The organism is Acrocarpospora catenulata (assembly GCF_018476525.1).
Taxonomy (GTDB): Bacteria; Actinomycetota; Actinomycetes; order Streptosporangiales; family Streptosporangiaceae; genus Acrocarpospora; species Acrocarpospora catenulata.
This window is the reverse complement of sequence record NZ_JAHCST010000061.1, coordinates 1-55,033: the sequence shown is the minus strand read 5'-3', so window position 1 is coordinate 55,033 and position 55,033 is coordinate 1. Positions and strand designations below refer to the sequence as shown.

Sequence of the window (55,033 nt, the reverse complement as noted above, 5' to 3'; positions counted from 1 at the left end):
GTGGAGTTCCGGCGCGGTCGAAGGCGCCGTCAACCGGATCAAGATGCTCAAACGCCAGATGTATGGCCGCGCCAACCCCGACCTGCTCCGTCGCCGGATCCTCCTCGCCGATTAAGATCACGGAATTTGTGCCAGAGCCACAACGGCATGTCCGTTGACAGACTTGGCGTGTCGATGCTGATCGGACCCCGAGACGTCTCAATGCCGCAGCGTCCTGCGAAGGGTCAGGCCGATCGGTTGTTCCGGCGGCTTCTGCTATGCCTCGGCCGACTGGTAGTAGAGGTCGGCGAGGCGCGGCAGGCGTCGGCGCATCTCGGCCTCGTCGTCGAAGTCAAAGTCCCAGTCGGGGTCGAGTTGCGGATATCGAATGGTGAAGGCCTTGGGCGGTAGCTGTTCCCCGGTTGCTGCCAGGTGCGCGTTCCAGGCGACGCCGAGGATGTCTTCGCCCCACAGGTCCTCGCCATCTGCGGCGGCTTGGACGACGATGAGGTTGCTGGCAAGGCTGTCTGGGTCGGCGAGCGCTTGGTGAAACACGGTTTGTCCCTGAGCGATCAGCCAGCCACGGAAGTAGTCGAAGCCGTCGTCGGATGCGCCACCGTTGATCACGTACGCGGCCGCCCAGAGGTTGGCCCGGTACGACTCAGCGAGCAGATCCCACAGCGGCTGCGCGAAGGCGACGATCTCGGCTGGTTCACGTCGGGCCAGCAACTCGACCATGCGTTGTGCGACCTCGTCCGCGCGCACCACTGCCTCGTCCAGCTCACGTCGCGCCTGTTCAACCAAACGCCACACATCACCGGTGTCCACGATCGACGAGTCTCGCACAAGCCGCGCTCACGGTCTTGCAACGGCCTCGCATCCAGGTCATCGGCAGGAACGGAGCGGGGCGACTGCGCATCCGTGGGCATGACGTTGCGTAGCGCGCGGCTCGCGGCAGTTGAGGATGTCGGGCTGCAGCGACTTGATCGACGCTGTCGTCGGCTGAGTTCGTTGTGAGGACGTGCGGTCGGTAGCGGTGGAACAGCAAAGGGGGGTCGTCGCCCCTGTCCCCACGGGCGCCCCTACCAATCTGGTCAACGTCAAGCGCAGCACAACCAGCGGGGGGCGGTGTATTGCTTCAGTTAGCAGCGTCCGGAGGGATTTCTGGTTCTGCCTCGGCTAGGCAACGCGCGACGATCAGCATTCCGTCTACGGCCCTGCGGTCGTGGTCATCGATGGCAACGCCGGTCGGGGTGGCGTCCAGTCGTTCGTACGGCGGCTACGAACGAGGCTGAGCCCCATTGATGCGCGAGGTCCAGTCGCAGGTAGGTCTTGAGCGAGGGCACGGCCTTCGCTCCCAGACCATGCAGGGCGACGGTCGCCAGAGGCGGCGCTGTCAGCGTCCCCAGCGAGGTCTCCAGGCTTTCCAGCAGCGCAGCCTCCAGGCGCTGGGTCCGGCCAGACGCGAGTCAAGCGCCCATGACGCGCGGCCGCCAGTGCGAAGCCAGCAGTTCAGCGACTTCGTCGTCGGTCGTCCCTCGCGCCACTTTGCGCAGAGTATCGAACAGGACGTCATGCCTTAGTGCATTCAGGCCCATCATCTTCAAGTAGAACGGCGAAACGCACCGCCGCTCCAGATCCGTTAATCCCGACACAGCTTTAGGCTAGGGCACGCAGCTCGCGGAGAGTGTCGTACGTCGCACGCTCATCGGCAGAAGAGGGCTACAGCGCCGGCTGGCCCCTGCACGATCGGTCATTAAGCGGGCTGCGGGCAACCAAGATTCGCGAGACAACGTATTCACGATCGTGTCGCTGGACCTTGGATAGTTTCGGTCCCCTACTTGCTCAACTCCAGTGACGTCTCGTGCTCATGCCGGGCGACGGATAACACCAGGTCGTGTCGCAAACTGCGTCGTATCACGTTGCTCAGATGCCTGATCTGGATCCTTGTGCGTCGGCGCGGACTTCGGTGGAAATGACCAAGTCTTTGACTGTGGTCCCGTTCGATTTGCTGCTTGGCGGCAGGTATTTGAGCAGGTGACAGAGGATCTGCCGTTGAGCTGGGGGCCCGCGCATTTGTGTAGTTCGCCGGGAGGTTTGGTGGTCGTCGAATTCCGGGGCGGCCGTCGGATTTCGCTTGACCGATGCCGTCCAGGTGAGCGTTGATACGCCCCGTCCTACGTGGCCGTGCATCAGTCGGGTGATGGTCGGGGTCGTGCTCGTCTGATCGCGACCCATGATCGCGACCCATGGCTGGTTGTGCCGGTGCGTACGGCGGTTGTCCGCGCTGCACGCCCGAAGGGTCTGTGGCGAGGGACGGATTGGCGTTCGCGAGTTCGAGCAACGACATGTTGTGCGCGGGGTTCCGCTGTTTGGTGGGCCAGGCCGTCAGCAGGGCGAGGGGAGAAGAGCGATGGCTGAGGGCACCACGTTCAAGCGCTGCTCCTGTACGGGAGCCGACAGCAAGGCGCTGGGGCAGAAATGTCCCAAGCTGCGGCGTCCCGGCGGGGGCTGGAGCCACCGGCACGGAGTGTGGAACTACCAGATTGAGTTGCCTTCCACGGTGGAGGGTAGGCGTCGTGGTCCGCTGCGGCGCAGCGGGTTCGCCTCCCAGGAGGCCGCGGAGGCCGAACTTGGGCAGGTACGGGAGTTGCTGGCGTTGGCCGATCCGGGGGAGACGGCCCTCCGGAGCCAGATCGCGGACCTGATCAAGAGAACGCTGGCCGAGACCCGTGTCCTGCCCAATGTCGATGTGGTCCGCCGTAAAGTGCGCACCCGGCAGGACCTGACCCAGCAGGTGACGGTCGCGCAGTGGCTGGAGGAGTTCCTGAAGCGCAAGCGGAAGATCGAGGAGACCACCCGCCGCTCCTATGAAGGCCACATCAGGTTGTATCTGTGTGTCAATCCCCTCAAAGCGTGGAGACGGTCTTATGCCACCTCGGCTCTGAACAGGGCCGATGACGCTTGCCTCTTCGCGGTCATCTGATGCTCGAATGCGATCGGCGGGATCCCGTCGTTGGCGCTGTGCCGTCTGCGCGTGTTGTAGAAATCGGTGATCCAGGTCGCGATCTTCAGGCGGGCCTCGGCCCGGGTGCGGAACTCGTTTCGGTGGACGAACTCGACCTTCAGCGTGGAGTTGAAGGCCTCGGCGGCGGCGTTGTCCAGCGCGCAGCCGACCCGTCCCATCGACTGCACCACGCCGTTGCCGCGGCAGACGGCCTGGTAGGCGGCAGCGGTGTACTCGCTGCCCCTGTCGCTGTGGAAGATCACCCCTTCGACGTCACCGCCCCGGGTAGTCACCGCCATCCGTAACGAGGCAGTCGTCAGCGCGGCGTCGTGACGCTCGCCCATCGCATAACCCAGCAGCCGGCGGGAGAACAGGTCCTCCACCGTGGCCAGATACAGCTTCCCCTCCGCGGTGACGATCTCGGTGACATCGCCGCACCACAGCACATCCGCGGCGACCGCGGTGAATTTCCGCCGCACCAGGTCCGGCGCCGCCGGCCGCCTGCTCGGGCGGGTCAGTGAACGCGGCTTGGGACGCGCCCGGGCGGCCAGGCCGAGCTCGGCCATCCGCGCCGCGACCGTGTTCTCCGAGACCCGCCAGCCCTTCTCCCGCAGGTCATCGGTGATGCGCGGGGAGCCATAGGTACCGCCGGAGGCGGTGAACACCATGGTGATCTCCGCGTCCAGATCGGCACGCCGCCGCTGCCGAGGTGTGGGCGCGCGGTCTTTCCACTTGTAGAACCACGACTGCGAGACCCCCAGCGCCCGGCAGGAGGTCGCGTGGCCGATACCGAAATCGGTCTTCTGGGAGCTGATGAAGGCCGCCACGCTCACCGGCCCATCGCCTCTTTCACCCACAAGACCACCGAGCGCTTGAGCACATCACGCTCATCTGCCAGCTCGGCCCTTTCCTTCTCCCAGGCCACCTTCTCCCGGCGCAGCCGAGCCAGTTCCTCCCGCTCGGACTCCTCCAGTACCGCACTGCCGTTATCGGTGTCCTGCTCCTGGGCGAGCCGGTCCATGTGCACCCAGTTGTTCAACGTGTAGGGGTTGATACCCAGATCCCGCGCCACCTGCGCGACGGGCTTGCCGGTCTCCTTGACGATGCGCACCGCGCCCGCCCGGAATTCTGGATCAAACCGGCGTCTCTTGCTTGCCACGACCCAACCTTCTCCCAGGTTCAGGTCTCCACGCTATGAGGGGAAGCCCAGATCGGCTGCACCCCCAGCACGTGTCCGACCAGTTTCTCTGGCTGGCCTACCTGGCGGGGTTGGCGCCGATCCGCCTCCACGACCTGCGGCATGGCGCGGCCTCGCTGATGCTGGCGGCGGGGGTGGAGATCAAAGTGGTCCAGGAAACGCTGGGGCACACCTCCAGCGCTTTCACCGCCGACACCTATACCTCGGTCTTCCCGCAGGTGGCGATGGCGGCGGCGGAGAAGACCGCAGCACTGTTGCTGGGAGACGATCAGGAAGGGCGAGGCGAGGTGCTGCCACTACGCGCCTGACAAGCGTTGGAGAACGGCCTCGTATCCCTCGTGGTGGAGCGGGCCGTTTGCCTTGCCCGCTGTCGTGATCAGCAGCCCATGATGATCATGGTGGGTGCGGGGTAGGTGCGGGCGAGCACGGGGCGAGCACGACCCGGCTAGAACAATATTCTAAGCGTGATTGTGGCGCACATTTTCGCAGGTCAACGTCATGATCTGAGCGCGCCCTGAGGGATTCGAACCCCCGACCGTCGGATTAGAAGTCCGATGCTCTATCCGGCTGAGCTAAGGGCGCCGGAGCCGTTGACCAGCCTATTTGCCGGTCTTGTGCGAAGCTAGCATAGCTGGGTGCGGCAGTGACAGCGGCGGATTATCAGAGGCGCCGTCGCAAGTCACGTGCTGCGGGCGGCGAGCGTGTCGAGTGGGCTGGTCAGGAGGGCGGAGAAGGCCAGTTCGGCGGCGCCGGCCAGGGTGGTGTCGTCGGCTAGGGCGGAGACGGCCAGGCGTACGCCTTTGCGGGAGACCGGGAGGACGTGGGTGTCGATGCGGGCGTGGACGCGGGGCGCCACCCCGTGGAAGAGGTCGCGGAGCATGCCGCCGAAGATCACCAGAGCGGGGTTGAAGAGGTTGATCAGATTGACCACGCCGACCCCGAGCCAGTCGCCGATGCGGTCGAGCGCCTCCCGGGCCCGTACGTCCCCGCTCTCGGCGAGCGCCACCACGGCCCGGATGCCGTCCCTGCCGACCAGTTCGTCGGCACGCCCGGCGTAGTCGAGCAGCGCCTCCTCCCCGACCTCCGCCTCCAGGCAGCCCCGCGAGCCGCACAGGCACGGCCGGCCGTCGAACGGGTTGACCAGCATGTGGCCGACCTCGCAGCCGTAACCGCCGTCACCGTCCAGCAGTTTGCCCCCGACGATGATCCCGCCGCCCACCCCAACGTCACCGTGCAGGTAGATCAGGTTCCGCACGCCGGGGCCCGCCCCGCGTACGTACTCGGCGATCGCCCCGAGATGGGCCTCGTTGCCGACCTCCACGGGCAATCCCAACCCCAGCCCGGCCCCGAGTTCCGCTCCGAACGCCTGGTCGACCCAGCCGAGTTGCGGGCCGTACCGGACCATACCGTCGGCTCGCCGGATCATTCCGCAGTAGGAGGCCCCGACCCCGACGCAGACCGTGTCGGGCGCCGCTGAGGCGGCCAGTTCCCGGCCGAAACGGGCCAGCACCTCGACGACGTCCTCGAGGTCGACCCCGGCCCGGGCGCGTACCGCCTCGCGGCGTTCCAGCACCCGCCCGCCGAGCCCGACCCGGGCCCCGACCAGGCGGTCCACCGCGACGTCGAAGGCCAGGCCGTACACACGCTCGGGCTCTGGCATGACGACGAGGGACGGGCGTCCGGCCCGGCCGGTTTCCCGGGGGATGTTCTCCCGCACCAGGCCGGCCGCCGCCAGTTCCGCGGTCAGGCCCATGATCGTGCTTCGGTTCAGCCCCATGCGCCGCGCGAGCACGGCCCGCGAGACCGCCCCGTCCGCGTGCACGTGCCGCAGGACCTCACCGAGATTCCGCTGCCGGATCCGTGCCCCCTCGGCCATCCCGCTCGCCATCACCCCACCTTAAGCCTTGCCGTTTCGTAGGGATCGCGTGAAGAAACCTGGCACAGCCGTATTGAACCCGTAAAGAGCGACCAAAACCCCCACACGCCCAGCTTTGCTGCTAAAGCGCCGCCGTCAAGTACCGGCGGCACGTACCGAAACGTGAGGAGTGGGGATGACCGACGTCATCTTCGTCGCCCTGACGATCGCGGTCTTCGCGATCTTCGGGCTGGTTGTGAAGGCGGTGGAGCGCCTGTGAGCGCGAGCAACGCCGCCGGTCTCGTGGTGGCCGCCGGACTGGTGATCTTCATGGTCGCGGCCCTGCTCTTCCCGGAGCGCTTCTGATGGGGTGGATCTTCATCGTCTCGCTCGTCGCCGTACTGGCCGTGATCTACCGCCCGTTCGGCGACTACATGTACCGGGTCTACACCGGCACCACCCACTCCCGCCCGGAGCGGCTCGTCTACCGCCTGCTCGGCGTCCGGCCCGACGCCGAGCAGCGCTGGAGCGCCTACGCGCGCGGCCTGCTGGCCTTCTCCCTGGTCTCCATCCTGGTCGTGTACGGCATGCAGCGCCTCCAGGACCGGCTTTTCCTGTCCCTGGGCTTCGACGCCGTCCCCGACCACATCGCCTGGAACACGGCGATCAGCTTCGTGACCAACACCAACTGGCAGGCGTACTCGGGCGAGTCCACCATGGGCCACCTGGTCCAGATGGCCGCCCTGGCCGTGCAGAACTTCGTCTCGGCCGCGGTCGGCATGGCGGTGGCGATCACGCTGGTGCGGGGGTTCACCCGCCACGGTTCCGACACCATCGGCAACTTCTGGACCGACCTGGTCCGCGGCACCCTGCGCATCCTGCTGCCGATCGCCTTCGTCGGCGCCCTCGTGCTGGTCGCCGGGGGCGTGGTGCAGAACTTCACCGGCCCGTACGAGATCACCACCCTGACCGGCGGCACACAGAACCTGACCGGCGGCCCGGTGGCCTCCCAGGAGGTCATCAAGGAACTGGGCAACAACGGCGGCGGCTTCTTCAACACCAACTCCGCCCATCCGTACGAGAACGCCACCGCCTGGACCAACTGGTTCGAAATCTTGCTGATCCTGGCCATCCCGTTCGCGCTGACCCGCACCTTCGGCCGCATGGTCGGCCAGGTCCGCCAGGGTTACGCCATCCTCGCCGTGATGGCCTCGATCGCGGTGATCAGTGTCGTGCTCACCAACGTCTTCGAGCTGGCCGGCGACGCCACCGTGCCCCAGGCGGTCGGCGCGGCCATGGAGGGCAAGGAGGTCCGGTTCGGCGTGGCCAACTCGGCGACCTTCGCCGCGGCCACCACGCTCACCAGCACGGGCGCGGTGAACTCCTTCCACGACTCGTTCACGCCGTTCGGCGGCATGATGACCCTCTTCAACATGATGCTGGGCGAGGTCGCCCCGGGCGGCGCCGGCGCGGGCCTGTACGGCATGCTCGTGCTCGCCGTGATCACGGTCTTCGTGGCCGGCCTGATGGTCGGCCGCACTCCCGAGTACCTGGGCAAGAAGATCGGCTCCCGCGAGATCAAACTGGCCTCGCTCTACTTCCTGGTCACCCCCGTCCTGGTGCTCACCGGCACCGCCGTGGCGATGGGCAACGAGGCCGGCCTGGCGGCCATGCTCAACACCGGCTCGCACGGCTTCTCCGAGATCCTGTACGCCTTCACCAGCGCCTCCAACAACAACGGCTCCGCCTTCGGCGGCGTCACCGTCAACACCCCCTGGTACGACGTGGCCCTCGGCCTCTGCATGGTCCTCGGCCGGTTCCTGCCGATCGTCTTCGTGCTCGCGCTGGCGGGCTCGCTCGCCGCGCAGAAGCCCGTACCGGAGAGCGCGGGCACGCTCCCCACCCACCGGCCGCTCTTCGTCGGCATGGTCGTCGGCGTGACGGTCGTCCTGGTCGCCCTGACCTTCCTCCCCGCCCTCGCCCTGGGGCCGATCGCAGAAGGACTCCTGTAACCATGGTCACCGAACTGGTCCGGCCCCCCGCGCCGCCACAGCGGAACGGCAGGGTCGCGGGCGGCCTGCTCGACCCCGGTCAGATGGTCAGGTCGTTGCCGGCTGCCGTACGGAAGCTCAACCCCGTCACCCTCTGGCGCAACCCCGTCATGCTGATCGTCGAGGTGGGCGCGGTCTTCACCACCGTGCTCGCGATCCTCGACCCGAGTTTCTTCGCCTGGGCCATCGTGGTCTGGCTCTGGCTGACCGTACTGTTCGCCAACCTGGCCGAGGCGGTCGCCGAGGGGCGCGGCAAGGCCCAGGCGGCGACGCTGCGCTCGGCCAAGCGCGACACCACGGCCCGCCTGGCCGACGGGAAGATCGTTGGAGCCGCCGAGCTCCGGCAGGGCGACACCGTGATCGTCGAAGCCGGTGAGATCATCCCCGGGGACGGCGACGTCATCGAGGGCATCGCCAGCGTGGACGAGTCCGCGATCACCGGCGAGTCCGCGCCCGTGATCCGCGAGTCGGGCGGCGACCGCTCGGCCGTGACCGGCGGCACGAAGGTGCTGTCGGACCGCATCGTGGTACGGATCACCCAGAAGCCGGGGGAGAGCTTCATCGACCGGATGATCGCCCTGGTGGAGGGCGCCAACCGGCAGAAGACCCCCAACGAGATCGCGCTCAACATCCTGCTGGCCGCGCTGACGATCATCTTCCTGGTGGCCACGGTGACCATGCAGCCGATGGCCGTCTACGCCAAAGCGGAGAACCCCGGCATCGCCGACTCGCTCGCGCTGACCGGGGACGGCGTCACCGGCGTGGTGCTGATCTCCCTGCTGGTCTGTCTCATCCCCACCACCATCGGCGCGCTGCTGTCGGCCATCGGCATCGCCGGCATGGACCGCCTGGTCCAGCGGAACGTCCTGGCCATGTCGGGCAGGGCCGTGGAGGCCGCCGGCGACGTCAGCACCCTCCTGCTGGACAAGACCGGCACCATCACCCTGGGCAACCGCCAGGCCGCCGACTTCGTTCCGGTGGAAGGCGTCACCGAGCAGGAACTGGCCGAGGCCGCCCAGCTGTCCAGCCTCGCCGACGAAACCCCCGAGGGCCGCTCCATCGTGATCTTCGCCAAGGAACGGTACGGCCTGCGCGAACGCGAGCTGTACGGCGCCAGTTGGGTGCCGTTCACCGCCCAGACCCGCATGTCGGGCGTGGACGTGGACGGCCGCCAGATCCGCAAGGGCGCGGCGACCGCCGTCATGAAGTGGGTCCGCGACGGCGGCGGTCACCCGTCCGAGAAAGTCGGCCCCATCGTGGACGGCATCTCGGCCAGCGGCGGCACCCCGCTCGTGGTCGCCGACCAGGGACGGGTGCTCGGCGTCATCCATCTCAAGGATGTGGTCAAGAAGGGCATGCGGGAGCGTTTCGACGAGATGCGGCGGATGGGCATCCGGACCGTCATGATCACCGGTGACAACCCGCGAACCGCCAAGGCCATCGCCGACGAGGCCGGAGTGGACGACTTCTTGGCCGAAGCCACTCCCGAGGACAAACTGGCCCTGATCCGGCGCGAACAGGAAGGCGGCCGGTTGGTGGCGATGACCGGTGACGGCACCAACGACGCCCCCGCCCTGGCTCAGGCCGACGTCGGCGTGGCCATGAACACGGGCACCTCGGCCGCCAAAGAGGCCGGGAACATGGTCGACCTGGACTCCAACCCGACCAAGCTCATCGAGATCGTGGAGATCGGCAAGCAACTGCTGATCACCCGGGGCGCGCTGACCACTTTCTCGATCGCCAACGACATCGCCAAGTACTTCGCGATCATCCCGGCCATGTTCGCGGCGGTCTATCCCGGCCTGGACGCGCTCAACATCATGCGCCTGGCGAGCCCGCAGTCGGCCATCCTGTCCGCCGTCGTCTTCAACGCCCTCATCATCATCGCGCTCATCCCGCTGGCCCTGCGCGGCGTACGCTACCGGCCGTCCAGCGCCTCCCAACTGCTCAGCCGCAACCTCTACATCTACGGCCTGGGCGGCATCATCGCCCCCTTCGCCGGGATCAAGCTCATCGACCTCCTCATCCAGTTCCTCCCAGGGATGTCATGACCATGGAACGTCTGCCCAGCTGGCTCCGCCAGCACCTGGCGGCCATCCGCGCGGTGGTCGTGCTCACCGTGATCCTCGGCGGGCTCTACCCGCTGGCCGTCACCGGGGTCGCCCAGGCCGTCTTCCACGGCAAGGCCAACGGCTCACTGATCGAGAAGGACGGGCGAACCGTCGGCAGCGCGATCATCGGCCAGAACTTCACCGACGCCGGCGGCAACGCGGTCGCGCGGTACTTCCAGAGCCGTCCCTCGGCGGCCGGCTACGACATGCTGTCCACCGCCGCCAGCAACCTCGGACCCGAGGACGTCATCGACAGCCGGGACCGCCAGTCCCTGCTCACCCAGGTCTGCGCGCGCTCCAAAGCGATCGGGGAACGGGAGGGCGTCTCCGGGGCCCGGCCGTACTGCACGGCCGACGGCGTCGGGGCGGTTCTGAAGGTCTTCCGCGACCGGGTGGTCAGCGTCAACCAGGCGTGTCCCGCGGTGCCCTTCGTCGCCGCGTACGAGGGGAAGACGGTGACGTGCGCCACCCCGGGCGAGGACTACGCCGCAGGCCGTACCGTCCCGGTCAGGGGGAACACGGCGGCGGTGGTGCCCGCTGATGCCGTCACCGCCGGCGGTTCCGGGCTCGACCCGCACATCTCCGTCGCGTACGCCGAACTCCAGGCGCCCAGAGTCGCCCGGGAGCGAGGTCTCGACCTGGCCCGGGTGCGGCAGCTGATCGGCGAGCACACCACCGGCCGGGCGCTCGGGTTCATGGGCGCACCGGCGGTCAACGTACTGGAACTCAACCTCGCGCTCGACGGGGGGTAACCATGCCACGCGGGCGGCTGAGGGTCTACCTGGGCGCGGCGCCCGGGGTCGGCAAGACCTTCGCCATGCTGGGCGAGGGGCGCAGGGCCCAGGAACGGGGCCGGGACGTGGTCGTGGGCCTGATCGAGACCCACGGCCGCCCGCACACCGCCGACCTCCTGGACGGCCTGGAGGTGCTGCCCAGGAAGGAGGTGAGCTACCGGGACGCCGTCTTCGGCGAACTGGACGTGGCGGCCGTCATTGAGCGGGCGCCAAGGCTGGCGCTCATCGACGAGCTCGCCCACAGCAACGTGCCGGGCTCGCGGAACGAGAAACGCTGGCAGGACATCGAGGAGGTCCTGGACGCCGGCATCCATGTGCTCACCACGGTCAACGTCCAGCACCTGGAATCGCTCAACGACGTGGTGGAGGAGATCACCGGCGTTCCGCAACGGGAGACCGTACCGGACGAGGTGGTACGGCGGGCCGACCAGATCGAGCTGGTGGACATGTCGCCCGACGCGCTCCGCCGCCGGATGGCCCACGGCAACATCTACGCCCCCGAGAAGGTGGACGCCGCCCTCGCCAACTACTTCCGGATCGGCAACCTGACCGCGCTCCGCGAACTGGCCCTGCTCTGGGTGGCCGACAAGGTCGACGAGCAACTCGACCGCTACCGGGCAGAACACGGCATCGCCACCACCTGGGAGGCTCGGGAGCGGGTCGTGGTGGCGCTGACCGGCGGCCCGGAAGGGGACACGCTCATCCGGCGGGCCGCCAGAATCGCCGCGCGCACCAAGGGCGCCGACCTGCTGGCCGTCCATGTGACCAGCGCCGACGGCCTGGCGGGCGGCGATCCGGCCAACCTGTCCCGGCAGCGCTCGCTGGCGGAGAACCTGGGCGGGACCTACCACCAGGTCGTGGGCGACGACGTGGCGGGGGCGCTGCTGGACTTCGCGCGGGGGGTCAACGCCACCCAGCTGGTGGTCGGCGCGTCCCGGCGGGGCCGGTTGGCGCAGCTGCTCTGGCGGAGCGTGGGGATGGAGACCGCGGCGCGATCCGGGTCCATCGACGTACACATGATCACCCACGAGGAGGTCAGCCTGGGACGGCGGCGTCCCGAGCGGGCCCGGGCGGCGCTGACCCGCCGACGGCGGCTGACCGGCTGGGCCGCCGCCCTGGCCGGTCTACCCGCGCTCTCCGCCGTTCTGGCGCCCTTCCGGGAGGATCTCTCGCTGCCGAGCGAGATCCTGCTCTTCCTGGTCATGACGGTCGGCGTCGCGCTCATCGGCGGCATGTGGCCGGCCGTCACGGCGGCGGTCACCGGATCGCTGCTGCTCAACTACTTCTTCACCCCGCCCCTGTACGAGTTCACCATCCACGACCCGGAGAACCTGTTCGCGCTCGTCGTGTTCGTGCTGGTCGCCGCCGCGGTCAGCCTGATCGTGGACAGGTCGGCGCGGCGCAGCAGGGAGGCCGCCAGGGCCGGGGCCGAGGCCGAGGTGCTCGCCACGCTCGCCGGTCACGTGCTACGCGGCGAGGCCGCGCTGCCCTCCCTGCTCACCCGCCTGCGCGAGACCTTCGGGCTGAGCTCGGTGACGCTGCTGGAGCGGCAACCGGACACCGGCCGAGCGCCCGACGACCACGGCGACCCGGCGGCCTGGCGCATCGTGGCCACCGCCGGGGGCGCGCCCTGCACCACGCCGGCCGCGGCCGACATGGACGTGGTGATCGACGAGGACCTGGTGCTCACCGCCAGGGGCGCGCTGCTGCCCGCCGCCGACCGGCGTCTGCTGGAGGCGTTCGCCGCCGAGATCGCCGTCGCGCTCCGCCACCGGCGGCTCCAGGAGCAGGCCGAACGGGCCAAACCGCTGGCCGAGGCCGACCGCATGCGCACCGCCCTGCTCGCGGCGGTCAGCCACGATTTGCGTACGCCGCTGGCCTCCGCCAAGGCGGCCGTGGAGAGCCTGCGCAACGAGGAGATCGAGTGGAGCGCGCGGGACCGCCGGGAGTTGCTGGCCACCGCCGACGAGTCGCTGATCCGGCTGGACGGACTGGTGGCCAACCTGCTCGACATGAGCCGCCTGCAGGCCGGGGTGCTCGGTGTGGCCCTCGAACCGGTGGCGATCCACGAGGTGTTGCCGCGGGCCATCGACGATCTCGGGCCGTTCGGGGGGCGGGTGGACGCCGACATCGGCCTTGACCTGCCGGAGGTCGTCGCCGATCCGGTGCTGTTGGAGCGGGTGCTGGCCAACCTGATCTCCAATGCGGTTCGGTACAGCCCGGATCGGGAGCGGGTTCTGATCACGGCCAGCGGTCACGGCAGTCAGGTGGAGATCCGGGTGATCGACCGGGGGCCCGGTATTCCGGCTGACTCGCATGAGCGGGTGTTTCTGCCCTTTCAGCGGCTGGGCGACCGGGACAACCACACGGGGGTGGGGCTCGGGCTGGCCCTCTCCCGGGGGCTGGTCGAGGCTATGGGCGGCACCCTGGTTCCCGATGATACGCCGGGTGGCGGCCTCACCATGATCATTAGCTTGCCGATGGAGGATCGGCCCTGACCCGCGGGCCCTGGTCTCTAATTCAGTCCTTGGCAGCGCTCTGGGGCTTGGCCTGGATCACAAGCCCACGTCGCGCCGGAGCAGGTCGTCCGGTTCCTCGCGGCGGACCAGGAGCCGGGCCTGCCCGTCGGCCACGGCCACCACGGGCGCGCGGCCGGTCGCGTTGTAGGTGGAGGCCATGGAGTGGTGGTAGGCACCGGTGGCGGCCACCCCCAGCAGGTCGCCAGGGCGCAGGTCCGCCGGGAGGGCCACGTCCCGGGCGATGACGTCGCCGCTCTCGCAGTGGCGTCCGACCACGGTGACCGTCCGCGAACCGGACTGGGAACGGCGGCCGATCATGCGGACGGTGTAGCGGGCGTCGTACAGGCCGGGGCGGGGATTGTCGCTCATCCCGCCGTCGACCGCGACGAAGACGCCGCCGGGGCCGGACTTGATGGCGATCACCCGGTACAGGGTCACCCCGGACGGCCCGCTGATGGACCGGCCGGGCTCCACGATTAGATGCGGTATCGGCAGGCCGTATTCACGGCACGCGCGGCTGATCTCCGTCGGTACGGTCGCGGCGTACTCGCGGAGGTCGAGCCCGTGCTCCCCCTCCAGGTAGGCGATGGCCTGCCCGCCGCCAAGGTCGAGCTCAGGCAGGACCACGCCGTGCCGGTCCCGGATCCGGGCCAGCTGCTCGACCATGATCCGGGCCGCCCGCCGGTACGGCTCCGCCGAGGCGATCTGCGAGCCGAGATGGCAGTGCAGGCCCACGAGTTCGAGCTCCGGCTGACCGAGCACCCGGTCGACGGCGGCGTCCGCCTCTCCGTCCGCGATCGACAGGCCGAACTTCTGGCCCTCGGCGCCGGTACGGATCTTGGGGTGCCCACCGGCCTCGATGTCCGGGATCACCCGGATCAGCACCCGTTGCCGCCTGCCGGGCGGGACCAGCGCCGCCAACCGGTGGATCTCGGCGAGGTTGTCGATCACGATCCGGCCGACGCCGATGGCCTCCCGAAGCTCGGCCGGGGTCTTGGCGTTGCCGTGGAAGATCATGCGCTCGGTGGGGAAGCCGGTGGAGCGGGCGATGGCGAGTTCCCCGGCCGAGCAGACGTCCAGGGCGAGCCCTTCGCGGCGGATCCAGTCGGCCATGCCCCGGCAGAGGAACGCCTTGGCCGCGTACGCGATGGTGGCGTCCGGCAGGGCCGTACGGTAGTCGCGGCAGCGGAGGCGGATGTCGGCCTCGTCCACGACGTACGCGGGGGTGCCGAAACGCTCGGCGATCTCGTGGAGGGGCACGCCGCCGCAGGTGGCCTGTCCCTCGGCGAAGAGGGTCGTGGTCGGCCACGGGTCGGGGGAGGCCGCGGTCGGCTGGCGGGTCAGATCCTGGAGGAGAACGCACATCACGCCGCTCCCACGGTGGTGGCCGTCATGGTGCCGGCGGGGTCGACGACGATGCCGGTGATGCCCAGCTCGCGGAGCATGCCGCGCAGGGCCGCCTCGCTCAGGCGTACCGAATGCTGGTCGGCCCCGAGCACCGTGGCCAGGCGCATCGGCGAGGAGAACGCCACCGCCGTCCTGGCGCCGGAAGGGGTGCGGAATATCCGCAGCGAGGCGCTGACCGTACCCTGCTTGACTGGCACGAAGAGCGGTTGATCGCTCATGATCTGGTCCTTTCCGAAGTACCACACGGCACCGACGCTAGGCCGGGCGGCGTTCTCCAGACCGGATCAATACGCGATCCCGACGGCCCGCCTCTAAACCCTGACGCGCCACTGACGTCAGGACCTAATCGACCACTCGCCCTGTTCCTTGGCGAAGCCGCTGTTCAGGGTGAACTGGAAGGTGGTCAGCTTGGTCCTGCGGGGGATCTCGAAGACGAGCACGCCCTTGCGGGTGTCGCCGGGGGAGACCTTGACCAGGCCGTTGAGGGCGGCGCCTTCGAGGACCTCGCCGTAGGTGGAGCGGTGCTGCTGGTCGTCGGCGTCGATCAGAAGGCCGCTGTTGCTGGGGGCATCGCTGTAGGTGGCCTTGCCGATGTTCTTGATGATGAGTTCCACGGCGACGTACTGGTAGCCCTGTTTGGGCTGGATGTACTGGTTCGCCGGTGTCGCGTTGATCACTTTGGTGACCTTTACGGCCATCAGGAGATCGTCCTCGATGCCGTGGAGCCGGATGATGTCGCCGAGGCGGCGGGGTCCTGGCGGGTCGGACGGCTTGACCGCGAGTTCCGTTTCCACCGGCTCCGTCGTCTCGGGGGCCGACTCGGTGACGTTCGGTCTGGTCGCCGTACCGCTGCTGCTCTCGTCGGTTTTTCGGATCGCGTAGATCACCCCGAAGCTGGCGCCCACGATGGCGAGGACCATCACCACGACCAGCAGGATCAGGGCCGTGTTGCTCCGCCGGGGTGGGGGAGGCGGCGGGTAGTAGTACCCGGAGGGCCCGTACTGCGGCGGACCCGGCGGCCCATACTGCGACATGGTGGTCTCCAGGGGCTCATGCGATCGAGTTCGCGTAATCATCCCGCGCCGCACGGATTCCGACGAGATTTGCCGCAGATGCCACTTCTTGACACTCGCGATATATCTCGAAATACTCGATCCGAGTCTAGGGGGCGGGAGGACCACGATGTCGTTGATCAGAATCATCACCAATCCGGTTCGCGACGCGGCCACGTCCGCCCGCCAGGTCCCGGCGGTCCCGCGTACCGCCCGGCACCGACCGTCCCTGGCCGTCGGCTGCACCCGCAGACGCAGAAAAAGTGGTCCCGATGACCGGGTTCGCCTCGGGGATTTCAGAATCTGAGACCGAATCAGGTTCGTATCGGGCTACGCTGCTGTCCCATGTCGATCTGGACGGAGGCCGCGGAGATTCCGCTGACCGGTGGCGATGTCACCGACGGTGTGGTGCGGGTGGGCAGGACCGTCCGCCGTCCCACCCGGCCGTCCACGCCGTCGGTGCACGCGCTGCTGCGCCACCTGGAGGCCGCGGGGTTCGACGGGGCGCCCCGGGCGCTCGGCATCGACGAGTCGGGGCGGGAGATTCTCAGCTACATCGAGGGTGAAGCCGCGGTCCGGCCCTTACCGGCGTACGCGGTCACCGATGCCGCCCTGGTGGCGCTCGCCCGGCTGCTCCGGGACTACCACGACGCGGTGGCGGATTTCCGGCCGGTGGGCGCGATCTGGGAGGACGGCTCCAACTGCGGCCCCGTAGAAGTCATCGGCCACTGCGACATCACCCCTGAGAACGTCATCTTCCGCTCCGGCGTGCCGGTCGCCTTCATCGACTTCGACCTGGCGCGTCCCACCTCGCGGCTCTTCGACATCGTCACCACGCTCAGGCACTGGGCGCCCATCGCGGATCCGCTCGACCGCGACCCCCTCCAGCGAACGGTGAAGGTCGGCCCCCGGCTGCGGCTCTTCTGCGACGCGTACGGGCTGAGCCCGGCCGACCGTCTCCGCCTCCTGCCGATGGCCCGGACGCGCTTCGACCAGTCGTACCTCTCCACGCGGCACAAGGCCGAGACCCTCGGCGGCGGATGGGCGACCCTCTGGGCGAACGGCGTGGGCCAGCGGATCCGCCGGGCGGCGGCCTGGCTGGACGCCAACGAGGACCTCCTGCACGAGCACCTCATCTGAGGGCGTCGACGGGTTCCATGCGGGCCGCGCGCAGGGCCGGATAGAGCCCGGCCAGCAGCCCGACCAGCGCCCCGGCCACGGGAGCGGCCAGGGCCAGCCGGATGTCCAGCACCGGCGTCCACTGACGGACGGCCGCCACCCCGACGACCGCGGCCATCCCCAGGCTGGCCCCGATCACCCCGCCCGTGAGCCCGATCAGGCTGGACTCCAGCAGGAACTGGCCGGCTATGTGCCGCCGCCCGGCCCCCAGCGCCCGGCGCAGCCCGATCTCGGCGACGCGCTCCATGACGGTGACCAGGGTGACGTTGGCGATGCCGACCGCCCCGACGACCAGGGAGACCAGGCCGAGAATGAGGAACATGCCGTTGACGTCGTCCTGGGCCCCGTCGCGGGCGCGCCTGGGGCCGGCCGGAGCGATCACCTGCAGTTCCCCGACGTTGCTGGGGCTGAGGGCGAGGGGAGCCTGACGGGCGATCAGCTCGGCGGCGCCGAGCTGGGTGGCCACCAGGACCCGGGTGACGTCCTTCAGGCCGAAGTCGGGACCGAGCGTGGGCGGCACCAGGACCGCGCTGGCCAGGACCCGCTCCCGCCGGAGATCGCCGATGATCCCGATGACGGTGTAGGCGCGGTCGTTGATGAACACCGCCGGAGCGTGGTCCAGCCGGGTGATGCCGAGCATGGCGGCGGCCTGCTCGCCCAGGACGACCACACGGTCGTGCCGGGCGACGTGGCCGGCGTCGTAGAAGCGCCCGGCCAGCAGCCGGCCATGGGTGGTCTCCGGCAGGTTGGGGCCGGCCGCGACGACGGCGAGGGTCTGCCCGAAGACCCGGGTGGGGTCAAGGAGATTGTTGGCGGTCACCACCAGGTTCGAGCTCTCCTCGTTCTGTGCCAGCGCTGTGGCCGACACCACGCCGCGCAGCCGCCGCAGTTCTCCGGGCGCGTCCCAGGAGACCAGCGGCCCGCGGCTGCTCGGCGGGACGTCGACGGTGACGCTGGTGGCCAGCAGTTCGTCGAAGCGCCCGACGATCTGGTTCCCGGCGGTCGCCGCGATGCCCAGGGTGACCACCAGCGTGGTGATCCCCAGTACGGTGCCCAGCGTGGTCAGCGCCGACCGCACGGGACGGGCGAGCATGCCCGCCAGGGATTCGGCCCACAGATCGCGAAGGTCCATGGTCACCCCTGCTCGGTGAGGAGGCCGTCGCCGATGCGCACCCGGCGTCCGGCCCGGGCGCTCACCCCGTCCTCGTGAGTGATCACCAGGATGGTCAGGCCCTGGGCGCGCAGCCCGTCGAACAGGTCCAGGATGGCCTCCGTGTTGCGGCTGTCGAGGTTGCCCGTGGGCTCGTCACAGAGCAGCAGGGCGGGCCGCGCCATCAGGGCACGGGCGATGGCCACCCGCTGCCGCTCCCCGCCGGACAACCGGCCAGGCGCGAACCCGGTGCGGTGCCCCATGCCGACCTGCTCCAGCGCCTGTTCGGCGCGGGCCCGCCGTCCCCGGCGGGGATGCGGCCCGTAGACCTCGGCCAGCATGACGTTCTCCACCACCGTGCGATGCGGGAGCAGGTGGAAGGACTGGAAGACGAACCCGATCCGCGCCCCGCGCAGTCGGGTCCGCGCGCCGTCGCGCAGCTCGGTGGTCTCCACGCCGTCCAGCCGGTACGACCCCGAGCTCGGTCGATCCAGTAGCCCGAGAATGTTGAGCAGCGTGGACTTCCCCGACCCGGACGGGCCGACGATGGCCAGATAGTCGCCGGGCTCCACCCGCAGGTCGACGTCGCTCAGCGCGCGCACCGGGGGATCGGAGGGGAACTCCCGGCAGACACCGGTCAGCTCGATGACGGGCTCAGGCATCGTTCACCACGACCCGGTCGCCTTCCTTGATCGCGCCCTCCGGCACGGGAGTGATCTCCACGTTGCCGTCGGCGGTCAGCCCGGTGCGTACCTCGACCTCGCGGGTCTGGTCGCCGTCCAGCGCCACCCGCACCCGGGGGCGGCCGTCGGCCGAGGTGACGATGGCGGTGACCGGAACGCTCAGCACCTCCCCGTCGGTGGACCCGACGGAGATCCGTACCGTCAGCGACGACCCGACCAGGTCCTTGAGCCCCTTGTTGTGGTCGGGCGTGAGCAGCACCGGCACCGAGGAGTCCTCCTGCGAGTTCTCCTTGTCCGAGGCGATCCGCGCCCCCTCGCCGAAGGCGGTCAGCGTGGCCGGCAGGAGGGTGCCGTCGAGAGTTTCCATGGTGGCCTTCTGGTTCGGGCGCAGCAGCTTGGCCTCCCTGGCCTCCACCGACCCGGCGACCGCGAAGGCGGAGCTGGTCACGGTGGCGACCTTGGCCTCGATGAGGTCGCCGGGCTTGACCTCGACCTGGTCGATGCGGGCCGGCAGCGTCGGGAGAAAGACGATCTCGCCGGCCGGCACGCTCGCCCCGTACGTCTTGAGGTATTCGGCCAGGATGCTCCGGGCGTCGGCCAGGTTGGCGGTGCTGTGGGTGAGTTTCATCCGCAGCGGGGAGACCTCCTTGGCCCGGCGGAGCGCCTGCTCGGCCGTGGCCTCGGCCTCCTTCGCGAGGCGTACGGCCTTGCGCAGCTCCTCCAGCCGTTTCTCCCGGTCGGTGCTGATCTGCTGCTCGTAGTCCGCCACGGCCTGGCGGGCGTCGTCCAGGTCCTGCTGGGCGTTGGCGAGCTTCAGCTCCAGCAGCCGGGTGTCCACCGGGGGCGCGGAGGGCGACGGCGAGGGCGGCGTTCTGGCCTCGTCCAATGCCTGCTGGGCCGCGAGCACCATCTCCTCGGCGGTGCGTACCGCACGCCGCAGGCCCGCCAGCTGGGTGGTCTGCTCGGGGGTCATCTCCTGCCGCAGAGCCTCCCGGAGCGCCTTCTCGGCCGTGGCGACATCGCGGCGGGCGTTGTCGTGGCGCATCTTGACCGGTTTCACGTCCAGCCCCTCCTCCAGCGCCTTGCGGTCGGCCGCCCGGGCCTCCTCAGCGGTCTGTACGGCCTGGCGCAACTGCTGCAGGGTCCTGCGGGTCTCCAGGTCGGGCTCCTGGACCCGGTAGCCACGCTTGCGGTACCAGGCTTCGACCGCGGTGACGGTGGCCTGGTCGAAGACGCCCGAGACGGACACCCGCGAGCCCAGACGGCGGAGCGCGCGTTGCAACTGCCGCACGTCCTCGCCTTCCGTACCGGGCACCAGCGGGCGGTACATCGGCAGCCGCCCGCGAAAGGCGAACACCGGTCGGCCGTTGGCCTGCATCATCACCTCGCCCTCCTTGATCGGACCGGGTTCGGGCGCCTTCGTGACGCGCTGGGGCGCGCCTGCGCCGGTGGCACCGCCGCCGACCGGCCCGCCCAGCGTGACCGGCAGCGAGGAGCCGTAGGTGAGCGTGCCGCTGACGGTGACCGTGCTGGTGAGCTTGCGCAACTCGACCGGCGCCGTGACCAGGGACGGGTTCGGCGGCCGGCGCGCGGCCGCCTCGTCGGCCGGGGAACGCAGGTTCGTGCCCACCGCCCAGCCGACGCCGGCGATCACCAGCACCCCGGCCAGGACACCGGCGAGCACCTTGTTCCTGGAGAGCCCGTTCCTGGAGCCCCCGGAGGTGGATTGACCACGGGCGCCGCCGGACGCCCTGAACTCGCGCATGCTGAACTCGCTTCGATGAGAGAAGAAGGCCGCGGAGAAAGGAAGGCCGCGCGCCGGCGCTATCCCTTGGTCGCCGTCGTGACGATGAGGCCCATGCCCCCGTAGAGATCGGCCACCTGCTGGTGGACCGTGTTCGCCTTGGGCCGGTAGACGGGATAGAAGTTCTTGCCGCACTCCAGATCGTCCAGCGCCGCCTTGATCTCGCGCGTCAGCATGGGCCGGGCCTCATCGGGCGTGGGCGTCTTCGCACCGAATTTCCCCAGCTCTTCCATGAACGGCTGCTCGGTGCTGCGGGAGATCTCGGAGGGGCGCTGGGAGGTCACCTGGTAGCCCTTGCCCTTCAGGCAGTCGCCGAACGCGCCGGCCAGTTCCACCAGCTGGGCGTCGCCGTCCAGTTCGCGGTTGATCGCCTGCTTCAGCATCTCGCTCTGGGCCTTCCCCAGCTCCTCCATGGAGGTCAGCTTCCGGCCGGTGGCCTTGTTGATCTGCTCCAGCATGCAGGCGCTCATCGCGTCGAAGTACGCCTCCCGCTGCGTCTCCGACAGCCCGGCGATGACCTTGTCGTTCGGGTCGCCGCTGTTCGAACCGCCGCCGGCAACCGCCCGGACGGCTACCCGCCCGCCCGTTTCATTCGGATAGACGAAGGAGGCGGCGAAGCCGAAGCCGTACTTGCCGCGGTACTTCTTCATCGCCTCGTAGTCGCCGGAACTCTCCTGTTTCATCTCCTCCGGGAGCTCCGGCTGGGAGACGATCGGGTGGTAGGTGAATCCCTTGCCCTTCATGCAGGTGGCGAGCCCGGCCTGGCGCTGGCGCTGCTGGTTCTGGGAATCCGCGGAGGGAGCCGCCGCCGACTCCGCCCCGCCGCCGCCCGAACCGCAACCGGTCAGAACGGCCAGTACGGTCACGAACGACAACACACTGGTCGTGCCCAGTCTGAACATGGAGTCCCCTTTTGCGGAAGCCCGGCGTGAACGGGCCCAAGGTTCGCGGGCCGTACCTGAAGCGACCCTGAAGGCAGCCGAAATCATCTTCAGGTTGGCTTTAGGTGGCGTACGGGATGCTGTGCGGCGTGCGATTGTTGCTGGTAGAGGATGAGAAGCGGCTGGCCGAGCTGGTCAAAGGCGGCCTGGCGGGCGAGGGGTTCGCCGTCGATCTGGCCCACGACGGGCGTGATGGCCTCTGGATGGCCATGGAGAACCCGTACGACGTGATCGTCCTGGACGTGATGCTGCCGCGCCTGAACGGCTACAAGGTGTGCGCGCGGCTGCGCGAGGCGGGCAACTGGACGCCGATCATGATGCTGACCGCCAAGGACGGCATCCACGACGAGGCGGAGGCGCTGGACACGGGCGCGGACGACTATCTGGCCAAGCCCTTCTCGTACGTGGTGCTGCTGGCGAGGCTGCGCGCCCTGGTGCGGCGGGGCGGTCGGGAGCGGCCGGTCACCCTCACGGTGGGCGACCTGGTCATCGACCCGGCGGGGCTGCGCTGCCGGCGGGGCGCGGTGGAGATCTCGCTGACCCCCAAGGAGTTCGCGGTGTTACACGGGCTGGCGCGGCGGCCGGGCGAGGTGGTGTCCAAGAGCGAGCTGCTGGCGCAGGCGTGGGACTTCGGCTACGACGGCGATCCGAACATCGTCGAGGTCTACGTCAGCGCCCTGCGCCGCAAGATCGATCAGCCGTTCGGCCGGTCGACGCTGGTCACCGTGCGCGGCGCCGGCTATCGCCTGGAGGCGTCGTGAGGCTACGGCTCGCCTGGCGTCCCCGCCGGATGCCAGCCCGGTTGGCGTCGGTACGGCTGCGCGCCACGGCCGCGGCGACGCTGGTCGTGGCGCTGGCGCTGGGCGCCGTCGCCGCCGTGCTGGTGGTGACGCTCCGCGGCAGCCTGGAGTCGAGCACGCTGGCCGAGGCCACCCGGCGGGCGGTGGCGGCGGCACCAATGGTTGCCCTGAACAGCACGAAGATCACTGACTGGTCGGTCGTCACCGAGGTCACGCCGACGGATCCCGACGTCCGCGTCGTCGGTCCGGTCGCCGGTCCATTGGACGCCATCTCCATCTGGGCGGAACCCGGCAAGTACGCCACGGCCACGCTGGACATCGCCACCGAATCAGGACCGACCACCCTGGTGGCCAGGGCCTCGCTGGCCGGCGCCGACCTGGCGTTGCAGACCCTCAACAGCACGTTGCTGCCGGGCGTGCCCGCGCTGCTGCTGGTGGTGGCGGGGATGACCTGGTTCGCGGTGGGCCGGGCGCTGCGGCCGGTCGCCGCGATCCGGGCCAAGGTCGCCGACATCACCGCCCGCGACCTGCACCAGCGCGTGCCCGTGCCGCGCTCCCGGGACGAGATCGCCGCGCTGGCCAGGACCGTGAACGGCACGCTCGACCGGCTGGAGACGGCCGTGGACCGGCACAAGAGGTTCGTGGCCGACGCCGCGCACGAGCTGCGCAGCCCGATCGCCACCCTGCGGGCCCGGCTGGAGCTGGCCCCGCCGAGCGAGCTGACCCGGGAGGCGCTGGCCGACGTGGAACGCCTCCAGTCGCTGGCGGGCGACCTGCTCCTGCTGGCCAGGCTGGACGCCGGCGAGCCGCCGCGCACCGCGGAACTCGACCTCGGCCAGATCGCCGCCGAGGAGTCGCTGCGCGTGGGCCGCCGCCCGGAGGTGCGCCTGAAGCTGGACGTCGAGCCGGACGTGGTGATCCTGGGGTCGCGCGGCCACCTGGCCCGGCTGGTGACCAACCTCGCGGACAACGCCGTACGGCATGCGACCGCCACGGTCGAGGTCCGGGTGCGCCGGGAGCGGGGCGTGGCCGTGCTGGAGGTGTTCGACGACGGGCCCGGGGTGCCGCCGGAGCATCGGGAGGCGGTGTTCGACCGGTTCACCCGGCTGGACGAGGCGCGGGCGAGGGACAGCGGCGGGGCGGGTCTCGGGCTGCCGATCGCCCGCGACATCGCCACCCTCCACAGCGGCACCCTGACGGCGGTGGACGGAGGCTTCACCGCGACCTTCCCCGCCGCCCACTGATGTCCCTGTGTGGGGGAGAATTCGTGAGTGATCAGTTTTGGGGCGGTCGCGGCCGGTATGGCGTTGGGGGTCGGGGTTGACGCCGTTGCCGGGGATCCTCGAAGGGGACATCCGGTCGCGGTGTTCGGGGGCCGGGCAGCGGCGCTGGAGAAGCGGATTTATCGGGATTCACGGCTTCGGGGGGTGGCGTTCACCGGGATCTGCGTCGGAGCCGCGACCGGTCTCGGTGTGGTGGCTTCGCGGCTGACCCGGCGCCATCCGGTCGCCCGTACGCTGGTGACGGCGGCGGCCACCTGGGCGGTGCTGGGTGGCACCACGCTCGGCCGGGAGGGCGCCGCGATGGCCGACGCCCTGGACCGGGACGATCTCACCGCCGCTCGGGCCCGGTTACCGCACCTCTGCGGGCGTGATCCCGCCCGGCTGGACGCGGACGAGCTGGCCAGGGCCACCGTCGAATCCGTCGCCGAGAACACCTCTGACGCGGTCGTCGCGCCGCTCTTCTGGGGCGCGGTCGCGGGGGTCCCCGGTCTGCTCGCCTACCGCGCGATCAACACGCTGGACGCCATGGTCGGCCACCGCTCGCCCCGGTACGCCCGGTTCGGCTGGGCTGCAGCCCGCCTCGACGACGCGGCCAACTACCTGCCCGCCCGCCTCACCGGCCTGCTCACCGCCGCGCTGGCGGGCACGGCCGGCGGCTCGTCCCGTACGGCGCTGCGGGTGTGGGCGCGGGACGGACGCCGGCACCCGAGCCCCAACGCCGGGCAGTGCGAGGCGGCGTTCGCGGGCGCCCTCGGGGTCCGGCTGGGCGGGGTCAACGCGTACGGGGGGCGGGTCGAACACCGTCCCGAGCTGGGCGACGGCCCGCGCCCGGTCCGGCGCGACATCCGCCGCTCGGTAAGGCTCGCCCGCGCCGTCTCGTGGACCGCCGCCGCACTCGCCGTCGCCGCGCGGGGGACCCGATGAGGCAGGGACGGTCAGCCGGACTCGTCGTCACCACGAAGGGGGCCTGGTGAGAGGGGCGCTGCTGGTCGCAGGGACCACTTCCGACGCCGGAAAGAGTGTGGTCACCGCGGGGATCTGCCGCTGGCTGGCCCGGCAAGGGGTCCGGGTCGCGCCGTTCAAGGCGCAGAACATGTCGCTCAACTCGTTCGTCACCCCCGACGGGGCCGAGATCGGGCGCGCCCAGGCCACCCAGGCCGCCGCCTGCGGCATCGAACCCACGGCCGACATGAACCCGATCCTCCTCAAACCGGGCAGCGACCGCCGCAGTCAGGTCGTGGTCCTCGGACGGCCGATCGCGGACGTGGACGCCATGGAGTACGGGGCGTTCAAGGCCCGGCTCCGGGAGGTGGCGGTGGAGTCGCTGGCGCGGCTCCGGGAGGCGTACGACGTGGTGATCTGTGAGGGGGCGGGGAGCCCGGCGGAGATCAACCTGCGGGCGGGGGACATCGCCAACATGGGGCTGGCCCAGGCTGCCCGGCTGCCCGTGCTCGTGGTGGGCGACATCGACCGCGGGGGAGTGTTCGCCTCGCTCTTCGGCACCCTGGCCCTGCTGGACGCCGCCGACCAGGCCCTGATCGCCGGATTCGTGATCAACAAGTTCCGTGGGGCTGCTGAGTTGCTCGCGCCGGGGTTGGACATGCTCCTTGGGCTCACCGGCCGCCCGACCTACGGGGTCCTGCCCTGGCTGGACGGCCTCTGGCTCGACGTCGAGGACTCCCTCGCCCTGGACAACCGCCCCGGCCAGCCCTACCAGCCGCACGCGCTCCGGGTCGCCGTCATCCGCTTCCCCCGCATCTCCAACTTCACCGACATCGACGCCTTATCCGCCGAGCCTGGCGTGCTCGTCCGCTTCGTCCGCACCCCGGCCGAACTCGACGACGCCGACCTGGTCATCCTCCCCGGCTCCCGTGCCACCGTCGCCGACCTCCACTGGCTCCGCCAGACCGGCCTGGCCACCGCCCTCCACGCCCGCGCCGCCGCCGGCCGCCCCATCCTCGGCATCTGCGGCGGCTACCAGATGCTCACCCACACCATCCACGACACCATCGAATCCCGTGAAGGCCAGGTCCAGGGCTTAGGTCTCCTCCCCGCCACCGTGACCTTCGCCCCCGAGAAAACCCTCACCAGACCAACCGGCCACGCCTACGGCCACCCCGTAGCCGCCTACGAAATCCACCACGGAATCGTCGCCATCGACCCTGCCCTCGCCCTCGACGTGGTCTCACCTCAGAACGGCCCTGCTGGAGAGGCGAAGGGCCCTGTCGGCGACGCGTCCGGCCTCCAGAGGTTCGTCGAGCCCTTCCTGGACGGCTGCCGTGTCGGTGCCGTCTGGGGAACAACCTGGCACGGAGCCTTCGAAAACGACGCCTTCCGCCAAGCCTTCCTGACCGACGTCGCCACCATCGCGGGCCGCCCCTACACGCCCATCCCCGGCATCTCCTTCTCCGGCATGCGCGAATCCCGCCTCGACGCACTCGGCGACCTGATCGGCCAGCATATGAATACCGAGGCCCTACTCCACCTGATCGAATCCGGCACCCCCCCGAACCTCCCTCTCATCCCCCCAGGAGGCGCCCGATGACATCAACCGCCCTGTTCCTCGGCGCCGCCTTCCTCTTCCTCCTGTCCGTCATCATCGGCATAGTCACCGTGGTCGTCCTCTCCACCCGCCGCCGCCACCCCTACCCACCCCTCGCCACCGACCCCCGAGAAATCCTCCGCCGCCGCTACGCCGCCGGAGAAATAGACGAAGCCGAATACCAGCATCGCCTTTCTTTCCTTTCAGAGAACTCCTGATTACCCCAGCCGCCTTCGGCCGGCCAAGGGCCCACATGGAGGGGTATCAGCAGGGGCCACAGCCTCTCGCGGGGCGAACACCGTCGCCCCACCGCGATGCTCAACCGTATCCGCGGTGGTGCGGCATCACCTGGGCGTCCAACTGAACCCGCAACTTTCTCTGTCAACCTTCACCGGATCGGGATCCAGCGTCACCTTCGGCGGCAGCTGCTTCCAGTCGTTGCTTGTGGCGTTGGCGCCATCTCTCCGGGATCGTGGGGACGGGGCACTCGTGATTGTTTATCCGCCTGCCCACGACTGCCAGGTAGTTGTTCCCGTCGAACCCGAAATACACGTTCGTGGGTTCCACTTGCATCGAGTTGGACTCAGGATCCCAGGTCCAACTCAAATTCGCGATGCTCAGGGCTTCGGTCACCTCGGCAGGGGACAACTCGGCGGAGTAGATCGAACCGGTGTAGGGAATGTCCACGCGTTCCGACCAGGTCCGAATCTCGATCGCCTCGACGAGGCGGCGCGGGCAGTTGCAGGTCCAGACATCGACGCTGTCGAAAGAGCGCACCCATGAGTACCTTCCATCTGAAGGCACTAGAACCGAGTTCCGTGGATAGCCGAGTACGTCGTTGAGTTCGGTCATCGAGATGCCGCAGCAAAAAGGGCCGACGACGCCTGTCGTAGCGAAGCGGACCAGGATGTCCAGTAGTGGCACGGTGAAAGTCTAGAGCGGGCGACAGAAGTCCCCAAGATCTCAGTCGCATGATTGCCGTTTGCCTCCCGCCCACCCGCCCGTTCACCTTCCGGGGCTCCGCCCTGTTTCGTGGAGCCGTGTCCGACCAAAGGTCAAGCTGAGCCCGGCCCGACCGAAGTCAAAAGGCGGTGGAAACAGCCACCGACTGTCGTGCGCGGAGCCGGGTCCGACCGAAAATCGAGCGGAGCCGGGTCCAACCGAAGTCAAAAGATGGGTACCAACTGTCGTGCGCAAATCCGGTCCGACCAAAAATCGAGTAGAGCTGGGTCCGACTGAAGTCGAAAGGTGGGTGGGAACAGCCATCCACTGTCGTGCGAGGAAACGAAAAGGGGATCGGGGTGAGTGCGGAAGAACTCTGGGGACGCGGTTGGGCTTGTCAGGCGGTAGGTGTGGGGGTTTCCGGGGTTGCCGGGGTTTCGGGGGTTTCCGAGGTTGGGGGCTGGGACGGGTCGATTGACTTGTGGCCGGGGAATTTTTCGCCGTCTGGGCCGAAGCGCTTTTCGAAGCGTTCGCCGAAGCCGGGGGCCGAGCCCTTGAAGTGGCGACCGGACCAGGGGCCCTCCGCGGGACGGGTCAGGTCGACGATCATGGTTGCCGTGGCGTTCTGGCCCTCGACCGTCGCCATGACGCTCACCTGGTCGTTGACCTGGATCGAGCCGACTCCTTCGCGCCCGCCGTTGACACGGGTGCTGTCGTTGATGGCGTACGTGCGCGAGTAGTCGTCCTCGCTCTTGACCGTGATCGAGGACCCGTCGACCGCAGTGACCGTACCCTGCTGCGTGGCGAGAGTCTGGAACCCGCCCTCCTCCTTGGGCACCACGAACTCCCCGTGCAGCGCCCCGAACATGCCCCCGCGCATATGACCGATCTTCCCCGGCCCGACCTTCTGCCCCTCCGACGGCGACGCGGACGGACTGGCCGCCCCGCTCTGCCCCGCACTGGGCGTCGGCGACGAAGCGGCGGCCGCCACCCCAACCCCACCGGCCGCGACCGCGGCCGCCACCACCCCAGCGATCACCCACCGCTTCGACCCCCGCCGAACCGGCTCACTCGCTAAGACCTCCGCCGACCCGAACGGCGACCCGAACTCAGGATTGCTCATCGATAGCTCCTCCCATCAAGGGCCAATTCAACGACCACTTGCCTAAGACGGGCGTAAGGGTCGTCAGGGGTCTGCCGCCAGGCGGGCGAGGTTGTCGGCGGCTACCCACGCATGCCCACGTCCCTGCGCGACCCGGAACGACAACCCGCGATTCACCAGATCACGCAGGTCGCTCGCCGGCCTTTCCACTGCGGCTTCCGGCCGAAGCTGCCCCCGCCAGGACGGCGGTCGTAGCGGATGCTCCATGATCACCTGCTAACGCCAAATTTGGCAGCTAAGAAGCCTCCTTTTGCGAGGTCAGGTGGGTGGGGCGGTTGTCGGTGATCCACTGGTCGATGGTGGTCCACTGGTCGAAGAGCCAGGTGATCTGGGTGTCGCGGGTGCGGGGGACCTGGTCGGCGGGATAGCGCCACCACTTGGCTTGGATTTGGGCGTTGGCGGGGAGTTTGCGCCAGATGTCGCCGAGGGTGATGAGGTGGTCCAGGCCGGTGTGGGCGACGAAGATGACGTCCGCGGTGGGGCAGGACTCGATGGCGGCGATGGCGCCGTTGGGGCGGGGCGGGAGGAGATGGTCGAGGGACTCGGCGCGGGCGGCCTCCTCGCGCAGGCCCTTCTCACGGAGGCGGCCGATGGCGCGGCGGCGCCGGGAGGGGGTGAAGTTGCCACCCTCAGGGAAGATGACCAGCGCGTCGGTGGCGTCCATGCCCGCCGACAGGCGCCGGATCTCGGCGGTGATCCCGCTCTCGGCCGTCTTGCGTGGGACGAAGGCGTTGGGCAACCGGTTGATGACCACGTCGAGGGACGGATCGAGTTGCAGTGCGGCTTTCATGACGATGCGGGGGCGCCTGCCGTACCGGGCCAGTAGGTGGTAGACGAGGAGGAAGGAGTCGCCGGGGCCGGCGTGCCGGGAGAGCACGATGACCGGGCGGGTGAGCCGCCGCGCGATCTCCTCGGCGGTGAGTTCGGGTTCGTCGATGTGCACGCTGAGGCCGAAGATGCGGACGGCGGCGCCGTACACCCGGGAGAGGAGCCAGCGGATCAGCGCGTAGTGGCGGTTCTGGTGGGTGTCCACGTGCAGCCGTCCGCCGAAGCCGCTGGCGATCCAGAGTCCGAGGCAGGCGACCAGGGCGGCCGATTCCAGGGCCAGCCAGGTGACGGTGAAGGTGAGCAGGCGCATGGCCCTGCGCTGCGGGGGCGGCAGCCGGAGCGAGGCCAGGAAGGCGACGAGCAACCAGATCGGCAGGGTCAGGATGACCGCCAGGGTCAGCGCGATCACCAGCGGCGCGAGGATCAGGCGCCTGACGATCCGGGGCGGCACCATCGTCGGCTCCTTACCGAAGGGGGGTGGTGATTGACGCCAGATACTCCGACGACGCCTGGTAGGCGCGGGTGATGTTGTCGGTGATCCGGGACGCGTCGCGGTAGCGCAGATCGGACAGGCCCGGCTTGCCGTTGAACGCGGCCGGCATGATGTGCACCTCGATGTCGCCGGGCAGGGTGGCCATCTCCTCGGCGAAACGGTGCCGCCGGGCGATCTCGAAGGCCACCAGGCCCACCTCCCAGGGTTTGCTGGGCACGGCGAGCGGCCGTTCGATCCGCCCGACGTGCAGCACGAAGATCCGCCGGGCCCCCAGCTGCACGGCCCGCCCCACCGGGATGCTGTGCACCAGCCCGCCGTCCAGGTAGTGCTCCCCGTCGATCCGTACGGCGGGCAGCAACCCCGGCACCGCACAGGAGGCCAGCACCGCCTCGGCCAGCGGCCCGCTGTCGAACCACCGCGCGCAGGCCCGCTCGATCGACGCCGCGACACACTGGAACGGCACCTGGAGCTCGTCAAAGGTGCCGGGAATGACCCGGCTGAGCATGCCCCGCAGGGGTTCGATGGAGTGCAGATGGGTTCCCGTGCGGGCCAGCGTGGACAACCGCGTCACCCAGGATCCGGCGAAAGCCGTACGGACAATGGCGGAGCCCCACAGCTCGCTGAGCCGGTCGACGGCGGTGTCCGGCGCCGCGGCCAGCAGGACCCCGTTGAGGGCGCCCACGGAGGTGCCGACCACCAGGTCCGGCGCGATCCCGGCCTCGGCGAGCGCGCGCAACATGCCGACCTCGTGCGCGCCGAGCACCCCACCCCCGCCGAGCACAAAGGCGGTGTGCGGTTTGTTCACAGATTCCACTGATCCTCCGCCTCCCAACATAGGCATGTTGCCGGAACCGGGAAAGCGACGAGCGACCAACCGTCCAGGTGATGGCGGACGGGACGACACCCCGGCTCCCCAGCCACGCCACCACGAGACCCGTACTTATGCGCGGGCTCCTGCCATCCCAGACGCAGGAGCCCCCGCCAGAGGTGACTCGTACCGCGACGTCACGAGAGCGCATTCTTGGCCGTTCGACAGCCCGCGAGGAGCGCGCTCTCTGTCCACTGTGTTAATCCACAGTCGGCTTCCGGCCTACGCCGCCGATTATCCAGACCTCCTCCGGAGTGATGTCGGTTTCGGTGTCGGGCCGCCATTCGGAAATGCACACCACGCCGGGATCGATGAGGTCTACGCCGTCAAAGAAGCGTTCGACTTGATGGTGCGTGCGGTGTGTGGCTGGATATTTGGTGTTCTTGTAGACCTCGCGGGCGCCACCGGCGTTGTCCGGCCTGGGGTCGGCGGTGGCGTGATTAATGACGAGGTAGCTACCCGGGGCCATGGCGTCGCGGAGGTGGGCGACGATCCCGTACGGGTCGGTTTCGTCGTCGATGAAGTGCAGGACGGCCACCAGCAGGATGGCCATCGGCTGGTCGAAGTCGATCTGCGCCCGGGTGTCGGGATGGTTGAGGATGACATCCGGCTCGCGCAGGTCCGCCGTGATCACGCTTGTGTTCTTGGCTTCGGTGGTCTTCAAGGCGCGCGAGCGGGCCAGCACCTTCGGATCATTGTCGACGTAGACCACGCGTGCGTCCGGCGCCTCAGCTTGGGCGATCTCGTGGACGTTGCCCTGGGTGGGCAGGCCACTGCCGATGTCGAGGAATTGGCGGATGCCCGCCTCGCGGGCCAAGAATCGCACCGCACGTTGGATGAACCCACGGTTCTCCCGTGCCATGAGAATGACCTCGGGAGCCGCTGCGATCACCTTGTTCGCGGCTCGGCGATCGGCGGCGAAATTGTCCTTGCCGTAGGACATGCGTAAAACGAGTCTTTTCGCCGATCGTTGCGTTACCGTGTCCATCTGCCCTCTCACCAGCGGCTTTGCTGCTCTGCGATCTCCGCGCGAGCCCGGATCGACGGCCCGGGGGCGGTCGGACGGCTCCAACTTTCACTACAAGGTCAAGGGCGCTTCGCGCCACGCGGGGGGCTACCGGCCGCCCTCCCCGCCGGGCATGCGGCCTTCGGCCGGTCCCGGCGGGAGCGGCCAGCCCTCCGCGCTCTAAGACCATGACAGTACGGACGTCATCACCAGCCCCAGCCAGCCCTACCCCGACATGCACGGGCGGGTTCGCCCCTCGAAACGAACCCGCCCCCGCCTACGGCCCTGCCGACGACACTCGCTCAGATCGTGCGAGCGGCCATCCCCGCGACCTGACGCGCCTGACGCGCCTCCAGGTTTTCGCGCACCTCAGCCCCCCGCGCTGCCGAGGTACGCCACAGGCCCCGCACGATGAACACCAACCGCGTGCCGCCCTCAGCAGCTCGAATCAGTAGCCACTGCACCAGATGTAAGGCCAGAATCGGCCAGCCAACGGCGTATTCGACGATGGCCCGTACCTGCCGCCATCCGCGTATCGGATCGCCCGAGTACCGGACCATCACGCGGTCGTACACGGCCGGACGCACCAGCCGCAGCAGCGCCAGCCCGACCAGGACCGCTAAAGCGATCTTTAGGTACAGGTAGAGGAACGCCACCTCTCGACTCCTTTCCTTGCTAGAAGGGAAGCCCAGCCCAACGGCCGGACTTGCGAACGCCCGAGACCAGACCACCCACGGTGATCCCGCCCCGGAACTCTGACGAGCAGCCAGACCCGCCCCCAGGGCGATCAGCTCACCCCCGCTGAACTCCCCGCCCCTGCCACTTCACCGGCCCCCGCCCCGCCGCCCTCCCGCCTGATGTCATGCAGACGCATGACCAGTTGGGTGGCCAGCACCCGAGGATGCCGAGCGAACTCGTCAAGCCCGATATAGACGTTGTGGCCGACGCTGACCGGCCACCTCCAGCCCGCACCCTCACCCGGTTGGAACAGCTCGCCCAGCACCGCCACCGGCTCAGCGCTGCCTGCCGTCACCACCTCCGCACTGACCCCCAGCCGAGGGCAGAAGGCCAGCGCGGACGGGATACACCTCCGGCACGTGGGCGGTTGGTTGGTGTCCCCGGCATCGCCGTTACCGGCCCCGCCATCCGCATCGGGCACCCCCGCCAGCCCGTGAAACGCCGTCTCGGTCAAGATCCAGGGAATCGGCTCACCCGGCTCCGCCGCAGGCAGCCCGCACACCTGACACAGCAGCTCGCTCATGCACCGCCATTGCCGAACGGTGTTGACCTGCCGCCACAGCGGATCACCGACGCCCGAATCCAGCACGCGCGCCCGCAGAATCCCGCCCACCCAGTCAGCCGCCCGCCTGCTGGCATAGGTCAGGTACAGCACTTCCCGACGCCGAGACCAGTCCATCGCGAACAGCAGCGGATCGTTCACCAGCTCACCCGAACGGGCGATCACGTAAGGAACGGGGATCTCCCCGCCATCCCCGAAGGCGGCCAGCGGAATCACCCCGGCCCGCAAGCCCGGCCCCGCCCCCGACGACGCCCCCGACGACGCCCCCGACGACGCCGCACCCGATGCCCTCACCGGTCCACCCCCGACAGGTCAGGACTGCACACCAGCTCAACCACCCCAGCCGGTGACCTCACCTCGTGTCGGCACCAGATCTTCATGCCGTCCCGCACCCAGGTCCACAAGAGCAGGTAGCCACCCGCCGACTCCGAGCTGACCGTGAACACCCTGCGCCAGTCGGAAGCCATCGCCGTCAACTCCAGGCCCACCCCCACGCCGAGGAAGCTCTCCACCCCCGCCGCCTCCAGACGAGCCCGCACCCGGGAGAGCCGAACCACCTCACCCACTTCACGCGGCGCCAAAGACCGACGCTTCACGCTCTGCCGCACCAGCGTCACCACCGAATCCAGATCCGGCGTCCGCCACGGCAACCCACGCTCACCGCCGTAATCCAGCCCTCTGCCGAAGAAGGTGCCGCACACCTGGAAGTGAGCCCAAAAGGGGTTCCACTCCACCTCTGCCACCACCCGCGACGGACCCCGCACCACCGCTTCACACGCCAGCAGCACCAGCGCGTCCGGACCATCACCCCCCAGGCGCATGACAACCTTGCCGGTCAACCCCGCCGCCCTCAGCCGCTCCCGGACCAGCGCCAGCCGACCGCTCATCTCCTCTATCGCCTCATCCGGATCACCCATCGACGACACCCCAGCTCTGACCGGCCACCAGCCCAGCCACCACCCGCACCACCTCATCGGCCGACCGCCCGAGCCGCCGCGCCCGCCCATCGCGCTCGACCTGGAAACCCTCACCGTCCACCGACACCACCGCGACCACCCCACCGCCGCCGAGCACTTGCAGCCGCACCGGCTTGCCCCCGCCATCACCGGACAGGCCCACCGCGTCGGGCACCGTTTCCGCCCGCACGCCCCGGGTTGCGATCCCGCGATCACGCAGCCCTGACCGGATTCCCGCCAAAGCCCGCAGCTCCCCCAGCTCTCGAACGGGGTTCTCCGCCGCTTCCCCGATCACGGCCCGCCCCCGGCACGCTCGTAGGCCACCACGGCCCGGCTGATGGCAGCCAACCGCGCCTCCAACTGGTCGCCGTCAGTGGGCCACTCGCGCGCCACCCGCGTGTACTGTGCCCGCCGCACCACCACCAGCCCGAGATCGGCCAGCGCGACAAACGCCTGACTGATCGTGGACCTGCCCGCCCCGTACACCTTGAGCAGCCGATCTATGCTGGGCACCCGCCCGCCCTTGGGCCACTCCTCACGGCAGATCCGCACGACCAGGTCATCAGCGATCTCTTGCCAGCGCGGCACGTCCCCAGCCGGTACCGACCTGTCCGGCCGACCCGCCACCGTCCCCCGATTCTGGCCCCGACGACAGGCAAGCTCGCGCTCCACCAGCGCATTCACCGCCCGATCCGCCGTTGCCGCACAGACCGCAAAGATCCTGGCCACGTCCCGATCCCTCAACGGCAGCCCCGCAGGCAGCACCCTCCCCTCGATCCAGCCCCCCATCACATCGGCCACCCGCTCATGCACCACACGGCCCCGCACCCGCACATGCGCGGCCCAATCACCCCGAGGAGGAATCCACGGCAGCGCCCCCGGCCACCCGCCCGCCGCGCTCACAACCACGGTGCCCTTACCACGCAGCGGAGTGACCCACCCGTGATCGGCGAGCCTGCCGTAGGCCCACCGCACCACCCACCCCGACACCCCATAGACCGCGCCGGCCTCCCCATGAGGAGCCAGCCGTTCGCCGACCAGAATGACCCCCGACCGAACTTGCTCGGAGATATGGACCGCGAGCTCTTCAAACTCCCACAGCCCCCCGGGAGCCTCAGCGACATCCCCCGCCATCACACCCCCGCCACTCATCGCCCGACCTTCCTCACGCGCCGAAGTCCGCCGTCCCAGCGACGGCATTGCCGAACACACCAACCCACGTGGCGGAGCGGGAAGAGCCAGGCCCCACACCCACTCACCCGCCCCGCCACCTCACTCCGGCAGACCCGCATCCCGCGCTACGGGGGCATTCACGCGGGATGGCGCTCATCAGGACGAGCCACCCGACCCCGAGAGCCAAGGCCCAGCCGAAGGAGCCTCACCGCCTACCCGCCCGGTGCCATCCCCGGACCGGCAGGACTCTGGTAGCCGCAGATCATCCCCGCCGCATCCGAGGCAGTCCGGAACGGCAGCAGGCGCGCCGATTCCCCCTTGAACAGCGAGACCAGGAACGTCCGGCCCCGCCGAGCGACGGTCACCCGAGCCACTTCCGCCCCTCCGGAGTCGAAGACCATCAGCGCCGGACACGAGGCCCCGTCGTCGTCCAGGCCCGCAGTTCCGGGGAAGTAGGCCGCGCTCATGCCTCGCTCGCTCACCAGCGTCTCCAGCGACCTCAACAGGGCTTCGTCGCTCTCGACCGCAGGCCCGACGTGATGCCCTCCGCTCACGAGGCCGCCCCGATCCTGGCGTAAACGACCTTTCCGCCGCTTGCCGGACGCCGGTAGCCCCAGTCCTGCGACACCGCATCGACCAGCAGGAGCCCCCGCCCGCTGATGGCATCGGCCCTCGGCTCGACGAGCCGTGGAGGCTGGCGGGAAGGGTCCCAGACCTCAATCACCGCCCCATCCGGAACGCGGTAGATGGTGACCCCCACCATCCCCATCAGCGGCTCACCGGTCTCAGGGTCGATGACCCGCATACCGTCGTCGATCTCGTCGCTCTCGTCGGTTCCGCCGTCGCTCTCGTCATCGACCCCGTGCTTGACCTTGAGATCGTCGAGGGTGGCCCGGATACCGTTGGTGACCAGCTCGGTCACGATCAGCTCAGCGGAGTCGATCAGGTCACGCCGTCCCCACTCCATGAGCTTGGCCCGCACCTGTTCCCGAGCCAGCGCGACCGAGACAGGGTGAGTGACCAAGTGCTGATAGATCCGCCGCACGACCACCGTCCGCACTGTGCCCGAATCGCGGTGAACGCCCCGGTAGTCGCTCTGGTTGCCGTTCTCGTCACTAGAGGGTTGCTCTAGAACCCGATCTTGTCGCCCCACTGTGTGAGTGGCCCTATCGTGTGCCATGGGTCAGGATCTATCCCTTCCTGATCAAGGGTTCGGCTGGTCGTTCGCAGCGCCAGCCGGACCCGCCTACTGCTGTGGCGATCACGAGCCCGAACGGCCGTTCACGCCCCCCAGGCAGTTCCGACATTTCCGGCGATAATCACAATCCGCCGCTTACTTAGGTTCTGGTCGTAAGCCTCTCTACACTCGTAGTCAGGTGCCAGAGGTGACCCGCCCAACGGTGCCCAGCGAACCCAGTGGACAGCGGCCAGGCCCCACCCCCCGCGATTCGAGGGAGCCCCACATGGAGACGTTCGGCGAAGCACTACGCCGCTTGCGTGGCGACATGTCCACGCGCAACCTCGCACTCCGCGCCAACTGTTCCAAGAGCTACGTCTCCATCCTGGAGAACAACCCCGCCATTAAACCCAGCGCTCAAGTCGTGGCAGCACTCGACAAGGCATTAAACGCCGATGGCGAGTTAATCAATATCCACAAATCGAGCACAACACCGATCCCCATCCTGCCGACATCCTCCCTCTTGCCCGACGCCGACCTATACCAGCGGATCACAAAAGTTATCGACAATCCACGGCGTGTCGATTTCGCCACTATTGAATGGCTAGAACGCTGCCTTGCCGAACATCGGCGCATCGAGGACACACTAGGCAGTGCCCCACTATTACCCGTTATTAGTTCCCAGCTCGCTATCGTCACTGACTTAATTCATGGAGCGTCAGGGGCATTAGGGGATCGAATAGTAAGCGTAGCTGCACAATATGCCCAATTCATCGCTTGGTTATGCCAAGACTCCCTCGAATTGGGTGCGGCGCTGGCGTGGTATGACCGCTCCCATGGTTGGGCACTAGAAGCAGGAGATCCCAATTTAGCGGCAACAACGCTGAATATGCGCGCTCATCTCGCTTGGAGTATGGGAGACGCACAGCGGTGTATCCGCCTAGCCGAAGCCTCACGTTGGCACGAGGGCCGTACGACCCTTGGTGTACAAGGCATGGCGGCCCAAATGGCTGCACGAGGTCATGCCCAAAGCGGAGAGGCTGGACCAGCGAGAGGACTTCTCGGAGAAGCCGAAGAACTCATCCGGCGATCAGCGGAAAGCCCCGAAGAGGAACCGTCGTGGATGTACTTCTACGACGACGGTTGGTTCACAATGCAGCGCGGCATGGCCGAATTGGAACTTGGAGAAGGTAACCGCGCGGCTTCGTTTCTAGAACGCGGACTATCCGATCTGCCCGAGAATTACCGACGAGACCGTGCATGGTTTAATTCATGCCTGGCTCGCGCTTATTTGGCTAGCGGCGAGGCAGAAGCGGCGGCGGACATCGCGATAGCAACGGCACCGGACGCAGTAGCCGTTAACGCATATGCGGTCAAGGAATTGCACACTGTCGCCGAAACGCTCGACCAAATGCACGTTGCCAGCGCACGGGATATTCACGAGGCCCTGTCGAATAACTGAATCACCGTTTTTCGTCCGGTTCTCTGCACCGCTCGAATGCAGCCCTTACGATCGCCTTGCGGTGGCTGGCCGCCGTCCATGGTCGGGGGCGATCGACGCAATTGGGCAAAGAGCACCCAATTGCACCGGAAAAACAGGCCGAGCGCCGATATCAAGCTCCGGTCGTTTCCGGGCGCTCTGAAAGAATGCGCGGCAGAGTCCGAGGCTGATCTACTCGTCGGCGAGGCGGGTAATGGGTGATCTGAGATTAAAGGGTGACGGTTTAGGGGCGGTTGTTCTTTAGGCGCTCTCGTTGAATGTGGCGGGCAGTGGCGATCCGTTCCCGCGCGATCTCTGCCCAATGCGCTTCGCCACGGCGGAGGCCGCTTCCGGCGAATCGCCATTCCTGCACCGTGATGTAGGTGCCGGAATCCGGATCATGCGTGGTTCGACGGTGGCCGGACTGTTCGGCCCGGTAGGCAGCGCGAGCGTGGCGGAGGCTGGCCAGGGTGGTGGAGTAGTGACGGCTCTTGGTCGAGAAGTGGCCCCCGTAGCCGAGCATGTGAGCCCAGCGCCGCAGCGGTACCGCCCGGTAGGCCGCCAGGTCGCCGAGGAGGAAGCAGGTGTAGATCATGCGTCGGGCGTGTTCGGTTACGTCGAGGTAGGCGACATCGCGCAGGGTCCGGATCGGGCGGTCCACCGTCCCGGAGGCTTCCGCGCCCTTGGTGGCGTACTTGGCGACGTAGGAGGCAACCCGCTGATCGGAGACGCCGTCCAGGCCCGCCCCCAGGTGGACCGGTGCCACGTCGAGCTGACCGCCCCAGCGCAGCAGGCGAGGCGGATCGTCGGGGTTGGGGTCATCGATGGGCAGTTGGACGGCACCGGCCGCGATCCGGATCGCATCGGCCAGCAGGCCGGTAGTGGCCCAGGCCGGAGGAGGCGAGGTGGGACCGTCCGGGCCGTCGAGGCGTATCACGGCGTGGAAGTGGACCAGGCCCCGCGCTTGGTACTCGGCGACCTTGGCGAAGGAGGGACGAAGGCAGGCCCGCAGAGCAGCCCGTGAGAGCCCGGCAAGGCCCGCCAGAGCCACGGGAAGGGTTCGGGTGAAGGTCCGCCATAGCAGGCCAGCGTGAGCGTTCCACAGGACCGCGCCGAAGTAGTCGTAGCAGTCCCCGCACAGGGGTTGCCCGACTTGGGAGTCATCGGCCGAGTGAGGGACACGGCACCACAGCGGCCGACCGTGGGGGCACAGGGGGTGATCTCGTCGAGGTCGGCACGGCAGGGTCTTGCCGCCCGCCTCACGTCGGCGATGGACCGGGCCGAAGGACGGGGCGGTGAAGGTGGCGAACACCCGGGGGTGAGCGGTGATGTCGTCAGGTACGCCCTTGCCGCCCCGCAGGCCGGACAGGATCAGGTGATAGGTGTCGTCCCGGTAGGTGGCCGAGCAGGCCGGACAGCGCGAGGCACGCCGGTTGCCGCAGGCCGTCAGCAGGTATCCGGTCGGCTCGTCGGCCGTCCGGTAGGAGTCGATCACGTCCAGGCTGTTGGTGAAGGTCAACCGGCGTCCCACGAGGCGGATCGGGTGAGCACACCCACCGGTTGCCGTGATCATCTGTTGCCAGCGGGGGAAGTCCGGCAGGGCCGCCCGTTCCAGAGCGGCCAGCGTTTCCGGAGAGATGCCGTCGATCATGCCGCCATCCCGTTCCCGGAGTCGGCGACAGAGCCGGGGACAGGGTCGGGGGCGGTGGTGCGTGGCCTCTCGCCGTCGATTTCAACGCCGAAGATGACGCCGATTCGACGCCATTTCTCCTCCGACCAGCGAGGCCGTTCGGCCGCTTTCTTTCTTGCCCATTCACGCGCTTCGTTACTAGGGCGATGCTCCAAATCGTCTCCTCTCTCGCAAACGAAGGGAGACGCGAGAAAGCAGACCCACCGAATAGAGGAACCGGAAACCGGGCGCACGTACGCCCGATCTCCGGAACCTCGTTCAGGCCGCTTCTTCGTTTTTGAGAGAGTTTTTTGGAGGCTATTCGTTTTTCGCTATCATGTGGCGACGCATCACCACTGGCGCGACCCGGTGCCAGGAGCCTACCCCAGCGAACTTTTTTGTTTTTGTTTTGTGAGGCTTTCGTTTTTAAGCTATTGGCGGGAACATTCCCCGCCTGGCGCTACCCGGTGGCCGGGAGCCTACCCCGACCGTGCGGCCTGCTGATCTCCGGAGGACACTCGCATGTCTCCACCCGTCAAGACGAACGGGCGAGCCCGAAAGTTCGAGCCCGCCCGACATCGGTATGGCAGCGACCGGCCTAGTCCTCCCGCCACACCGGTTCCACCAGGTCAGGGTTGAACGGGAAGCGCCCACGCCGGTTGATCGGGACCGGAAGCACGACCACCGTGTGCAGCGCCTCACGGATGTAGGTCCGCTTCATCGACAACGGCAACCCGCCGTCCTGCTCGGGGGTGTACCAGCGGCGGCGGATATCGGCGACATCGGTACGCGCCCGAGCATCCCGCACGGCCGAGGCCGCCTCATGCCTGTTCACCGCCGCCCGAGCCTGGTTCAGATCCTCTTCCAGATCCGGCAGCAGCCGATAGAACGACGTCTTGTTTATCTTCTTGGCGCGGTATTGGCGGAAATGCTCGTCATAGGCTTCTTGCGCTTCCCGGAGCGCGTTCTCAAGGCCGCTTGTGTCGGTGACCGGCGTAATGGCCGCTCCGATCGTGGCATCTTCCAGAGCGGCTAGCACCAGCTCTGAAATGTGCTCGTCCAGAGCAGGCCCGTTCCGGGAAATGCCCGCGCAGCCGCCCATGTTCGGCCGTGGGCACATGTAGTTGTGCCGTTTACGGCCCGGAGTGGTAATCAGGCGCGCGTTGCACATGGTGCCGTCCTCTTTCAGCCGCCCGCACCGCAGGAAGCCGACCAGGAGATATTTGACCTCGCGCTTGTCGCCGGGAAGCCGGAACGGCTTCACCTGGCTATAGTCGAACCCCGATCGCTTGTTCTGGCTCAACAGCTCTGTGAGCGCGAGATGCTGCTCTGGCTTGATGATCGGCACCCACCGGCCGACGACCGGGTTACCGTCCGCGCCTAGGACGATCTCTTTCTTGAGGGTGCTCCACCCGCACAGGCGAGGCGCGAGGAGCATCGCCCGCACCGTCGTGGGGCGGAAGGTCTTCCCGTTCGCCGTCAGGATGCCTTTCGCGTTCCATTCGGTGGCAACCGAGTTGATCGACCGACCGGCGAGAACGTCTCTCACCGCGTCCCGCAGCAAATCCGCTTCCACCGGCTCAAGGTTGACCTTGTCGGCCTTCCAGCCGAACGCGCGACGACCCAGCGCGGGCTCTCCGTTCTCGGCCAGACGCCGATGGGTGTTACGCATCCGGCGCTGCATCTTCCGGACCTCGATCTTGGCGACCACCGCGCCGAGAAGCCCCATGCTCTCCACGTCTTCGCTGTAAAGGTTGTGGGTGATCTTCTCGTCGGCGAACACGAACTCGTCGTTGTAGGTGAACGCCTCAACGAACCGTTCGTAGTCACCCGGACGACGCACCAGCCGGTCACTGTGGACCACGACCACGCCCCGCACCGGGGAACCGACCCGCAGCCGACCCGCCTTGAGCAAGATCAGCATCTCCTCGAAGTCGTCCCGGTAGACGTTCGGGTCGGCGGCCGACTTATCGTTGTCGGTCAGTTCGGCAACCACGACCCAGCCGTGCCGCTTGGCCGTGCGCCGGTTGATCCGGTGCTGTTCCTTGACGCTGTGCTGATCCTTCTTCCGCTTGTCACTGGACGCCCGAGCGTAGGAGAAGACCGGGATAAGCGCAGGTGAGACGGGCTGTCCGGGGGCGGTCGCGACGGTCATGGGGGCTCCTAGAACGAAACGCTCGTTTTAGGAATGTTCTACCCGCCCAAGTAGTAGTCGTACATGCCCGCAGCGGTGGGGACGGAGGGGTCGATGCCCTCCGACTGGACTGAGCTGTCCGTGGTCACCTGTTTTCCTTCCTCAAGAACGTCCACATGGTTCGTCTAGATCCGACGTGAACAGGCACCCCGACAAGCCGTCGCGCCCCCTGAGCTTTCGGACCGCCTGACCCTCTGGCACACGAGCACAACGATATGGTTTCGGCCTCGGATTATTACTAGCTGCTTGGCCCAACCAGCTCTTTACGGGATCAGCAGGAGTTTGCCCACCGTGCGGCGGCCTTCCAGGTCGTCGTGGGCCTGCCGGGCCTCGGCCAGTGGCCGCCGGGCGGACACGTGCACCTTCAGCTCCCCGGAGGCCACCCAGCCCAGCACGTCACGCGCCCGGCCGAGCAACTCCTCCCGGGTGGCCGTGTAGGCCCCCAGTGACGGCCGGGTCAGGAAGACCGAGCCGGCCTGGTTGAGCCGCTGGATGTCGAACGGCGGCACCGGGCCGCTGGCCGCGCCGTACAGGGCGAGCAGGCCGCGAGGACGGACCGAGGCCAGCGAGCCGTCGAAGGTGGCGGCGCCCACCCCGTCGTAGACCACGTGCACCCCCTCCGGCGCCAGCTCGCGGACCGCGGCGGGGAAGCCCTCGTAGCGGAGCACCGCGTCGGCGCCCGCATCGCGGGCCAGTTTTTCCTTCTCGGCGGTGGAGACCGTGCCGATCACCCGGGCCCTCCGGAGCTTGGCCAGCTGCACCAGGAGCAGACCCATGCCACCGGCGGCGGCGTGCACCAGGACGTCCTCCCCCGGCCGCACCGGATGGGTGGAGGTGGTCAGGTAGTGGGCGGTGAGGCCCTGGAGCAGGATGGCGGCGGCGTCGACGGGATCGACTCCCGGCGGCAGCGGGATGGCCTGCTCGGCGGGGATGACGGCCTTCTCCGCGTACGCCCCCGGCGCGTTCACCCAGCCGACCGGGTCGCCGACGGCCACCTCGGTCACCCCGGGGCCGACCGCGGCCACCGTGCCAGCGCCCTCCGAACCGGGCACCAGGGGCAGCGGCAGCGGATAGCGCCCCTCCCGGTGGTAGACGTCGATGAAGTTGACCCCCGCCGCGGCGACGTCGACCAGCACCTGCCCCGGCCCGGGGACCGGATCGGGCACCTCGGTGTATTCCAGCACCTCCGAGCCCCCGTAAGCCGACACCACGATCGCGTGCATGACTTCTCCCCACAGTCGCGCGCTCTCAGCGTACCCGAACTTGCGTTCGAGGCACTGGAGAACGTATGTTCGATACAGCACCGCCCGTCTTCCCCCGGGTGGCAGTTCCAGCCACAGGGAGGATGACCGTGAGCCGACTCTATGGCGATCCGATCGAGGTATGGGTGCGGGATGGGCAGCCCGCCCGATTCGTCTGGCGTGACCGGCTGTATGTCGTACGCCAGGTTCTCGACCACTGGGTGGTCGCCCGGGAATGGTGGAAAACCTCGGAAACCGACCCCGGCGAGCGCCGGTTCTGGCGGGTCGAGGCCGTCACCGGCCGGGAGACCGGCACCTACGAGCTCAGGTTCGACACCGCCAGCGACGGCTGGCTCCTGATCAGGGCGTGGGATTGATGGGAACGTTCCAGCAGGTGTCCCTGAAGAGCTTCTGCCACCTGCACGTCGCCTCGGCGTACTCGCTGCGCTACGGCACGGCCTTCCCCGACGCCCTGGTCGCCAGGGCCGCGGAGCACGGCATGGACATGCTCGCGCTGACCGACCGGGACGGGCTGTACGGTGCGGTCAAGCACGTCCAGGCCTGCTACCGGGCGGGTCTCACCCCCGTCGTGGGCGTCGACCTGGCCCTGAACGCCCCCGATTCGGAGACCCGGATCGTGGTGCTGGCCCGCACCGACGGCTGGGGCGCCCTGTGCCGCCTGATCACCGCCGCCCACCACGCGGGCGAGCGCGGCGAGCCGTTCGTCACCCCCGCCCTGGTGGCCGAGCACGCCGACCGGCTGACCGTGCTGCTCGGCCCCGCCTCCGACGTCGGCCGGGCGATGGCCGCCCGCCACGACGAGCGGGCCAGAACCCTGCTCGCCACCTGGCGCTCGCTCGCCCCCCACCTGGCCGTCGAACTCGTCGATCGGTACGGCTACCTCGACACCACCACCGCCGCCCGCATGCTCGCGCTGGCCGGCACCAGCGGTGTGCCGGCCGTGCTGAGCAACGCGGTCCGCCACCTCGACCCGGCCGACTACCAGATCGGCAACGTGCTGGACGCGGCCCGAAAGCTGGTCCCCCTGCACGGCCGCCACGTCGAGCCGTCCTCACACGCATTCCTCAAGGACGGTGCGGACATGGCCCGGGTGGCCGCCAGGATCTGCGGCGGCGACCAGGGCCGGGCGATCCAGCTGCTCCGGACCACCCGGGAGATCGCCGAGTCCTGCGCACTCGACCCATACGAGGTGGCGCCCCTGCTGGACGAGCGGCATCCGACCCTGCACCTGCCGGAGGTCGGCCGCGACCCCGTGCCGCTGCTCCGGCACCGCTGTGAGGACGGGCTGCACGAGCGCGGCCTGCGCCACTCCGCGGCGGCCCGCCGCCGGCTGGCCGACGAACTGCGGATCATCGAGGCCAAGAACCTCTCCGGGTATTTCGTCGCGGTGGCCGGGATCACCGACATGATCCGCGCCAACGGCATCCGCTGCGCGATCCGCGGCTCCGGCGCCGGGAGCCTGGTCAACTACCTGATCAGGATCGGCGAGGTGAACCCGCTGGAGCACGGGCTGCTGATGGAGCGCTTCCTCTCCGAGGGCCGCCGCGGCCTGCCCGACATCGACGTGGACGTGGAGTCCGCCCGCCGCCTGGAGTGCTACCGCCTCATTCTGGATCGGTACGGTGCGGCCCGGGTGGCCTGCGTCTCCATGATGGAGACCTACCGGGCCCGCAGCGCGATCCGGGACGTGGGCGCCGCGCTGGGCCTGCCGCCGCACGAGATCGACGCCATCGCCAAGGCGTTCCCGCACGTGCGGGCCCGGCAGATCCGGGCCGCCCTGGACGATCTGCCGGAACTGCGCGGCAGCGGCCTGGGCGACCGCGCCCTGGAGACGGTGTTCCGGCTGGCCGAGCGGCTGGACGGGCTGCCCAGGCACATCGCGCTGCACCCGTGCGGGGTGCTGATCGGCAACAGCGGCCTGGGCGACCGCACGCCGATCGAGCGCAGCCTGCTGGAGTTCCCGATGTCCCAGTTCGACAAGGACGACGTGGAGGAGGCCGGGCTGCTCAAGCTGGACGTGCTGGGCGTGCGCATGCAGTCCGCCATGGCGTACGCGCTGGCCGAGGTGGCGCGGGTGGACGGGGAGAAGGTCGCGCTCGACGAGGTGCCCAGGGATGATCCGGCCACCTACGACATGATCTGCGCCAGCCGTACGCTGGGGTGCTTCCAGATCGAGTCGCCGGGGCAGCGGGAGCTGGTCGCCAAGCTGGAACCGCGGACCATGCACGACCTGATCGTGGACATCTCGCTGTTCCGGCCGGGGCCGGTCAATTCGGACATGGTCACGCCGTTCCTGGAGTCCCGGCACGGGTTCCGGGAGGCGTACTTTCCGCATCCGGCCCTGCGGGAGGCGCTGCGCGAGACGCACGGCGTGGTGGTCTTCCACGAGCAGGTGCTCCGGGTGGTGGACGCGATGACCGGGCTCGGGCTGTCGGAGGCGGAGAAGGTCCGGCGCACCCTGGCCACTCCGGACGGGCGGCGCCGGGTGCGCACCTGGTGGGAACTGCGCGTTCGGCCCGAGTTCGACGCCGAGACGGTGGAGAAGGTGTGGCAGGTGCTGGACGCGTTCGGCGCGTTCGGGTTCTGCAAGGCGCACGCGGCGGCGTTCGCGGTGCCCACCTACCAGTCGGCCTGGCTCAAACGGCACCATACGGCGGCGTTCTTCGCGGGGCTGCTGACGCATGAGCCGGGGATGTACCCCAACCGGGTGATCCTCGATGAGGCGCGGCAGTGCGGGGTGGACATCCTTCCGCTGGACGTCAACCGCTCCGATCGGGAGTGGCGGGTGGAGAAGCTGGTCCTTGAGGTGGATCCGGCGGATCTGGGGGCGTCTCGGTCCGATGACGCCAGGATCAGCCAGGCCCGGGTGGCGGAGTTCGGGCGGGGGTACGGGCTGCGGGTGCCGTTCTCGGCGATCAAGGGGGTGAGCGAGGCCGAGGTCGATCGGATGGTGGCCGGGCAGCCGTACACCTCGATGGCGGATTTCTGGGCGCGGGCGCGGCCGTCGCGGCCGGTGGCGGAGCGGATCGTCGAGGTCGGCGGGTTCGACGCGCTGCACCGGCTGCGGCCGGGGGAGCCGCGGTGGCGGCCGGGGCGGTTGACGCGGCGGGATCTGGTGGCCCAGGTGGGGGCGTTGGAGCGGGCCTCCCGGACGGGAGTCAGCAGAACGGGGGCCAGCGGGATGGGGGGCGCGGCGGTTCAGCTGCCGATGGGGTTCACCGAGCAGGTCACGCCCGGGGAACTGCCGGAGATGACCGAGGCTGAGGCGGTGGAGGCGGAGCTTGCCGTGCTGGGCATGGACGTAAGCCGACATGTCATGAAATTTCATGATGAGTTGCTTGATGCGCTGGGGGTGGTGCGGTCGCGGGATCTGCTGCGGCAGCGGAACGGGGCCGAGATCCTGGTCGCGGGGGTCAAGGTGGCCACCCAGACGCCCGCGGTCCGGTCCGGGCAGCGGGTCATCTTCACCACCCTGGACGACTCCACCGGGCCGGTCGACCTCACCTTCTTCGAGTCGGTCCAGGCGCACACCGCCGCCACCGTCTTCGGGTCCTGGCTGCTGCTCTGCCGCGGGGTCGTCCGGCGCACCGGCCGCCGGGCCGTCACCCTGCGCGCCCTGCACTGCTGGGACCTGTCCCGGCTCGACCGCGTCTGGCGCGACCAGGGCCTCGGCGCCGTCCGCGCCCTGCTCGTGGACCGGCCCCTCGACGCGTCCGGCGTCGGCGGCCGACAGATCACGTACGAGAACGGCTTCCGCCTCTCGCCGTACGCGGACATCGGTCCCACGCCGGGCGTGAAGGAACCCCCGCGGGTGCTCTGGCACGCCAGTATGGGCAGCTCCGGCCCTACTCCATAGGGGCTTCCAGGGCCCCTGAAGGGCTGAAGCTGCGTCCGATCGGGAAGGCGGGCTGGGAGGTCGGGTGTTTGCTGTGGTTCGCGGTTATCTCGCGGACGGTGGTGGCGCAGAGGATGGCGGACAGGCCGACGGCCAGGAGTTCGGTGGGGCCGATGCCGGTCAGGCCGGAGGAGCCGGTCAGGCCGGACAGGACCAGCCAGAGCGCGGTCAGCCAGCTGGCCCACCAGGCCGAGAGCAGCAGCAACCAGCGGCCGCGGTCCTCCGATTCGGCGTCCTGCCACGCCCAGTCGGCCAGCAGCGGCGGCAGCACCAGGTTCACGCCCGGCAGCAGGCAGCCCGCCAGCACCGACGCCGCCGAGGAGCCCGGCCTGGCCCGGTGCAGCCACGCCAGGTACATCCCCGCCGCGACGATCGTCGCCGCCACGGTCACCATCATCAGCACCGCGAAGATCGTCACCGCCCCCACCACCGCCCTGGCGCCCGGCGCGTCCGGATCCCCGCCGAACGAGGCGATCTCCACCGCCAGCCGGCGCCCGCGAATCTCCTCGAAGACGACCAGCGCCGTCAGGGCGGTGAACTGCGCGCCCAGCGCGGCGTAGACCCTGGTCGCGGACCGCTGCAGCGAGCGCATGACCCCTCCCCCTGGCCTGCGCACATCCGACCGCCACAACCCAGCAGGCACCTGCCTCACTCCTATCCCGGCAGCCCGCCCGCTAATCAGCCGATCAGGTGTGAAGAGGGGGTTGACCTGGACCGTCAGGTGTTCCGTCGACTGTTCAGTCGACCACGCCTGACTCCCAGGCCCAGGCCGCGATCTCGACCCGGTTCCTGGCGTTGAGTTTGGCGAAGATGCTGCCCAGATGGGTTTTGACCGTGGAGAGCGACACGAACAGCTCGGCGGCCACCTCCTGGTTGGTACGCCCCCGGGCCACCAGCCGGACCACGTCCAGCTCCCGGTCGGTCAGCGGCTCACCCGGAGGGTGCACGGAGACGGCCTTGGCCCACTGCGCCAGCAGGCGCACGGTCACCGACGGCGACACCAGGGCGTCCCCGGCCGCCGCCGCCCGTACCGCCTCCACCAGCAGCGCCGGGCCGCTGTCCTTGAGCAGGAATCCGCAGGCTCCCGCCCGCAGCGCCCCGTACACGTACTCGTCGAGATCGAAGGTGGTCACGATGACCACCCGCATGGGCTCCACGACCCCCGGCCCCGCCAGCAGCCGGGTCGCCTCCAGTCCGTCCATCTCCGGCATCCGGATGTCCAGCAGGCAGACATCGGGCCGCAGCCGCCGGGCCTCCGCGACCGCCGTCAACCCATCGGCCACGGTCGCGACCACTTCGATATCAGGCTGGGCTCCCAGGATCATCGAGAACCCGGCTCGAACCAACTCCTGATCATCAGCCACAAGCACCCGCACCCCAGCGATTCTGCCAGCACCTCCCACTCCACCCCATCCCACTCATCCACCACCTCACCCCTGTGATGCCGCGGTGGGGGTGCGCGCGTCGTCCTCCTGCCTTTGAACGCGGGAGCCCGGTTCAGTTGTAGATCAGGTCGCGGATGGATTTCAGGGTGGGTTCGTTGTGGGGGCCCATTACCAGGAGGGTGGTTACCGGGCTGTCGCGCCAGAGGGTCAGGCGTTCTTTGATTCGGGGGAGGGGGCCGAGGAGGGCTATGCCGTCGGCCAGGGAGTCGGGGATGGCCTGGAAGGCTTTTTCGCGGTGGCCGGAGAGGTAGAGGGACTGGATTTGTTCGGCGGCTTCGGGGTAGCCCATTCGGGCGATGATGTTGGCGTGGAAATTGTGGGACTTGGCGCCCATGCCGCCGATGTAGAGGGTCAGCATGAGTTTCACGGTGTCCAGGGCGGCGCGTAGGTCGTCGGTGATTATGACGAGGACCATTGCGGCTATGTCGAAACCGGGGGGTGCGGTTTTGAGTGCGGGGCCGTACATGGCTTCGATTTTTTCGGGGAAGACGAAAAGGGGGAGCCAGCCCTGGGCTGTTTCGGTGGCCAGGGCGACGTTTTTGGGGCCCTCGGCGCCCAAGTAGACGGGGATGTCGGGGCGAAGCGGGTGGGTGATCAGTTTCAGGGGTTTGCCGAGGTCGGCGCCGCCGGGATAGGGGAGCGGGTAATGGGGGCCGTCATTGGTAACCGGTTCTTCTCGGCGCCAGATTTTGCGCATTATTTCGAGGTATTCGCGGGTGCGGGCCAGCGGCTGGGGAAAAGGCTGGCCGTACCAGCCTTCGACGACCTGGGGGCCGGAGGCGCCGATGCCCAGGAGGAGGCGGCCGCCGGTCAGGTGGTCCAGGGTCATCGCGGTCATGGCCGTGGCGGCGGGGGTCCTGGCCGACATCTGGACCACGCTGGTGCCCAGTTTGATCCGCGTGGTGCGGGCGCCGTACCAGGCCAGCGGGGTGAAGGCGTCGCTCCCGTACGCCTCCGCCGTCCACACCGAGTCGTAGCCGAGACGCTCGGCGGCCAGGACCAGCTCGGTCGCGTCGTTCGCGTCCCGCTGCCAGTAACCGAGATTCAGCCCCAGTTTCAGATCGTCCGCCATTTCCGTAGTAGAACACGTTCTAGCTAACTGGGCCAGCGCTGGTCAGCCGATCGCGGTGGAGGGATACGCCCTGGCCAGATGCTGGGTGACGGCGGTGACGGAGGCCGTGGTGTCGCCCGCGGCGATGGCCTCGTAGATCCGGCGATGGTCGGCCTGGAGGTCACGGGTGTGGCCGAGGCGGGTCACGGCCTCGACCGCGTACTGGCGCAGGGCGTTCCGGAGCGCCCGCATGATCGCCGAGTTCAGCCGGTTTCCGGCGGCGTCGACCAAGGCGACATGGAATGCGATGTCCTGGTCCACGAACTCTTCGGGGGCCGCGGCCGTGTCCATCGCGGCCAGCGCTTCCCCCATCGTGCGGAGGGAAGCGGCCGTGGAGTGATGGGCGGCCGACCACTGCTCGATCATCAGGCGGGTGGCGATGATCTCCTGCTCGGTGAGGGTGGCGAGGCCGAGGTTGAGGCGGAGGAGGTCGGTGAGGGGCGTGGTGGGGTGGGAGGTCAGGACGGCGCCGGCGTCGGGCCCGCGGCCGACCTGGGAGGACAGCACCCCGAGGGTCTCCAGGACGCGCAGGGCCTCGCGCACCGAGGAACGGCTGACCTGGAGTTGCTCGGCGAGCTGACGTTCGCCGGGGAGGCGGTCGCCCACGGTCAGGCCCATGGTGGCGATCCGGTGCTCGATCTGGGCGAGGACCTCCTCGAAAGTGCGGGAGCGGGCACGTCGCTGGGTGGGCACCTGGGCTTCTCCTGGTTCGGCGGTGTATGGTCAGACCATATTTGGTCTGACCATACCTGCGGGAGCGTCTGTGCGGGTCGCGCTGTTCATCACCTGTGTCAACGACACCCTCTTCCCCGGCACCGGCCAGGCCGTGGTCACCCTCCTGCGCCGCCTCGGCGTGGACGTCGACTTCCCGCCCGCCCAGACCTGCTGCGGCCAGATGCACGTCAACACCGGCTACCCGAAGGAGGGCGGCCGCCTCGCCCGCCAGTTCATGGACGTCTTCGCCGGTTACGAGGCCGTGGTGATCCCGTCGGGCTCCTGCGCGGCGATGGTCCGCGAGCAATATCCACGCCTGATCGGCGCGGCAATCGGAAACGCTCCCGACACGAGTTGCGATCCGAAGGTTTATGAATTGTCGGAATTCTTGGTGGACGTGCTGGGAGTCGTGGATGTGGGGGCTTATTTCCCGCACTGGGTGACTTATCATCCCACGTGTCATTCGCTGCGCGGCCTGAGGCTGGGGGATCGGCCGCGGAAGTTGCTGGAGAACGTGCGAGGACTGGAACTGGTGCCGCTGCCGGGAGCCGAGGAGTGTTGCGGGTTCGGGGGGACCTTCGCCGTCAAGAACAAGGATGTTTCGGCGGCCATGTGCGCCGACAAGGTGGGGAATGTCCTGAGTACGGGGGCCGAGGTGCTCTGTGCCGCGGACAACTCATGTCTGATGCATATCGGGGGAACACTGCGCAGGCAGAAATCTGGGATCAGAGTAATGCACCTGGCCGAGATTCTCGCAACCACGGAGGGTGGCCGATGAGTAAGACCTTTGTTGGCATGCCTGCCTTCCCCAAGAATGCCGCGAAAGCCGTACAGGATTCGCAGTTGCGGTTCAATCTTCGTAAGGCGACCAGGACCATTCGCAACAAGCGGGCGCTGGTGGTGGGGGAGCTCGCCGACTGGCCGGGCCTGCGCCAGGCGGGGAAGGCGATCAAGGATCACACGCTGCGGAACCTCGACAGGTACCTGATCCAGCTGGAGGAGGCGGTCACGGCCGCCGGTGGTCACGTCCACTGGGCGAAGGACGCGGCCGAGGCCAACCGGATCGTCGCCGATCTGGTGAAAGCCACCGGTGAGACCGAAGTGGTCAAGGTCAAGTCGATGGCCACGCAGGAGATCGGTCTCAACGAGGCACTCGAAGCGGAGGGAATCACCGCCTACGAGACCGATCTCGCCGAGTTGATCGTGCAACTCGGTGATGACTGGCCGTCGCACATCCTGGTTCCGGCCATCCACCGCAACCGCGCGGAAATCCGGGAGATCTTCCTGGACAAGATGCCCGACGCGCCGCCGGGCCTCACGGACGAGCCCCGGGCGCTCGCCGAAGCGGCCAGGCTGCACCTGCGGGAACGGTTCCTCCGCGCCAAGGTGGCGATCTCCGGCGCCAACTTCATGATCGCCGAGACGGGCACCCTCGTGGTGCTCGAATCCGAGGGAAACGGGCGGATGTGCCTGACCCTGCCGCGAACGCTCATCAGCGTGGTGGGGATCGAGAAGCTCCTGCCGACCTGGCGGGATCTGGAGGTCTTCCTGCAGTTGCTGCCCCGTAGTTCCACCGGGGAGCGGATGAATCCGTACACGTCCACCTGGGCGGGCGCCACGGAGGGGCAGGACTTCCATCTGGTGCTGCTCGACAACGGCCGTACCGGCGTGCTCGCCGACGAGGTGGGCCGCCAGGCGTTGCGGTGCATCCGGTGCTCGGCCTGTCTCAACGTCTGCCCGGTGTACGAGCGTACGGGCGGGCATGCCTACGGATCGGTCTATCCCGGCCCGATCGGGGCGATCCTCACGCCTCAGCTTCGCGGCATGTCGACGGAGCTGGACCGTTCGCTCCCGTTCGCGTCCTCGCTCTGCGGGGCCTGTTACGAGGTGTGTCCGGTGGCGATCGACATTCCGACCGTTCTGGTCGAACTGCGGGCCAAGGCCCGGCACCCTCGTGCCGAACGGCTGGGGATGGCGGCGGCCGGATGGGTTTTCACCCGCTCGGTACGGCTTGCGCGTGCACAGCGGTTCGGCGGGCGAATGCGAAGGCTCGTCCCGAAACGTCTGCCAGGACCCATGTCCGCCTGGACCGACACCCGCGACATCCCCGACATTCCCCGAGAATCCTTCCGGGCCTGGTGGGACCGCACCGAAGGGGGCACCCGATGACCTCCCGTGACACCATCCTCGGCCGTATCCGTGCCGCGGTGGCCGGAGCGCCGGACGTCGAGATCCCCCGGGACTACCACGGCCCGATATTTCCGGAAGGCCCGGCGGACGCCTCCCTGATCGAGCACTTCGCCGAACGGGTGCGGGACTACCGCGCGACCGTGCACATCGTCCCGGCCGACGAGGTCCCCGCCGCCATCCAGGCCGCCCTCAGCGCCCGGCAGGCCGACCGTGTCATCGTCCCCGAGGGCGCGCCCGCCGAGTGGCCGCCGGGGACCGCGGGGGAGAGCCTGACTCCGGCACAACTGGACGAGATGGACGGCGTGGTCACCACCTGCGCGGTCGCGGTCGCGGAAACCGGGACGATCGTGCTGGACGGCGGGCCGGGGATGGGGCGGCGAGCCCTCACCCTGGTGCCGGACTACCACCTTTGCGTGGTGATGGCGGAGCAGATCGTCCCCGGGGTTCCCGACGCCGTTGCCCGGCTTGACCCGGTCAGGCCGCTGACCTGGATCAGCGGGCCGTCCGCCACCAGCGACATCGAGCTGAACCGGGTCGAAGGGGTGCACGGGCCCCGAACACTAGAGGTGATCATCGCCACCTGAAGGCATTGCCGTACGGTATGGGCGTGTTCGACGAACATCTCACGATCCAGACCGAACGACTGGTCCTGCGGGCCTTCGGGCCGGGAGACGCCGAGCGGGTACGGGCGATCGTCAAAGAGGGAACGCACTCCACCGCGCTCCCACCCGGCGCTCCGGGCTATCTGGCCGGGATCGCGCAGTGGCTCTCCCACGGCGTCCACGAGTTGCGCAAATCCGGGCAGGGCATGCATCTGGCCATCGAGGCGGGCGGGGCCATCGTCGGGGCGATCAGCCTGTTCAAGACGCACTGGGGGGCGGGCACCACCGAGGTCGGGTACGGCGTCCACCCGTCCTACCGGGGACGGGGGTTCGCGCCGGAGGCCGTACGCGGGCTGACGGACTGGGCGCTCGGGCCCGCGCGGCTGCGCCGGGTGGAACTGCGGGCGACGGTGGAGAACATCGCTTCGCTGCGGGTCGCGGAGAAGGCCGGGTTCACCCGGGAAGGCGTGTTGCGCGGTGCCGGGTTCGAGGATGACGGCCCGCACGACGTGGTGGTGTTCGGACGGCTGCGCGGGGATGCCGGGCCTGGTTTCGATGGATTCCTGCAGAGTGAGCGGCTCTTACTCCGTCCGTTCCAGAAGCGGGACGCCTTCGACGTGCTCGCCGCGGTCAAGGACGACGCGGAGATGCTTCGCTGGATGCCGTGGGTGCCGGGGTACACGCTGGAACGTGCCCTCGACTGGTGCACCAGGGTGGCGCATCCGGGGAGCCTCAGCGGGCTGACCTTCGCCCTGGAGCCACGGGACGGCGGGCGGCTGGCCGGGGCGCTCGGGGTGCACCGGGTCGATCGGGAGCGTGGGGACGCCGAGATCGGGTACTGGATCTCGCCGTGGGCGCGTCGGCAGGGGTACGCGGTGGAGGCGACCCGGAGGGTGGCGGGCTGGTTGATCGCCCAGGGCTATATCCGGGTGCAGCTGATGATCGCGGTGGGGAACACGGCGAGCCGGGCGGTCGCCAGAAAGGCCGGATTCGTCGAGGAAGGCATGATCCGGCAGGGGTTGCCGATTCCGCACGGGCGGGCCGACGCGGTGCTCTACAGCATCCTGCGCGAGGGCCTCTGACCTTCAATAACAGGTCAAATATCCCCCACAAGCAGGTAGCCTGGGCTATTCTCGCGTGCCGAACGGCCCGCCGCGGGTCAACACATGGGAGATCGTCTGATGAAACCGCCGTTGCTGCTCATCGGGCACGGCACCCACGACGAGACCGGAGTAGCCGAATTCGGGCGGTTCGTCCATCGGCTGCGGTGCCGGCTTGATCGTGTGGTCGCCGACGTGACCGGGGGCTTCATCACCAAGGCCCGGCCGCCGCTCAGCGATTCGATCACCTCGCTGGTGGCCAGGGGGCATCATCACATGATCGCCCTACCACTCAGCCTGACCAACGACCGGCGGGCTCTGGGCGATATTCCGGGCACGTTGGCGCTGGAGCAGGAACGTCATCCGACGTTGGGGTATGACCTGGCCCGATCGATCGGCCCGGATCCTCGCGTGCTGGAACTGCTCGCCGAGCGGCTCGCCGACGCCCAGGCCGACATGCCGCATCTGGTACGGCCTGAGCCGCTTCGCCTGGTCACCGACGAGGAACCGGAGCGGATCGATCCCGCTGACACGGCCATCGTGCTCGTGGGGCACGGATCCACCGATGTCACGGTCAACGCCGAGGTGCACCGGGTTTCGCGGCTCTTCTGGGAGACGCACGCTTCTGACTACCTGACCGTTGAAACGGCCTATGTCGCCCACGCGCGCCCTGGGGTCCCCGGAGGACTCGAGCGCTGTCGACGACTCGGTGCCAAACGGGTCATCGTGCTCCCGTACCTGCTGTTCGCCGGGGGAACCCTGGAGCGAATCTGGGCCCAGGCCCTGGCCTACGGCGCCACCCACGAAGGCCTCGACATCCGCTGCGCCGAAGTCATCGGCGACTGCGAGGGCCTCGCCGACGTCGTCATCGACCGCTACGAAGAAGCCCTCGTGGACGCCGCGGAATGGCCCGCCCGCCGCATCCAGCACGCCCTGGCCGCCCAACGCTTCACCCGCGCCCGAGCCACCACGTTCACCCCCGAACCCGAACTCCCCACCCCCGTATAACCGCCCCCTCAAAGCCACCCGACCCACCCACCCTTCAGGCCCCCCGGATCCGGGCCCCTAGCGTCCGGGGGGAATGGTTGCCGGGGAACTCCCACCCACCCAA

53 protein-coding genes and 1 tRNA gene are annotated in these 55,033 nt (G+C 68.8%); 21 read left to right on the top strand and 33 right to left on the bottom strand.

The genetic code is table 11. The features are described from left to right. Positions 1–255: 255 nt before the first annotated feature. Together KIP79_RS37945 and KIP79_RS37940 are read right to left on the bottom strand one after the other, a co-directional pair. Positions 256–807, bottom strand: a complete 552-nt coding sequence (locus tag KIP79_RS37945; protein WP_214109833.1) for a DUF4240 domain-containing protein — start codon at positions 805–807, stop codon at positions 256–258. 641 nt (positions 808–1,448) lie between these two features. Further along, positions 1,449–1,634 carry a hypothetical protein gene (locus tag KIP79_RS37940; RefSeq protein ID WP_214109832.1) on the bottom strand — a complete coding sequence of 62 codons (186 nt, stop codon included), beginning with the start codon at positions 1,632–1,634 and terminating at the stop codon, positions 1,449–1,451. A 758-nt stretch (positions 1,635–2,392) separates the two neighbouring features. Here KIP79_RS37940 and KIP79_RS37935 point away from each other — a divergent pair. After that, positions 2,393–2,965, top strand: coding sequence for a hypothetical protein (locus KIP79_RS37935; RefSeq protein WP_214109831.1), 573 nt, complete (start codon positions 2,393–2,395; stop codon positions 2,963–2,965). On the opposite strand, the gene KIP79_RS37930 is transcribed toward KIP79_RS37935, so the two are convergent. Together KIP79_RS37930 and KIP79_RS37925 are read right to left on the bottom strand one after the other, a co-directional pair. Further along, positions 2,908–3,819, bottom strand: a complete 912-nt coding sequence (locus KIP79_RS37930) for an IS3 family transposase (protein ID WP_214109830.1) — start codon at positions 3,817–3,819, stop codon at positions 2,908–2,910. The genes KIP79_RS37935 and KIP79_RS37930 overlap by 58 nt on opposite strands. After that, positions 3,816–4,145: a transposase gene (locus KIP79_RS37925; RefSeq protein WP_214109829.1), complete on the bottom strand. Its 330-nt coding sequence runs from the start codon at positions 4,143–4,145 to the stop codon at positions 3,816–3,818. The genes KIP79_RS37930 and KIP79_RS37925 overlap by 4 nt, the downstream gene beginning before the upstream one ends. A gap of 35 nt (positions 4,146–4,180) precedes the next feature. Between KIP79_RS37925 and KIP79_RS37920 the strand changes: the two genes are divergently transcribed. Next, positions 4,181–4,492 (top strand): tyrosine-type recombinase/integrase, encoded by a 312-nt coding sequence (locus KIP79_RS37920; protein ID WP_214109828.1) that lies wholly within the window; start codon positions 4,181–4,183, stop codon positions 4,490–4,492. A 200-nt stretch (positions 4,493–4,692) separates the two neighbouring features. Here the strand turns inward: KIP79_RS37920 and KIP79_RS37915 are convergent. Beyond that, a tRNA-Arg gene (locus KIP79_RS37915) sits at positions 4,693–4,766 on the bottom strand. 97 nt (positions 4,767–4,863) lie between these two features. Then, positions 4,864–6,072 (bottom strand): ROK family transcriptional regulator, encoded by a 1,209-nt coding sequence (locus KIP79_RS37910; RefSeq protein ID WP_214109827.1) that lies wholly within the window; start codon positions 6,070–6,072, stop codon positions 4,864–4,866. A gap of 243 nt (positions 6,073–6,315) precedes the next feature. Here KIP79_RS37910 and kdpF point away from each other — a divergent pair, with 243 nt between their 5' ends. Genes kdpF through KIP79_RS37885 form a run of 5 tightly spaced genes read left to right on the top strand, consistent with a single transcriptional unit; the run spans position 6,316 to position 13,493 of the window. Continuing rightward, complete coding sequence (kdpF, locus tag KIP79_RS37905; RefSeq protein WP_214109826.1) at positions 6,316–6,405, top strand: K(+)-transporting ATPase subunit F; 90 nt, start codon at positions 6,316–6,318, stop codon at positions 6,403–6,405. Beyond that, entirely contained in the window at positions 6,405–8,051 is a 1,647-nt protein-coding gene (gene kdpA, locus KIP79_RS37900) for a potassium-transporting ATPase subunit KdpA (RefSeq protein WP_214109825.1), read from the top strand. The genes kdpF and kdpA overlap by 1 nt, the downstream gene beginning before the upstream one ends. 2 nt (positions 8,052–8,053) lie before the next feature. After that, positions 8,054–10,141, top strand: a complete 2,088-nt coding sequence (kdpB, locus tag KIP79_RS37895) for a potassium-transporting ATPase subunit KdpB (protein ID WP_214109824.1) — start codon at positions 8,054–8,056, stop codon at positions 10,139–10,141. A gap of 2 nt (positions 10,142–10,143) precedes the next feature. After that, on the top strand, positions 10,144–10,953 hold the full coding sequence (locus KIP79_RS37890) for a potassium-transporting ATPase subunit C (protein WP_214109839.1): 810 nt from the start codon (positions 10,144–10,146) through the stop codon (positions 10,951–10,953). A gap of 2 nt (positions 10,954–10,955) precedes the next feature. Further along, positions 10,956–13,493, top strand: coding sequence for a DUF4118 domain-containing protein (locus tag KIP79_RS37885; protein ID WP_214109823.1), 2,538 nt, complete (start codon positions 10,956–10,958; stop codon positions 13,491–13,493). Between the two features lie 57 nt (positions 13,494–13,550). Here KIP79_RS37885 and lysA read toward each other — a convergent pair whose 3' ends face one another. The 3 genes from lysA to KIP79_RS37870 form a co-directional block, all read right to left on the bottom strand. Continuing rightward, positions 13,551–14,879: a diaminopimelate decarboxylase gene (lysA, locus tag KIP79_RS37880; protein WP_214109822.1), complete on the bottom strand. Its 1,329-nt coding sequence runs from the start codon at positions 14,877–14,879 to the stop codon at positions 13,551–13,553. Next, positions 14,879–15,139: an SAV_915 family protein gene (locus KIP79_RS37875; RefSeq protein ID WP_214109821.1), complete on the bottom strand. Its 261-nt coding sequence runs from the start codon at positions 15,137–15,139 to the stop codon at positions 14,879–14,881. Before KIP79_RS37875 ends, lysA begins: the two co-directional genes overlap by 1 nt. Positions 15,140–15,256: 117 nt before the next feature. Next, complete coding sequence (locus KIP79_RS37870; RefSeq protein ID WP_214109820.1) at positions 15,257–15,955, bottom strand: DUF4352 domain-containing protein; 699 nt, start codon at positions 15,953–15,955, stop codon at positions 15,257–15,259. Between the two features lie 363 nt (positions 15,956–16,318). Here KIP79_RS37870 and KIP79_RS37865 point away from each other — a divergent pair, with 363 nt between their 5' ends. Beyond that, a complete protein-coding gene (locus tag KIP79_RS37865; RefSeq protein WP_214109819.1) occupies positions 16,319–17,113 on the top strand; it encodes a phosphotransferase in 795 nt (264 codons plus the stop codon). On the opposite strand, the gene KIP79_RS37860 is transcribed toward KIP79_RS37865, so the two are convergent. From KIP79_RS37860 to KIP79_RS37845, 4 genes are read right to left on the bottom strand one after another with little or no spacing between them, the layout of a single operon-like run. Then, positions 17,106–18,284 (bottom strand): ABC transporter permease, encoded by a 1,179-nt coding sequence (locus tag KIP79_RS37860; RefSeq protein ID WP_214109818.1) that lies wholly within the window; start codon positions 18,282–18,284, stop codon positions 17,106–17,108. The genes KIP79_RS37865 and KIP79_RS37860 overlap by 8 nt on opposite strands. Before the next feature lie 2 nt (positions 18,285–18,286). Further along, positions 18,287–18,964, bottom strand: coding sequence for an ABC transporter ATP-binding protein (locus KIP79_RS37855; protein WP_214109817.1), 678 nt, complete (start codon positions 18,962–18,964; stop codon positions 18,287–18,289). Beyond that, entirely contained in the window at positions 18,957–20,750 is a 1,794-nt protein-coding gene (locus KIP79_RS37850) for a peptidoglycan-binding protein (protein WP_214109816.1), read from the bottom strand. Before KIP79_RS37850 ends, KIP79_RS37855 begins: the two co-directional genes overlap by 8 nt. 59 nt (positions 20,751–20,809) lie before the next feature. Beyond that, positions 20,810–21,691 (bottom strand): hypothetical protein, encoded by an 882-nt coding sequence (locus KIP79_RS37845; protein ID WP_214109815.1) that lies wholly within the window; start codon positions 21,689–21,691, stop codon positions 20,810–20,812. 128 nt (positions 21,692–21,819) lie between these two features. Here KIP79_RS37845 and KIP79_RS37840 point away from each other — a divergent pair, with 128 nt between their 5' ends. The 5 genes from KIP79_RS37840 to KIP79_RS37820 are packed head-to-tail and all read left to right on the top strand — an operon-like array spanning position 21,820 to position 26,573. After that, positions 21,820–22,491: a response regulator transcription factor gene (locus tag KIP79_RS37840; RefSeq protein WP_214109814.1), complete on the top strand. Its 672-nt coding sequence runs from the start codon at positions 21,820–21,822 to the stop codon at positions 22,489–22,491. Further along, a complete protein-coding gene (locus tag KIP79_RS37835; RefSeq protein WP_308170088.1) occupies positions 22,488–23,774 on the top strand; it encodes a sensor histidine kinase in 1,287 nt (428 codons plus the stop codon). The genes KIP79_RS37840 and KIP79_RS37835 overlap by 4 nt, the downstream gene beginning before the upstream one ends. A 27-nt stretch (positions 23,775–23,801) precedes the next feature. Beyond that, complete coding sequence (locus tag KIP79_RS37830) at positions 23,802–24,737, top strand: cobalamin biosynthesis protein (protein WP_372453744.1); 936 nt, start codon at positions 23,802–23,804, stop codon at positions 24,735–24,737. 46 nt (positions 24,738–24,783) lie between these two features. Further along, entirely contained in the window at positions 24,784–26,358 is a 1,575-nt protein-coding gene (locus tag KIP79_RS37825) for a cobyric acid synthase (RefSeq protein ID WP_214109813.1), read from the top strand. After that, positions 26,355–26,573 (top strand): SHOCT domain-containing protein, encoded by a 219-nt coding sequence (locus tag KIP79_RS37820; protein WP_214109812.1) that lies wholly within the window; start codon positions 26,355–26,357, stop codon positions 26,571–26,573. Before KIP79_RS37825 ends, KIP79_RS37820 begins: the two co-directional genes overlap by 4 nt. Before the next feature lie 163 nt (positions 26,574–26,736). On the opposite strand, the gene KIP79_RS37815 is transcribed toward KIP79_RS37820, so the two are convergent. From KIP79_RS37815 to KIP79_RS37760, 12 genes are all read right to left on the bottom strand, one after another. Next, positions 26,737–27,279 carry a hypothetical protein gene (locus KIP79_RS37815; RefSeq protein ID WP_214109811.1) on the bottom strand — a complete coding sequence of 181 codons (543 nt, stop codon included), beginning with the start codon at positions 27,277–27,279 and terminating at the stop codon, positions 26,737–26,739. A 415-nt stretch (positions 27,280–27,694) separates the two neighbouring features. Then, entirely contained in the window at positions 27,695–28,420 is a 726-nt protein-coding gene (locus tag KIP79_RS37810; protein WP_214109810.1) for a hypothetical protein, read from the bottom strand. Between the two features lie 274 nt (positions 28,421–28,694). Next, complete coding sequence (locus KIP79_RS37805) at positions 28,695–29,741, bottom strand: 1-acyl-sn-glycerol-3-phosphate acyltransferase (protein WP_214109809.1); 1,047 nt, start codon at positions 29,739–29,741, stop codon at positions 28,695–28,697. A 10-nt stretch (positions 29,742–29,751) separates the two neighbouring features. After that, on the bottom strand, positions 29,752–30,585 hold the full coding sequence (locus KIP79_RS37800) for a patatin-like phospholipase family protein (RefSeq protein ID WP_308170087.1): 834 nt from the start codon (positions 30,583–30,585) through the stop codon (positions 29,752–29,754). A gap of 262 nt (positions 30,586–30,847) precedes the next feature. Then, complete coding sequence (locus KIP79_RS37795; RefSeq protein ID WP_214109808.1) at positions 30,848–31,591, bottom strand: SAM-dependent methyltransferase; 744 nt, start codon at positions 31,589–31,591, stop codon at positions 30,848–30,850. Positions 31,592–31,956: 365 nt separating this feature from the next. Then, positions 31,957–32,310, bottom strand: coding sequence for a hypothetical protein (locus KIP79_RS37790; RefSeq protein WP_214109807.1), 354 nt, complete (start codon positions 32,308–32,310; stop codon positions 31,957–31,959). Positions 32,311–32,441: 131 nt separating this feature from the next. Next, positions 32,442–33,182 (bottom strand): hypothetical protein, encoded by a 741-nt coding sequence (locus KIP79_RS37785; RefSeq protein ID WP_214109806.1) that lies wholly within the window; start codon positions 33,180–33,182, stop codon positions 32,442–32,444. 62 nt (positions 33,183–33,244) lie between these two features. Next, the gene (locus KIP79_RS37780; RefSeq protein ID WP_214109805.1) at positions 33,245–33,871 is read right to left on the bottom strand and encodes a hypothetical protein; all 627 of its coding nucleotides are present in this window, start codon (positions 33,869–33,871) and stop codon (positions 33,245–33,247) included. Continuing rightward, positions 33,864–34,205: a hypothetical protein gene (locus KIP79_RS37775; protein ID WP_214109804.1), complete on the bottom strand. Its 342-nt coding sequence runs from the start codon at positions 34,203–34,205 to the stop codon at positions 33,864–33,866. Before KIP79_RS37775 ends, KIP79_RS37780 begins: the two co-directional genes overlap by 8 nt. Next, complete coding sequence (locus KIP79_RS50465) at positions 34,202–35,044, bottom strand: GntR family transcriptional regulator (RefSeq protein WP_214109803.1); 843 nt, start codon at positions 35,042–35,044, stop codon at positions 34,202–34,204. The genes KIP79_RS37775 and KIP79_RS50465 overlap by 4 nt, the downstream gene beginning before the upstream one ends. Before the next feature lie 251 nt (positions 35,045–35,295). After that, positions 35,296–35,637, bottom strand: a complete 342-nt coding sequence (locus KIP79_RS37765) for a hypothetical protein (RefSeq protein ID WP_214109802.1) — start codon at positions 35,635–35,637, stop codon at positions 35,296–35,298. Further along, entirely contained in the window at positions 35,634–36,134 is a 501-nt protein-coding gene (locus KIP79_RS37760) for an ATP-binding protein (RefSeq protein WP_214109801.1), read from the bottom strand. The genes KIP79_RS37765 and KIP79_RS37760 overlap by 4 nt, the downstream gene beginning before the upstream one ends. Before the next feature lie 412 nt (positions 36,135–36,546). Between KIP79_RS37760 and KIP79_RS37755 the strand changes: the two genes are divergently transcribed. Then, complete coding sequence (locus KIP79_RS37755) at positions 36,547–37,722, top strand: helix-turn-helix domain-containing protein (protein WP_214109800.1); 1,176 nt, start codon at positions 36,547–36,549, stop codon at positions 37,720–37,722. 262 nt (positions 37,723–37,984) lie between these two features. Here the strand turns inward: KIP79_RS37755 and KIP79_RS37750 are convergent, their stop codons facing one another. The 4 genes from KIP79_RS37750 to KIP79_RS37735 form a co-directional block, all read right to left on the bottom strand. Continuing rightward, the gene (locus KIP79_RS37750; protein ID WP_214109799.1) at positions 37,985–39,391 is read right to left on the bottom strand and encodes a replication initiator; all 1,407 of its coding nucleotides are present in this window, start codon (positions 39,389–39,391) and stop codon (positions 37,985–37,987) included. A 616-nt stretch (positions 39,392–40,007) separates the two neighbouring features. Then, on the bottom strand, positions 40,008–41,564 hold the full coding sequence (locus KIP79_RS37745) for a recombinase family protein (RefSeq protein WP_214109798.1): 1,557 nt from the start codon (positions 41,562–41,564) through the stop codon (positions 40,008–40,010). Between the two features lie 38 nt (positions 41,565–41,602). After that, positions 41,603–41,692 carry an SAM-dependent methyltransferase gene (locus KIP79_RS37740; RefSeq protein ID WP_214109797.1) on the bottom strand — a complete coding sequence of 30 codons (90 nt, stop codon included), beginning with the start codon at positions 41,690–41,692 and terminating at the stop codon, positions 41,603–41,605. A gap of 174 nt (positions 41,693–41,866) precedes the next feature. After that, positions 41,867–42,826 (bottom strand): quinone oxidoreductase family protein, encoded by a 960-nt coding sequence (locus KIP79_RS37735; protein WP_214109796.1) that lies wholly within the window; start codon positions 42,824–42,826, stop codon positions 41,867–41,869. A gap of 128 nt (positions 42,827–42,954) precedes the next feature. Here KIP79_RS37735 and KIP79_RS37730 point away from each other — a divergent pair, with 128 nt between their 5' ends. Both KIP79_RS37730 and KIP79_RS37725 read left to right on the top strand, forming a co-directional pair. Next, positions 42,955–43,221 carry a DUF6504 family protein gene (locus KIP79_RS37730; RefSeq protein ID WP_214109795.1) on the top strand — a complete coding sequence of 89 codons (267 nt, stop codon included), beginning with the start codon at positions 42,955–42,957 and terminating at the stop codon, positions 43,219–43,221. Beyond that, positions 43,221–46,721, top strand: coding sequence for a DNA polymerase III subunit alpha (locus KIP79_RS37725; protein WP_214109794.1), 3,501 nt, complete (start codon positions 43,221–43,223; stop codon positions 46,719–46,721). Before KIP79_RS37730 ends, KIP79_RS37725 begins: the two co-directional genes overlap by 1 nt. Here the strand turns inward: KIP79_RS37725 and KIP79_RS37720 are convergent. The 4 genes from KIP79_RS37720 to KIP79_RS37705 form a co-directional block, all read right to left on the bottom strand. Beyond that, the gene (locus tag KIP79_RS37720) at positions 46,711–47,352 is read right to left on the bottom strand and encodes a hypothetical protein (RefSeq protein ID WP_214109793.1); all 642 of its coding nucleotides are present in this window, start codon (positions 47,350–47,352) and stop codon (positions 46,711–46,713) included. The genes KIP79_RS37725 and KIP79_RS37720 overlap by 11 nt on opposite strands. 145 nt (positions 47,353–47,497) lie before the next feature. Continuing rightward, positions 47,498–48,130, bottom strand: a complete 633-nt coding sequence (locus tag KIP79_RS37715; protein ID WP_214109835.1) for a response regulator transcription factor — start codon at positions 48,128–48,130, stop codon at positions 47,498–47,500. Between the two features lie 127 nt (positions 48,131–48,257). Further along, positions 48,258–49,277 carry an LLM class F420-dependent oxidoreductase gene (locus tag KIP79_RS37710; RefSeq protein ID WP_214109792.1) on the bottom strand — a complete coding sequence of 340 codons (1,020 nt, stop codon included), beginning with the start codon at positions 49,275–49,277 and terminating at the stop codon, positions 48,258–48,260. A 42-nt stretch (positions 49,278–49,319) separates the two neighbouring features. Then, positions 49,320–50,009, bottom strand: coding sequence for a FadR/GntR family transcriptional regulator (locus tag KIP79_RS37705; RefSeq protein ID WP_308170085.1), 690 nt, complete (start codon positions 50,007–50,009; stop codon positions 49,320–49,322). Between the two features lie 70 nt (positions 50,010–50,079). Here KIP79_RS37705 and KIP79_RS37700 point away from each other — a divergent pair, with 70 nt between their 5' ends. The 5 genes from KIP79_RS37700 to KIP79_RS37680 all read left to right on the top strand — a co-directional run bounded on the left by KIP79_RS37700 (position 50,080) and on the right by KIP79_RS37680 (position 54,930). Then, on the top strand, positions 50,080–50,808 hold the full coding sequence (locus KIP79_RS37700) for a (Fe-S)-binding protein (protein WP_214109791.1): 729 nt from the start codon (positions 50,080–50,082) through the stop codon (positions 50,806–50,808). Next, a complete protein-coding gene (locus KIP79_RS37695; RefSeq protein WP_214109790.1) occupies positions 50,805–52,199 on the top strand; it encodes a lactate utilization protein B in 1,395 nt (464 codons plus the stop codon). Before KIP79_RS37700 ends, KIP79_RS37695 begins: the two co-directional genes overlap by 4 nt. Next, a complete protein-coding gene (locus KIP79_RS37690; RefSeq protein ID WP_214109789.1) occupies positions 52,196–52,804 on the top strand; it encodes a LutC/YkgG family protein in 609 nt (202 codons plus the stop codon). The genes KIP79_RS37695 and KIP79_RS37690 overlap by 4 nt, the downstream gene beginning before the upstream one ends. Before the next feature lie 23 nt (positions 52,805–52,827). Continuing rightward, on the top strand, positions 52,828–53,904 hold the full coding sequence (locus KIP79_RS37685) for a GNAT family N-acetyltransferase (protein WP_214109788.1): 1,077 nt from the start codon (positions 52,828–52,830) through the stop codon (positions 53,902–53,904). Positions 53,905–54,003: 99 nt separating this feature from the next. Continuing rightward, on the top strand, positions 54,004–54,930 hold the full coding sequence (locus KIP79_RS37680; RefSeq protein ID WP_214109787.1) for a sirohydrochlorin chelatase: 927 nt from the start codon (positions 54,004–54,006) through the stop codon (positions 54,928–54,930). Positions 54,931–55,033 lie beyond the last annotated feature (103 nt).

Bases quoted from the DNA above. Each gene is read 5' to 3' on its own strand.
- KIP79_RS37860 (WP_214109818.1), bottom strand. From the start codon at position 18,284: ATGGACCTTCGCGATCTGTGGGCCGAATCCCTGGCGGGCATGCTCGCC.
- KIP79_RS37735 (WP_214109796.1), bottom strand. From the start codon at position 42,826: ATGCACGCGATCGTGGTGTCGGCTTACGGGGGCTCGGAGGTGCTGGAA.
- KIP79_RS37710 (WP_214109792.1), bottom strand. From the start codon at position 49,277: ATGGCGGACGATCTGAAACTGGGGCTGAATCTCGGTTACTGGCAGCGG.
- KIP79_RS37875 (WP_214109821.1), bottom strand. From the start codon at position 15,139: ATGAGCGATCAACCGCTCTTCGTGCCAGTCAAGCAGGGTACGGTCAGC.
- KIP79_RS37810 (WP_214109810.1), bottom strand. From the start codon at position 28,420: ATGAGCAATCCTGAGTTCGGGTCGCCGTTCGGGTCGGCGGAGGTCTTA.
- kdpA (WP_214109825.1), top strand. From the start codon at position 6,405: ATGGGGTGGATCTTCATCGTCTCGCTCGTCGCCGTACTGGCCGTGATC.
- KIP79_RS37680 (WP_214109787.1), top strand. From the start codon at position 54,004: ATGAAACCGCCGTTGCTGCTCATCGGGCACGGCACCCACGACGAGACC.
- KIP79_RS37885 (WP_214109823.1), top strand. From the start codon at position 10,956: ATGCCACGCGGGCGGCTGAGGGTCTACCTGGGCGCGGCGCCCGGGGTC.
- KIP79_RS37865 (WP_214109819.1), top strand. From the start codon at position 16,319: ATGTCGATCTGGACGGAGGCCGCGGAGATTCCGCTGACCGGTGGCGAT.
- KIP79_RS37850 (WP_214109816.1), bottom strand. From the start codon at position 20,750: ATGCGCGAGTTCAGGGCGTCCGGCGGCGCCCGTGGTCAATCCACCTCC.
- KIP79_RS37845 (WP_214109815.1), bottom strand. From the start codon at position 21,691: ATGTTCAGACTGGGCACGACCAGTGTGTTGTCGTTCGTGACCGTACTG.
- KIP79_RS37750 (WP_214109799.1), bottom strand. From the start codon at position 39,391: ATGATCGACGGCATCTCTCCGGAAACGCTGGCCGCTCTGGAACGGGCG.
- KIP79_RS37755 (WP_214109800.1), top strand. From the start codon at position 36,547: ATGGAGACGTTCGGCGAAGCACTACGCCGCTTGCGTGGCGACATGTCC.
- KIP79_RS37805 (WP_214109809.1), bottom strand. From the start codon at position 29,741: ATGGTGCCGCCCCGGATCGTCAGGCGCCTGATCCTCGCGCCGCTGGTG.
- KIP79_RS37910 (WP_214109827.1), bottom strand. From the start codon at position 6,072: ATGGCGAGCGGGATGGCCGAGGGGGCACGGATCCGGCAGCGGAATCTC.
- KIP79_RS37890 (WP_214109839.1), top strand. From the start codon at position 10,144: ATGGAACGTCTGCCCAGCTGGCTCCGCCAGCACCTGGCGGCCATCCGC.
- KIP79_RS37720 (WP_214109793.1), bottom strand. From the start codon at position 47,352: ATGCGCTCGCTGCAGCGGTCCGCGACCAGGGTCTACGCCGCGCTGGGC.
- KIP79_RS50465 (WP_214109803.1), bottom strand. From the start codon at position 35,044: ATGGCGGGGGATGTCGCTGAGGCTCCCGGGGGGCTGTGGGAGTTTGAA.
- KIP79_RS37935 (WP_214109831.1), top strand. From the start codon at position 2,393: ATGGCTGAGGGCACCACGTTCAAGCGCTGCTCCTGTACGGGAGCCGAC.
- KIP79_RS37725 (WP_214109794.1), top strand. From the start codon at position 43,221: ATGGGAACGTTCCAGCAGGTGTCCCTGAAGAGCTTCTGCCACCTGCAC.
- kdpB (WP_214109824.1), top strand. From the start codon at position 8,054: ATGGTCACCGAACTGGTCCGGCCCCCCGCGCCGCCACAGCGGAACGGC.
- KIP79_RS37695 (WP_214109790.1), top strand. From the start codon at position 50,805: ATGAGTAAGACCTTTGTTGGCATGCCTGCCTTCCCCAAGAATGCCGCG.
- KIP79_RS37870 (WP_214109820.1), bottom strand. From the start codon at position 15,955: ATGTCGCAGTATGGGCCGCCGGGTCCGCCGCAGTACGGGCCCTCCGGG.
- lysA (WP_214109822.1), bottom strand. From the start codon at position 14,879: ATGTGCGTTCTCCTCCAGGATCTGACCCGCCAGCCGACCGCGGCCTCC.
- KIP79_RS37820 (WP_214109812.1), top strand. From the start codon at position 26,355: ATGACATCAACCGCCCTGTTCCTCGGCGCCGCCTTCCTCTTCCTCCTG.
- KIP79_RS37920 (WP_214109828.1), top strand. From the start codon at position 4,181: ATGAGGGGAAGCCCAGATCGGCTGCACCCCCAGCACGTGTCCGACCAG.
- KIP79_RS37855 (WP_214109817.1), bottom strand. From the start codon at position 18,964: ATGCCTGAGCCCGTCATCGAGCTGACCGGTGTCTGCCGGGAGTTCCCC.
- KIP79_RS37780 (WP_214109805.1), bottom strand. From the start codon at position 33,871: ATGGGTGATCCGGATGAGGCGATAGAGGAGATGAGCGGTCGGCTGGCG.
- KIP79_RS37690 (WP_214109789.1), top strand. From the start codon at position 52,196: ATGACCTCCCGTGACACCATCCTCGGCCGTATCCGTGCCGCGGTGGCC.
- KIP79_RS37795 (WP_214109808.1), bottom strand. From the start codon at position 31,591: ATGTCCTACGGCAAGGACAATTTCGCCGCCGATCGCCGAGCCGCGAAC.
- KIP79_RS37745 (WP_214109798.1), bottom strand. From the start codon at position 41,564: ATGACCGTCGCGACCGCCCCCGGACAGCCCGTCTCACCTGCGCTTATC.